The organism is Streptomyces sp. NPDC059248 (assembly GCF_042753905.1).
GTDB lineage: Bacteria > Actinomycetota > Actinomycetes > Streptomycetales > Streptomycetaceae > Streptomyces.
The window spans coordinates 1-57671 of record NZ_JBHYZV010000034.1 but is presented as its reverse complement, the minus strand read 5'-3'; the positions used below and the strand labels follow the sequence as shown (position 1 = coordinate 57671).

Sequence of the window (57671 nt, the reverse complement as noted above, 5' to 3'; positions counted from 1 at the left end):
AGATAGCCGTGGACGGGGTCGGTCAGACCGCCGCCCTGGGCACGGGTGAGCGCCTCCTGGATGCTGTCGGCGGCCAACCGGGCGACCCAGAGGTCGGTGGCGAGGGTGACCCCGTGCGCGAGGACGGCGGCGAGCACCCCGTCGGCGATCCGCAGCCCGTCCCGTTTGATCAGCCGTTCGATCGCGAAGGCGATGGGGACGAGGAGGACCGCGATCGACGAGACCAGACCGGCCAGCTTGACCAGCAGGTCGGGGGCCTGTTCGGTCCCCTTGCTGATGTCGTGCTCCAGGCCGGTGGTCGTCCCCTGGGCGAAGGCGGCGATGGCGAGGAGGACGGCGATCGCGAGGACGCCGCCGAGGAAACGCATGAGGTCCGACGGCCGGTGTACGCGGGCGGCGAGCAGCGGCTCGTCACCGGAGACCCGGTCGGCCCCGGCGCCGGGCTCCGAACCCGGGTCGGGGTCGTTGTCGGGCTTCGGGTCCGGCTCCGGATCCGGGGCGTGGTCCGGGTCGGCCTTCGAGCCGGTCTTCGAGTCGGCGTCCCGGCCGGCCGGGGTGGGAGCGTCCCCCGCGGTCGCTCCCGCCCGTGGCTGTCCGGCGGCGGTGCCCGGGGTGTCCCGGTCGTCGTCGTCGCCGGTGCGGGCGGCACCGGTGGTACCGCCGTTTCCGGAACCGCTGCCGCCGGACCGGGCGCGGGCACGCCGACGGCCGCCGCCGGCACCACCGTCGGCGGTACCGGCGCCGTCACCTGCCTGTGTCATGTCCTCGATCGGCTCTACGTCCTTGTTGTAGGGGGTATCGGGAGTGTCGGGGGTATCCGGTTCTCCGGGCACCCCGGTATCGAAGGCGTCAGCCGCTGCGCCAGGCCGCACACCCCGCTCCCTTCCCCGCCGTCCCGGTTTCCTCTCGGTCACGCGTCACCCGTCAGCGCCCGCGCACGATGGTGGCACGACCGGGCGCCCGAGAAGGCCATCAGGGGGGCTCGCACGGGCGTGACCTGCGCAATAGTTCGCGATGAGTCGGTCATGGTCACCCTTTTCGCCCCGTGTCGTACATATCTGCCGCGGCTCTCCGGTCCGTGCCGCGGTCCGTCCATCCTGACGGCCCGCGCCTTCCCGCGCACAGGGTTGGCGGGGGCGGCGGGGTTGTCCACAGGGGCCTGCGGCTTGGCAGCCGCTTGTCGGCTGCTTGTCGGTGGGGTGGGGCAGGATGGCGGGATGGAAGAGGTCGTGGAGATCCCGGACTACGCGGAGCGGGTGCTCGACGTCACCGAGCGGATCCCGCCCGGCCGGGTGATGACGTACGGCGATATCGCCGAGTGGCTCGGTGAGGGCGGGCCGCGCCAGGTCGGCCGGGTCATGGCGCTGTTCGGCGGTGCCGTGCCCTGGTGGCGAGTGGTGCGCTCGGACGGCACCGTGCTGCCGGGACACGAGGTGGAAGCCCTCGGGCACTACCGCGCCGAAGGGACCCCGCTGCGGCTCGCGCCCGCGAGCGCGGACGGCCGCATACCGAGGATCGACATGCGGCGGGCGCGATGGGACGGCAGTGATGGCGGGGACGGCGGCTCCGACGGCGAAGGCGATACCGGCGATACCGGCGACACCGGCGGCTGACGGCCGACGGGCGCAGGTGCCGCCGTCGCCCGGCGCGCTTCCGTCACCCGGGGGCGTGGGGGGCGTCCGACCGGCGGAAGCCGGGGCCCCTGTCCGTGGTGCCCCGGTCCCCGCCGGCGCGGATATCCCCGCGCCGGATCCGGTGATACGGGCTCCCCGGCCCCGGGCGTCCTCGCACCGGGGCCGTACGCCGCCGGGCCGTCGTGAAGTCCGCGCGGGCCGGACGGCGTTACGGACGGTCTCGCGGGCGGCCCTGCGGACACCCGCCCCGGCGGCGGCCCGGCGGTGTACGGACCCGGCCTCCGGAGCCCCGGCGCCCACCGCCCCCGCGGACTTCGCGACACCCCCGGACAGCGGGGTAGCGTCATCAGCGCGTGGCTTCGGCCCCGCCCGCTCCATCAGCACCACCACACCCACCAGGACCGGCGATCCACGTGAGTTCCTCCTCCACCACCGGGCGTACGCCGTATCCGCGATCGGCGCGGTACGGGGCTTCAGCACGCCCTGCTCCGGGGCGCGGAGGCCGGAACCCGAACGCGTACCGGCTGGTGCGCACCCCGCCGGGAACGACGGATCCCCCCCTCCTTGACGCCGCGCAGCGCGCCGTGGTTGACCACGGCCACGGCCCCCTGCTCGTCCTCGCGGGCCCCGGTACCGGTAAGACCACCACCCTCGTCGAGGCCGTGGCCGCCCGGATCGCGGCGGGCACCGACCCCGAGCGGATCCTCGTCCTCACCTTCAGCCGGAAGGCCGCGGTCGAACTCTGCGACCGTATGGCCGTACGCCTCGGCGGCGCCCACGGCCCCCGGGCGACGACGTTCCACTCCTTCTGTTACGCCCTGATCCGCGCCCATCAGGACGCCGACCACTTCGCCGAGCCGCTGCGGCTGCTCTCGGGGCCCGAGCAGGACGTCGCCGTACGCGAACTGCTCGCGGGCCATATCGGCCTCCAGGCCGACGGGCTGGCCCGCGACGAGTGGCCCGACGAGCTGAGGGCCTGCCTCACCACCCGCGGCTTCGCCGACGAGGTACGCGCCGTGCTGGCCCGCAGCCGGGAGCTGGGCCTCGACCCCGCCGCGCTGAAGCGGTTCGCCGACCGCACCGGCCGGCGCGACTGGCGGGCCGCCGCGTCCTTCCTCGCCGAATACCTCGACGTCCTCGACATGCAGGGCGTCCTCGACTACGCGGAGCTGGTCCACCGGGCCGTCCTCCTCGCCGAGCGGACCGCGCCCGCGCGGAGCTTCCCGCACGACTTCCCCTACGACGCGGTGTTCGTCGACGAGTACCAGGACACCGACCCGTCCCAGGTGCGGCTGCTGCGGGCGCTGGCGGGCGGCGGCCGGACCCTGGTCGCCTTCGGCGACCCCGACCAGTCCATCTACGCCTTCCGGGGCGCGGACGTGAACGGCATCCTCGACTTCCCGACCGCCTTCCCGCACACCGACGGCACCCCCGCGGGCGTCGCCGTGCTCACCACCTCCCGCCGCAGCGGCGACGCGCTGCTGGCCGCCACCCGTCTGCTGACCCGCCGGATGCCCCTCACCCGGCTGCCCGCCGACAAGGTCCGGGCCCACCGCGAGCTGGCCGCCGTCCGGGAGGGCGGCGCGGTCGAGGCGTATACCTATCCCACGTCCTCCGCCGAACTGGACAACATCGCCGACGTCCTGCGCCGGGCGCATCTGGAGGACGGCGTCCCCTGGCACGACATGGCGGTCCTCGTCAGGGCGGGCAGCCGGACCATACCGGCGGTCCGGCGCGCCCTGACCTCGGCCGGGGTCCCGCTGGAGATCGACGGCGCCGATGTGCCCCTGCGCCATGAACCCGCGGTCGCGCCCCTGCTCACGGCCCTGCGGGCGGTCGCGACGCCGATCGCGGACGGGGACGCGGACGGGGACGGAGACGCGGACGCGGACGGGGACGGTGTCGCCGATGCCGACGAGGATGGCGCGGTGGCGGCCGGTACCGGCGACGGCGACGTGGACGTGGACGTGGAGGGTGGCGGGCCGGACACCTCCGGGGACGTGCCGGAGCACACCACCGCGATCTCCCCGCTCGACACCGAGACCGCCCTCACCCTCCTCACCTCCCCCCTCGGCGGGATGGACGCCGCCGACCTGCGGCGGCTCGGCCGCGCCCTGCGCGACGAGGAACGCGCCGCCGGGAACCGGCTGCCGCCACCCTCCGACCTGCTCATCGCCCGCGCCGTCGCCGAACCGGAACGGCTGGTCGTCCACGACCCCGGCTATGCCCGCCGCGCCCGTGAACTGGGCCTCCTGCTGGCCAGAACCCGGGCCGTCCTCGACGGCGGCGGCACCGCCGAGGACGCCCTGTGGGAGCTGTGGAACGGCACGTACTGGCCCCAGCGCCTGGAGAACGCGGTCCTGCGCGGCGGCGCGGCCGGGCGCAACGCCGACCGCGACCTCGACGCCGTATGCGCCCTCTTCGACACTGCGGCCCGCGCCGAGGAGCGCACCGGTGGACGGGGCGCGCTCAACTTCATCGAGGAGATCGAGGCACAGGACATCGCCGCGGACACCCTGTCCGCGCGCGAGACCCGCCCCGACGCGGTACGGCTCATGACGGCCCACCGCTCCAAGGGCCTGGAATGGGGGCTCGTCGTGGTCGCCGGAGTACAGGAGGGCCTCTGGCCCGACCTCCGCCGCCGCGGCTCCCTCCTGGAAGCCGACCGCATCGGCCGCGACGGGCTCGCCGAGCCCCTCACCCCCGGCGCGCTCCTCGCCGAGGAGCGCCGCCTCTTCTACGTCGCCGCCACCCGCGCCCGCGACCGGCTCGTCGTCACCGCCGTCCGGGCCCCCGCCGACGACGGTGATCAGCCGTCCCGCTTCCTCACCGAACTCGGCGTCGAACCGGTCGCCGTCGCGGGCCGCCCCCGGCGCCCCCTCGCCGTCTCCGCGCTCGTCGCGGAGTTGCGGGCCACCACCGTCGACCCCGCGGCGACACCCGCGCTCCGCGACGCCGCCGCCCGCCGGCTGGCCCGGCTCGCCACCCTCCGCGACGACGAGGGCACCCCCCTCGTACCCGCCGCACACCCCGACCGCTGGTGGGGCCTGTACGAGCCCACCCACAGCACCACCCCCCTGCGGGACGCCTCCCGCCCCGTCGCCCTCTCCGGGAGCGCGCTCGACCAGCTCGCCAACGCGTGCGCCCTCCAGTGGTTCCTGGGACGGGAGGTACGGGCCGACGCGCCCGCCACCTCCGCGCAGGGGTTCGGCAATGTGATCCACGTCCTCGCCGACGAGGTCGCATCCGGCCGCACCCCCGCCGACCTCGCCGTCCTGATGGAACGCCTCGACTCGGTGTGGGGCGCCCTCGCCTTCGACGCGCCGTGGAAGTCCGAGCAGGAGAAACACCAGGCCCGGGTGGCACTGGAACGCTTCCTCCGCTGGCATGTGATGGACCGCGGCGGCCGGATTCCCGCGGCCACCGAGCACGCGTTCGACGTCGTCCTGGAAGCGGGGGAGTACGAGGTACGGATCCGGGGCTCCATGGACCGCGTCGAGAAGGACGCGGACGGGCGGGCGTACGTCGTCGACTTCAAGACCGGCAAACAGGCCCCCACCGGGGACGAGGTCGCCCGCCACCCCCAGCTCGCCGTCTACCAGCTGGCGGTACGGGAGGGCGCGCTCGACGAGCCCTTCGCGGGCGGCGACGGCGACCGGCCCGTACCCGGCGGCGCCGAACTCGTCCAGCTGCGACAGCCCGCGCCGCGCAAGGAGGGCGGCGACGAGCTGCCCCGGGTCCAGGCGCAGGAGCCGCTGGAAGGCGAATGGGTCGGCGACCTGCTCGCCACGGCGGCGGGCCGCGTCCTCGACGAACGCTTCACCCCCACCACGGGCACACAGTGCGCGAACTGCGCGTTCCGCTCCTCCTGCAGCGCCCGCCCGGAGGGCAGGCACGTCATCGACTAGCCGCTGCCCGTTGCCCGCCGCGGGGGAGGTCGCTCCCCCGCGAGTCGGTCGATCCACGACCCCGCCCGGAGGGGACGCGGGGGCTGTCAGAGGGGGGTCGTAGCCTCGGAGCATGGAACGCGCTCGGATCGACGACCCCGAGCAGCTCAAGGAGCTGCTCGGGATCCCCTTCACCCCGGAGCAGACGGCGTGCATCACCGCGCCGCCCGCCCCGCAGGTCGTCGTCGCCGGAGCCGGGTCCGGGAAGACGACCGTCATGGCCGCCCGCGTCGTCTGGCTCGTCGGCACCGGCCGGGTCGCCCCCCAGGAAGTCCTCGGGCTCACCTTCACCAACAAGGCCGCCGGGGAGCTCGCCGAACGCGTCCGTACCGCCCTCGTCCGCGCCGGGGTCACCGATCCCGACCTGATCGACCCGGACAACCCCCCGGGCGAGCCCCGGATCTCCACCTACCACGCCTTCGCCGGGCAGCTCCTCACCGACCACGGCCTGCGGATCGGCCTCGAACCGACCGCCCGGCTCCTCGCCGACGCCACCCGCTATCAGCTCGCGGCCCGTGTGCTCCGGGAGGCCCCGGGGCCGTACCCCGCGCTCACCCGCTCCTTTCCCACCCTCGTCGGCGATCTGCTCGCCCTCGACGCCGAACTGTCGGAACACCTCGTGGAGCCCGAGCGGCTCGCCGCGTACGACACCGGGCTGCGGCACGCCCTCGACGACACCCGCCTCGGCAACGCCGAACTCCGGAAGATCCCCGAAACCGTCGCCGCCCGCCGCGAGCTGCTCGAACTGACCACCCGCTACCGCGCGGCCAAACGCTCCCGCGAGCTGCTCGACTTCGGCGACCAGATCGCCCTCTCCGCCGAGCTGGCCCTCACCCGGCCCGAGACGGGACGGATCCTGCGGGACGAGTTCAAAGTCGTCCTCCTCGACGAGTACCAGGACACCTCCGTCGCCCAGCGGATCCTGCTGTCCGGACTCTTCGGCCGCGGCACGGGCCACGCCGTGACCGCCGTCGGCGACCCCTGCCAGGCCATCTACGGCTGGCGCGGCGCCTCCGTCGCCAACCTCGACGACTTCCCCGAACACTTCCCCCACCGCGACGGCCGCCCCGCCACCCGCTACGCCCTGAGCGAGAACCGCCGCAGCGGCGGCAGGCTGCTGCGGCTCGCCAACGGCCTCGCCGCCCCCCTGCGCGCCCGCCACGCGGGCGTCGAGGCGCTGCGCCCCGCGCCCGGCGCCGAGCACGACGGCGGTGTACGGATCGCCCTGCTGCCCACCCACGCCGAGGAGATCGACTGGATCGCCGACTCCGTCGCCCACCTCGTCCGCACCGGCACCGCGCCCGGTGAGATCGCCGTCCTGTGCCGTACCGCCGGCGACTTCCCCGAGATCCAGGGCGCCCTCGTCGCCCGGGACGTCCCCGTCGAAGTCGTCGGGCTCTCCGGACTCCTGCACCTCCCCGAGGTCGCCGACCTCGTCGCCGTCTGCGAAGTCCTCCAGGACCCGGGCGCCAACGCGTCGCTCGTCCGGCTCCTCACCGGCCCGCGATGGCGGATCGGACCCCGCGACCTGGCACTCCTCGGCCGCCGCGCCCGCCTCCTCGTCCACCGGCAGTCCTCCGGTCAGGACCCCGCCGAAGCCGACGCCGACGAGCGGCTCGCCGCCGCCGTCGAGGGCACCGACCCCGCCGAAGTGGTCTCCCTCTCCGACGCCCTCGACACCTTCCTCGAATCCACCGGCGGAACACCCCAGGGCGGCCCCGGCGACGAGCTGCCGTTCTCCGCCGATGCCCGGGTCCGCTTCGCGCATCTCGCCGCCGAGCTGCGGGAGCTGCGCCGAGCCCTGGGCGACCCCCTGATGGACGTCCTGCACCGCGTCCTCGGCGCCACCGGACTCGACGTCGAACTGTCGGCGTCCCCGCACGCGCTCGCCGCCCGCCGCCGCGAGACCCTCGCCAACTTCCTCGACATCGCCGCGTCCTTCGCCGGACTCGACGGAGAAGCCACCCTCCTCGCCTTTCTCGGCTTCCTGCGGACCGCGGCCCAGTACGAGAAGGGCCTCGACAACGCCCTCCCCGGCGGCGAGAACACGGTCAAGGTCCTCACCGCCCACAAATCCAAGGGCCTGGAATGGGACGTCGTCGCCGTCCCCGGACTCGTCACCGGACAGTTCCCCAACGAACGGGGGCGCGAGGCATGGACCTCCCACCCCCAAGTGCTGCCGCACGCCCTGCGCGGCGACACGGCCACCCTCCCCGACGTCACGGCCTGGGACGCCAAGGGCCTGAAGGCGTTCAAGGAGGGGATGAAGGAGCACCAGCACACTGAGGAGCTGCGCCTGGGGTACGTCACCTTCACCCGCCCCCGGTCCCTCCTGCTGGGCTCCGGGCACTGGTGGGGGCCCACCCAGAAGCGCCGCCGGGGCCCTTCCGCGTTCCTCACGGCGCTCTACGAGCACTGCGAGGCCGGGTTCGGCGAGATCGAGGCCTGGGCGGACGAACCCGCCGCCGACGCCGTCAACCCGTCACTCGCGGAGACCGGGCCCGACCACGCCTGGCCGCTGCCGCTCGACCCGGAGTCCCTGCGCCGCCGCCGCCGGGCCGCGGAAACCGTCCGGGCCCACCTCCGGCGGGCCGAACTCCACCGCGCGGACCCCCCGGCCCCCGATGACCACGGCGAACCCTTCCCCGAAGACCTGCACCCCGAAGACCTGCACACCGATGACCTCTTCCCCGAAGGGCTCGACGACGAGGACGCCCCCGACGAGGAAGGCGACCCGGGCGACACCTACGACGACCCGTACGCGTACGACGACGTCCCCGGAGCCGGAGCCGGGGACGGAGCCGGGGACGGAGCCGACCCCGGAGCCGTACTGCCGCGTCAGCCGTCCGGGACCCGCCCGCCCCGCCCCGCGTCCGGCGACGACGACCTCACCCCCGAGGAGCTGCGCGCCATCGCCTCCTGGGACCGCGACCTCGAAGCCCTCTCCGGGGAGCTGCGCCGTACCCGCGCCGCCGTCCGGGACGTCCCCCTGCCCGCGTCCCTCACCGCGTCCCAGCTGATGCGTCTCGCCGCCGACCCCGACGGCTTCGCCCGGGAGCTGGCCCGGCCCATGCCGCGCCCGCCGCAGCCCGCGGCCCGGCGCGGTACGCGCTTCCACGCCTGGGTCGAGTCCCGGTTCGAGGAGCTGCCGCTGCCCATGCTCGGCCCCGACGAGCTGCCCGGCGGCGATCCGTACCGGACCGAAGGCGAAGGGGACGGCGGCGACGTATCCGACATCACGGATGAGCGCGACCTCGCGGAGCTGAAGGAGGCGTTCGCCCGTACGCCGTACGCCGCCCGTACGCCGTATCGGATCGAGTACCCGTTCCGGATCACCCTCGCCGGGCGCGTGGTCCGGGGCCGGATCGACGCCGTCTACCGCACCCCGGCCGCCGACGGGACCCCCGCCCGATTCGAGATCGTCGACTGGAAGACCGGCAGATCCACCACCGCCGACCCCCTTCAGCTCGCCGTCTACCGGCTCGCCTGGGCCGAGCAGCACGGCCTGGCGCCCGAGGACGTCGCCACCGCCTTCGTCCACATCCGCAGCGGCGAGATCGTCCGGCCCTCCCGGCTGCCCGGCCGGGACGAGCTGGAGCGCCTCATCGGCGGCGGCCCCGCGCCCGCCGGGACCCCCGTCGGGGCGGGGACGGCGGCGGAGCGCGACCCGTACGCCGGTTAGGCTCATACACATGAGCGACACCTCGGACAGCGCCGTCCGTACGTACATCCGGCGGCACCGCGACGTCTTCCTGCACGACCTCGCGGAATGGCTGCGGATCCCCTCCGTCTCGGCTCAGCCCGAGCACGCGGAGGACGTCCGGCGCAGCGCCGACTGGCTGGTGGCCGCCCTGCGGGACACCGGCTTCCCGGTCGCCGAGGTATGGCCGACGGGCGGCGCCCCGGCCGTCTTCGCCGAGTGGCCGTCCGACGACCCCGGCGCACCCGTCGTCCTCGTCTACGGGCACCACGACGTCCAGCCCGCCGCCCTCGCCGACGGCTGGGAATCCGAGCCGTTCGAGCCCCGGATCGCCGACGGCAGGCTGTACGCCCGCGGCGCCGCCGACGACAAGGGGCAGGTGTTCTTCCACACCCTCGGGGTCCGGGCCCATCTGGCCGCCACCGGCCGTACCGCCCCCGCCGTCCATCTGAAGCTGCTGATCGAAGGCGAGGAGGAATCCGGCTCGCCGCACTTCCGCGCCCTCGTCGAGGAACGGGCCGAGCGGCTCGCCGCCGACACGGTGATCGTCTCCGATACCGGGATGTGGTCCGAGACCACCCCCACCGTCTGTACCGGCATGCGCGGACTCGTCGACTGCGAGATCGAGCTCCACGGGCCGGGGCAGGACATCCACTCCGGCTCCTTCGGCGGCGCCGTACCCAACCCGGCGACCGTCGCCGCCCGGCTCGCGGGCGGCCTCCACGACGCCGGCGAACGCGTCGCGATCCCCGGGTTCTACGACGGGGTCGTCCCCGTCGGCGACACCGAGCGGGAACTCTTCGCCGAGCTGCCGTTCGACGAGGCCGAATGGCTGCGGACCGCCAAGTCGTCCGCCACCCTCGGCGAGGCCGGATACACCACACTGGAACGGATCTGGGCCCGCCCCACCGCCGAGGTCAACGGCATCGGCGGCGGCTACCAGGGCGTCGGCGGCAAGACGATCGTCCCCGCCTCCGCCCGGCTGAAGCTCACCTTCCGGCTGGTGGCGGGGCAGGACCCGGACGCCGTCGAGGTCGCCGTCGCCCGCTGGGTCGCCGACCACGTCCCCGACGGCATCCGCTACGACCTCTCCTTCTCCGCCTCCACCCGGCCCTGCCTCACCCCCCTCGACCACCCCGCGCTCCAGTCGGTCGTCCGCGCCATGAGCAGGGCCTTCGACGGGCAGAAGGTCCTCTTCACCCGCGAAGGCGGCTCGGGACCCGCCGCCGACCTCCAGGACGTCCTGAAAGCACCCGTCCTCTTCCTGGGCATCTCGGTACCCTCCGACGGCTGGCACGCGCCCAACGAGAAGGTCGAGATCGACCTGCTGCTCAAAGGCGTGGAAACGGCCGCCCACCTGTGGGAGGACCTCGGGACCGCGCCGCGCTGACCCCGCGCCCGGCCCGCAGCCCCCGACCCGCAGCCCCCGTCGCGCCCGCCGAAGCCGTCCAGCCAGGCCAGCAGCCCAGCAGCCCAGCCGGCCCAGACCAGAACGTCAGAGACCGCCCGACCGCCGAACTGGAACCCGTCCGGGGGAGTTGGAAGTACGTTGAGCACCGAGAGCCAGGCCACCGCCGATCAGCCCATCAGCCTGACCGCAGCCAGCGGGATCGACCGCGAGGCCCACCACCGGCTCGACGAGGCATGGCTGGCGGCGGCGTGGAGCCACCCGACGACCCGGGTATTCGTGGTCTCCGGCGGTCGCGCCCTCGTCGACGACACCCCGGACGGCCGCACCGAACTGGTGATGACCCCGGCCTTCGAGGCTCCCGTCACCGAGACCCACCGCTATTTCCTCGGCACCGACCCCGCCGGCGTCCGCTACTTCGCCCTCCAGAAGGACACCCTGCCCGGACGGATGGACCAGTCCGCCCGCCCGGCGGGCCTGCGGGAAGCCGGAATGCTGCTCTCCGCGCGCGACGCGGGGCTGCTCGCCCACGCCGTCGCCCTGGAGAACTGGCAGCGGCTCCACCGCTTCTGCTCGCGCTGCGGGGAACGTACCGTCATCGCCGCCGCCGGCCATGTCCGCCGCTGCCAGGCGTGCGGCGCCGAGCACTACCCCAGGACCGACCCCGCCGTGATCATGCTGATCACCGACGAGGACGACCGGGCCCTCCTCGGCCGCCAGCTCCACTGGCCCGAAGGACGCTTCTCCACCCTCGCGGGCTTCGTGGAACCGGGGGAGTCGCTGGAGCAGGCCGTGCGCCGGGAGGCGTATGAGGAGGCCGGAGTGGTCGTCGGCGACGTGGCGTACGTGGCGAGCCAGCCCTGGCCCTTCCCGTCCAGCCTGATGCTCGGCTTCACGGCCCGGGCGACCACGGCCGGGATAACGGTCGACGGGGAGGAACTGCACGAGGCACGGTGGTTCTCCCGCGACGACCTCGCGGACGCCTTCGCGACCGGGGAGGTCATGCCCCCGTACGGGATCTCCATCGCGGCCCGGCTGATCGAGACGTGGTACGGGAAGCCGCTCCCCAGGCCCGGCGGCAACGGCACGACGGCATAGCGCCCGGGCGGCCCCGACGGCCCGCCGGTCCCTCGACGGAAAACGGGCCCCGACCGGCGAACGGTCGTGGCCCGTGGCCCGTGGCCCGGGGGCCAGGAAGCCGTCAGGCGCCCAGCGCCTGCTTCACCTGTGCGAGGCTCGGATTGGTCATCACGACCTCCGCACCGCCGCCGACCGGCACGATCTGCACGGTCGGCACCGTCTGGTTGCCGCCGTTCGCCTTCTCGACGAAGGCCGCGGAGTCCGGGTCCTGCTCGATGTTGATCTCGGTGTACGCGATGCCCTCGCGATCCATCTGGCCCTTCAGCCGACGGCAGTATCCGCACCACGTGGTGCTGTACATCGTCACAGTGCCCGACATCGTCCTACGACTCCTCTGTCCTGCTGGGGGCGTCCACGCACCCGTCCGGCGCGGTCCCATACGGTGCGATCCGCACCGCGTAGAACGTACGTGACACGGCCACCATTCCCGTATCCGCTCCCCTGTCCCCTGCCGTACGCGCTCCGGTATCCGCCACCGGGAACGGGCCGCCCCGGCCCCACCACCGGCATCGGTACGACTATTCGCACCCCTCTGTGGACAACCGCCGCACCCGCCCCGAGGGACCTGGCAGCATGGGTGGGGTGACAGCAGCAACGCACTCCTCACTCTTCCCGCAGGTCCCCGAGTCGGCCGACGCGGTGCTCGACGGGCTCGACCCCGAGCAGCGCGAGGTGGCGACCGCCCTGCACGGCCCGGTGTGCGTGCTGGCGGGCGCCGGCACGGGCAAGACGCGCGCGATCACCCACCGCATCGCGTACGGCGTCCGGGCGGGGATACTCCAGCCCGCCAGTGTGCTGGCCGTCACCTTCACCAACCGCGCCGCGGGCGAGATGCGGGGACGGCTGCGCGAACTCGGCGCCGGCGGCGTCCAGGCCCGCACCTTCCACTCCGCCGCCCTTCGGCAGCTCCAGTATTTTTGGCCGAAAGCCATCGGTGGCGAAATGCCCCGGCTTCTCGAACGCAAGATCCAACTCGTCGCCGAGGCCGCGGCCCGCTGCCGGATCCGGCTCGACCGCAACGAGCTACGCGATGTGACCAGCGAGATCGAGTGGGCCAAGGTCACTCAGACCGTGCCCGCCGACTACCCCGCCGCTGTCGCCAAATCTCTGAGGGACGCCCCCCGCGACCCATCGGAAATCAGCCAGATCTATGCGCTGTACGAGCAGCTCAAGCGCGATCGCGCGGTGATTGATTTCGAGGACGTCCTGCTGCTGACCGTCGGCATCCTCCAGGACCGCCACGACATCGCCGACCAGATCCGCCGCCAGTACCAGAACTTCGTCGTCGACGAGTACCAGGACGTCAGCCCCCTCCAGCAGCGACTGCTCGACCTCTGGCGCGGCGACCGGGAGAACATCTGCGTCGTCGGCGACGCCAGCCAGACGATCTACTCCTTCACCGGGGCCACCCCGGACCATCTGCTGGACTTCCGCACCCGCCACCCGTCGGCGACCGTGGTCAAACTCGTCCGCGACTACCGCTCCACCCCTCAGGTCGTCCATCTGGCCAACGGCCTCCTCGGCCAGGCCAAGGGGCGCGCCGCCCAGCACCGCCTCGAACTGGTCTCCCAGCGCGACCCCGGCCCCGAGCCCGCCTACACCGAGTACCCCGACGAACCCGCCGAGGCCGAGGGCACCGCCCGCCGGATCCGCGACCTCGTCGCCGCGGGCGTCCCCGCCGGGGAGATCGCCGTCCTCTACCGCGTGAACGCCCAGTCCGAGGTCTACGAGCAGGCACTGGCCGACGCCGGAGTGCCCTACCAGCTCCGCGGCGCCGAGCGGTTCTTCGAACGCCAGGAGGTCCGGGAAGCCGGGGTCGCCCTGCGCGGCGCCGCCCGCGCCGGGTCCAACGACGCCCTCCTCGACGACGCCGAGGACCTGCCCTCCCAGGTCCGCGCCGTGCTCTCCACCAAGGGCTGGACCGACCAGCCGCCCGCCGGATCCGGCGCCGTCCGGGACCGCTGGGAATCCCTCGCCGCCCTCGTCCGGCTCGCCGAGGACTTCGCCCGGTCCCGGCCCGGCGCCGGCCTCGCCGACCTCGTCACCGAACTCGACGAACGGGCCGCCGCCCAGCACGCCCCCACCGTCCAGGGCGTCACCCTGGCATCCCTGCACTCCGCCAAGGGCCTCGAATGGGACGCCGTCTTCCTCGTCGGTCTCACCGAGGGCATGATGCCCATCACCTACGCCAAGACCGACGAGCAGGTCGAGGAGGAGCGCCGCCTGCTGTACGTGGGCGTCACCCGCGCCCGGCTCCACCTCTCCCTCTCCTGGGCCCTCTCCCGCTCGCCCGGCGGCCGGGCGGGCCGCCGCCCCAGCCGCTTCCTCAACGGCCTGCGGCCCGGCTCCGCCGCCCCCGGCACCCGGACCGCCGGCGGTGGTGGCGGAGTGGAATCCGGCGGGTCGGGCCGCCGCAAGCGCCGCGGACCCGTGCTCTGCCGGGTCTGCGGCAAGACCCTCACCGACGCCGGTGAGATGAAGCTGATGCGCTGCGAGGACTGCCCCTCCGACATGGACGAGGCGCTCTACGAACGCCTCCGCGACTGGCGCTCCGGGCAGGCCAAGGAGCTCGGCCAGCCCGCCTACTGCGTCTTCACCGACAAGACCCTGATGGCCATCGCCGAGGCCGTCCCCGGCGACGAGCGCGAGCTGAGCGCGATCTCCGGTGTCGGAGGCCGCAAGCTGGACCGCTTCGGCGCCGACGTCCTCGCCATCTGTGCAGGCCAGGAGGTGGAGAGCGCCCCCGAGGAGGCGTGAGGAAAACTCGTCGGAAAAATAGTTTGCGCATGCCCGACCAGCCCCATAGGTTCTTAACCACGAGAACGGGCGCTTCACTGAAGCCCTGTCCTCGTGATGTACTTATCCGAATACATGTGACCGGCCCCGGCCGGTCCCGAGACGCCGAGAGGAGGCGAGTGCAGTGATCACCATCAAGACCGACAACACCAGCTTCGTCCGTATCAACCCGATGACCGATCGCCCGGCCGTCGCCTCCGCCTGCTCGCTCGGCTTCTCCGCGTCGCTGATCGCCAATGGCAGTGGTCTCGGCAACGGCACCGGTCTGTCCGGTGGCCTGGCCGCCTTCCCTGCCACCTCCCTGCGCGCCGAACTGTCGGCTCAGGGAGTGGAGCGGGTCGAGCGACCGACCGGGGCACTGGCAGCAGCAGCGGCAAAGGCCCGGGTCATGGGCTATGCCCTCACCGCAGCCGGTGCCGTGAATTCGACGCAGCAGACGAAGCAGCACCCCACCACCAAGTGGGCCTTCCGTGGGCCAGAACCCTGGAGTGATCCAGCCTGATCTGATCAGGCCGGCGCCTTCAGGGCCGCGGAACCCCACTCGGGATCCGCGGCCCTTCTGTTTTCCCCGAACAGGGGAGGACGGCACGAAGGAGCCTCGGGACAGCACCACCGGTACCAGCCCCCCGGCACCGCCGGGGGACCGCCAACCGGCAACCAGCCGGACCGACAAGACGAGGAACGACACACCGTGCAACTCGAAGCGCACGCCCCGTCCGTACCGCCTTCCCAGACGATCTCCCCGCCCGCCCACTCGGAGGACTCCCTCTTGACCAGCCCCGCCCCCCTCACCGCGCTGACCGCGCTCGACGACGCCATCGAGAACCTCGGCGTACCGGTTCCCTGCCGCTCGTTCGACCCCGAGGTCTTCTTCGCCGAGTCCCCGGCGGACGTCGAGTACGCCAAGTCCCTCTGCCGCACCTGCCCGCTGATGGAGGCCTGCCTCGCGGGCGCCAAGGAGCGGCGCGAGCCGTGGGGTGTCTGGGGCGGAGAGCTGTTCGTCCAGGGCGTCGTCGTCGCCCGCAAGCGGCCCCGTGGTCGTCCGCGTAAGAACCCGGTCTCGGTATGAAAACCATCGGCACCATCGACCGCCCCTACGCGCACGATCCCCAGAAGCAGGACCCCATGCCCACTGCCGTGAACGAGCTCCCGCGCTCGGCAACCACAGACGTCATCACCACCGGCGCGGCCGACGCCCGCCAGAACAGGACCCACGCCATGCAACTCATCCCAGAAGCCATGGCGCGCGCGCAGATGCGCGAGCGCCTGCGCGAAGCCGACGCGGAACGCCGGGCCATGCGCCTGGTCGCCGCCCGGCGCATGCAGCGCCGCGCCGAGCGCGCTTCCCTGCGTGCCCGCCGGGCGCTCGCCATGGCCGTCATGAACTGAGTCGCCCGAAACCGTGCGACAACAGCCCGCGGGGGCCGGTCCGTCAGGACCGGCCCCCGCGGTGCGTTGACCCCGACCGGCATCCCGGGCGGGGGTATCGTCACCGGGTGGACCAGCAGAAGACTCCCCGCCCGAACGACACGGGCGCCGAGACTGTCGTGTGCTCCCGCTGCGGCCGGGACGCCCCGGGACCGACCCCCCTCACCTGGACCTGCTCCATGGAGAACGGCACCCGCCACCACTTCTGCGACACCTGCGCCCGCGCCAACCTCCGCGCCATCGAAGGCCGCCTCGACTCCACCTGGTGGTAACCCGGCCCCGGCCGGCGCGGAGCCGGCCCGACCTCCCCCTTCTGCTGCGGTCAGACCCGGGTGGTGGCCGGGGCCGGGTCCGCGTCGGGGTCCTCGGAGGCGTGCGCGGCGCCGGGATGCCCGTCGTCGTCGTACTCGTCGGCCTCGTCGTACTCCTCGTACTCCGCGAAGAAGCCCGGGACCCAGTCCTCCAGTTCGTCCCGGAGGCGGACGGTCGCGTTGAGCTGGCACAGCACACCGATCGTGCTCAGCGTCACCCGGTGGATCAGCAGATACGACGGTGGCAGATTGAGCTGTTTGCCCATCTGATGCGCGGGGGAGCGGATATCGGCGAGACTGGCGGCCTGGGACCGCATCCAGCTCCGGGTGAAGGTGAACTCCTCCAACTCGGCCGGTTCCATGATCGGCAGCAGATACTCCAGCACCGCGTCCGGGTCGAGATCGTACTTCTCCTTGACGAACCCCTCCTCCCGCAGCGTCTCGTAGACCCCCTCCGCCTCGCCCTCCAGCGTCATCCGCAGACAATCGCCGATCACCGCAGGCAATCCGCCGGGGAGCCGGTCGACCGTGCCGAAGTCGAGCACCCCGAGGCGCCACTCCTCCCCGTCCTCCCCGTCGTCGCCGGGTATCCCGGGCACCAGGCGGAAGTTCCCCGGATGCGGATCCGCGTGCAGCAACCCGGTCCTGGCCGGACCCGAGAACAGGAACCTCGCCAGCAACTGCCCCGCCCGGTCACGCTGCTCCTGAGTTCCCCCGGCGATCACCTCCGCGAGCGGTATCCCGTCCAGCCACTCCGTGACCAGGATCTGATCCGACTGATGCACCACATCCGGGATCACGACATCCGGATCCCCCGCGAACTCCGCCGCGTGGGCCCGCTGCGCCTCGGCCTCCAGCGCGTAGTCCAGCTCCTCCGCCACCCGGTCGCGCAACTCGGCGATCAGCGGTTTGACGTCCATGCCCGGCATCAGCGGGCCGAGCAGCCGGGCGAACCGGCTCAGCTGGGCGAGGTCGGACAGCAGGGCCGCACCCGCGCCCGGATACTGCACCTTCACCGCGACCCGCCGCCCGTCCCGCCAGACCGCGCGATGGACCTGGCCGATCGAAGCCGCCGCCGACGGAACGTCATCGAACTCCAGGAACGACTCCCGCCACTGCTCGCCCAGCCGCTCCGCGAGCACCCGGTGGACCGTGCTCGTCGGCATCGGAGGAGCGGCCTCCTGCAACTTCGTGAGCGCCGCGCGGTACGGGCCCGCGACCTCCTCGGGCAGCGCGGACTCGAAGACGGACAGAGCCTGCCCGAACTTCATCGCCCCGCCCTTCAGCTCCCCCAGCACCTTGAACAGCTGATCGGCCGTCCGCTGCTGGAGCTCCCGGGCGACGATCTCCGCCGGTCTGCCCCCGATCCGCTTGCCGAGCCCCCAGGTGGCCCGGCCCGCGACCCCCAGTGGCAGTGCGGCCAACTTGACAGTCCGAGTGACCGCCTTGCGGGGAAGATCAGACATACGCCCCTCCTAATCCCGAAAGCTGTGCCCAGCGAGCCCTGCGGTATGGCCCCGTGACGCGTTACCCCGCCATTCTCCCGGAGACCTCAGGTGTATCAGGGGTGTCCTCCCCCTCAGTTTTCCGGTGGGAGCCGCAGGGGCAGCGGGGATGAGGGGTGAGCGTCTCCCTGCGCCAGTCCAGCAGCGGCAGCGATGTCTCCCAGCGCGCGCCCGCGGTGAGCGGCAGCTCGCCGTCGAGGAAGGAGAGCGCGTGCGCCGCCGCCAGGCCGGCGACCGTCGAGGCCAGGGACAGATCGCAGGCGGGCACCGGCACCCGGCGGCCACCCGAGCGCCACTGGGCCAGCAACCGGGGCCCGTCCGGGTCGCGGTCCGTGCGGCCCAGCTCCAGACAGCCCGCGCAGGCCGTGCCGCCGGGCAGGACCAGGGGGCCCACCACACCGGTCGCCTCCACCACCCCCGCGTACAGATGCGGGACACCGCCCGCGACCCAGTCGGCCGACAGAGCCGGATCGGGGACATAGGCCCCCAGACCGTCCCGCGGGCAGACCAGCACCAGGGCGAGCCCCGGCTCCCCGGAGGCGTCTGCGGCCCCGCCCGGCGCGGAGCGCGGCGGCCGGGTCGGCGCGGCCCGCCGCACCAGGCGCCGGGCCGCCAGATCGCGGCGCTCCCCGACCGCGCCGGCCGGCAGCCCGCCGGGCGCCACGTCCCCCGGCTCCGTACAACCGCCGTCGAGGACCTCGACGCCGCCGACCCCGGCCGCCGACAGCAGCGCCGCCACCGACGCCCCGACCCGGCCCGCGCCCCGGACCTGGACCCGGACGGCCCGCCGGGCCGCCAGCCGGCGCATCCCGCCGCCCGGCTCCCGGTCGACCACCGACAACGAGGCGGCGTCGGGACGGAGCCGGTCGAGCGCGCCCTTGCGCCCGCGCAGGGCGTCGGCCGCCGGGCCGCCCAGCGTCGCATCGTCGATCAGGCCCGCCGCCGTCAGCCGTCTGACCAGCGTCTCGGCCAGCCCGTCCGGCAGGCCCATCGCCCGCGCCTCACGGCTCAGCAGTTCGATCCCGCGCGTCCCGTCGAGCAGCTCCAGTAAGGAGCCGGTCGCCGTGTCCACCGGGCCGATCGACACCGCGTGGGCGGGTGTCACCCCGAACTGGACCGTGTGCCGTTCGCGCCAGGCGCGCCGTAACGCCGGTTTCACCATCGGATGCATCGCACGTCCCCCGCTTCTCCCGCCGATTCCGTTCGGTGTGTCCGGCGCGGTTCCGTGTACGCCGGTGGGAACAGAATGCCCGGTCCTGACCGAGGGGCGGAAAGTTATCCACAGGTGCGGGGTATGTAGGGTGATTATCGTTTCAATGCTGCGATCGCGGGCCGCTTCACGGCGGAGTTCGACGGAGAACCGACGCGGAGCCGGTGCTTCTGCGGCATTCAGCGGGTAACGTCATGGCGTGTCCGTCGACCCTTCCTCCCGTGTCGCCGGGCAGACCCCGCCCGGGGGCGGGGAAAGCCCGCGGCGCCGTGCCACCGGCCGTGCCTCCCGCCGAGCGCAGACGAGTGCGGTCGAAGTCCGCAGAAGCGCGCGCCGCAGCCGGACCGTCTCCGCCTACCGCGAGGGCGACCGTACGATCGTCCTCATCCCGGCCCGGATGTCGGAGGCCGAGGAGCGGCGCTGGGTCGGTGTGATGCTGGACAAGCTCGCCGCCCAGGAGAGCAGACGGAGCCTCGGCGACAGCGAGCTGGCCGAGCGCGCCGAGCGCCTGTCCGCGCAGTACTTCGGCGGCCGGGCCCGCCCCGCTTCGGTGCGCTGGGTGACGAATCAGAACACCCGCTGGGGCTCCTGCACCCCGGCGGAGGGCAGTATCCGGCTCTCCCACCGCCTCCAGGGCATGCCCGAGTACGTCGTCGACTACGTCCTCGTCCACGAACTGGCCCATCTGCTCGTACCCGGGCACGGCCCCCGCTTCTGGCGGCTGCTGGAGGCATATCCCCGCACCGAGCGCGCCCGCGGCTATCTGGAAGGCGTCGTCGCCGCCGAGCGGCTGCCCCGGTCGCCGTCCGGGGACGAATCGCCGCCCGAGGGCGGCGGAGCCGACGCGTGGACCGGGGAAGAGCCGCCGGCCGATGGCGCGGAGACCGGCGGCAGTTGACCCGGCTTCGGCCGGGACCCCGCCGACGACGTGCGACGGCTCCTGTGTCACCCGTTGTCGATCTCCGTGTATCGAATGTGTCCCGGCGCGCCTCGGCCCCTTGGCCGAATGCGGTGGGCAGCGGTTAGCCTGGCGCGACGCATTCGTCATTTTTTCGGGATGGGGGACGGTCGTTACGCATGGCCAGGGAATTCCAACGCGGCCACAAGGCCAAGATCAGTGATCTCACCGCGGGTACGGATCTGTATGTCGGCGTATCGATCGCCGCCCCCGGTCTCACCTTCGACATCAGTTGTTTCGGACTGGACGCCGCCGAGGAACTCTCCGACGACCGGTACTTCATCTTCTTCAACCAGCCGAAATCCCCCGAGGAGTCCCTTCAGCTGCTCGGCGCGCAGTCCGGGGACACCGAGTCGTTCCGGGTCACGCTCGACCGCATACCGGCACACATCACCAAGCTGAGCTTCACCGCCACCATCGACGGCGCGGGCCAGATGTCGCAGGTCGGCCCGGGGTACATCAGGATCGTCGCCGGGGGCGAGGAGGTGGCCCGCTACCCCTTCACGGGCGCGGAGTTCAGCACCGAGCGCGCGGTGATGCTCGGCGACTTCTATCTGAAGGACGTCTGGCGCTTCGCCGCCGTGGGGCAGGGATTCGACGGCGGTCTCGACGCGCTCCTGCGGAACTTCGGCGGCGAGGTCGCCGAGGACCAGCAGGCCGCCGCGGAGCCGGTGGCCCCCGCGGCGCCCGTCGCACCCGTGGCCCCGCCCGCGTTCGGCGCCCCGCCGCCCGTCGCGCCCGGCGCACCCGCCCCGCCCTTCGGCCAGATCCATCCGCCGCAGCCCCCGCCTCCGCCCGCGCCCGCGTTCGGCCAGGTTCCGCCCCCGCCCCCGCCTGCGTTCGGCCAGGTTCCGCCTCCGCCCGCGCCTGCGTTCGGCCAAGCCCCGCAGCCCCCGGCACCGCCGGTCGCGGTGCCCCCGGTCGCGGTGCCCCCCGCCCCGCCCGCCCCGTTCGGGCAGGTCCCCGGGCAGCCGCCCGTAGCACCCCCGTTCGGCCAGGTGCCGGGACAACTGCCCGGTATGGCGCCGCCGCCCGGTGCCCTCGGTGCGCCGTTCGCGTACGGACAGCCCGGTGTACCCGGTGCGCCCGGCGTGCCCGGCGCCCCCGGTGGTGTCCCGCAGGGCATGCCCGCCGCCGGCCCCGGACTCGCCGCCGCCCTCCAGGCGTATCGCGAGACCCCCACGGGCCAGCGCTGGACCCCGCAGAACCAGCATCTGATGCGGGTCGACGTCGCCATGGGCGGTATCGGAGTCCTCGCCCGTTCCGGAAGTATGGTGATGTATCAGGGCAAGGTCGATTTCAGCCATAAGAGCGGCGGTTTCGCGGGCCGGATCGCGGGCCGGGCCACCGGCCAGGAGATGCAGCTGATGCGCTGCACCGGCCGCGGCCAGATCTTCCTCGCCGAGGACAACTCCCATCTGCACCCCATCGAACTGCAGGGCGACGCGATCTGCGTCTCGGCCGAGAACGTCCTCGCGTTCGACGAGTCCCTCCAGTACGAGGTCCGCAGGATCGAGGGGCACGGCATTCCCGGCGGAGTGCTGTTCACCCTCCAGTTCCAGGGCACCGGCACCGTCGTCGTCAAGACCCACGGCACACCCGTCGTCCTCCCGGTCACGCCGAGCACCTTCGTCGACACCAACGCGATCGTCGCCTGGTCCGCCGCGTCGCAGGTGATCCTCGCCTCCCAGGTGCGGTTGCGGCGCAACTCGTACCCGGGACACAGCGGCGAGACCGTCAGCCTCCAGTTCCGGGGCGCGCCCGGCAACTTCGTCGTCGTCCAGCCCTACGAGATCTGAGGGAGCCCGAAGTCATGAACCAGCAACTCGCGGGCTACGCCCCCACCCCCGTCGCGGCCCGGATGGAGAACCACGGCCGCACCATGCTCAAGGTGGCCATGGCCACCGGCCAGGACCTGTACGCCCGTACCGGCTCGATGGTCGCCTACGAGGGCTTCGTCCAGTACGAGGCCAATCCGCCCTCCGCCCAGCAGGCGCTGTCCCAGTGGGCCACCGGCGAAGGCGCGCCGATCATGCGCTGTCACGGCGACGGCGTGCTGTACCTCGCGGACTACGGCGCCGATGTCGTCGTGATCTACCTCGACAACGACTCCCTCTCCGTCAACGGCTCCAACGTCCTCGCCTTCGACGCCCATCTCCAGTGGGGTGTCCAGAAGGTCAAGGGCATGGCGAAGCTCGCCGGTACGGGGCTGTGGAACGTGGAGATCGCGGGCACCGGCTGGGTCGCCCTCACCTCCCGGGGCACTCCCATTGTGGTCGACTGCGGTCGCGGCCAGGACGAGACCTACGTCGACCCCGACGCCCTCGTCGCCTGGTCGCCGCATCTCAAGGTCAAGGCCAAGCGGACCATGAAGGCCGGAGCCCTGATCGGGCGCGGCACCGGGGAGGCGTACCAGATGGCCTTCTCCGGTGCGGGCATCGTCGTCGTCCAGCCGAGTGAGGACAACACCGACCGGCTGCGGATCCGGGGCTGAGGGGGAGCGGAAGAACACCATGCAGAGCCCACTTTTCACCTACGGCGAGCAGCAGACCCAGGAGCGCTTCGCCGTCCAGAACCCGCAACTGCTGCGGGTCACCCTCCGCGGCAACGACGACGTCGTCGCCCGCAAGGGGGCGATGGTCGCCTACCAGGGGCTGATCGACTTCGACGGCGAGTACCAGAGCGCCAGTGAGCGCCGCAGCCGGGAACGGACCGGCGAGGGTCTCGACCTGATGCGCTGCTCCGGCCAGGGCACGGTCTATCTCGCCAATCTCGCCCAGCACATCCATATCGTCGATGTCGACAGCGGCGGGCTGACCGTCGACAGCGCGTACGTCCTCGCCCTCGACCCCGACCTCCGTACGGAGGTACTCGCCGTCGACAGCGAGTACGGGATCTCCGGGTCCGGGAAGTACCAGCTCAATATCGCCGGACAGGGCAAGGTCGTCCTGATGACCTCGGGGCAGCCGCTGATGCTCCCGGTGACGCCGGAGTCGTATGTGAATGTCGACTCCGACGCGATCGTGGCCTGGTCGACCGGGCTGCGGGTGCAGATGCAGGCCCCCACGACCTCGACGAGCGTACGGACCCGGCGCGGCAACACCGGCGAGGGCTGGGAGCTGAGCTTCCTCGGCCAAGGGTTCGTCCTCGTTCAGCCGAGTGAGGTCATGCCGCCGCAGAACGCCCAGATCGGTGAGGGAGTCCGCGGCCAGTTCGGCGCCGACGGACGCAACCAGGGCAACAGCTGGAACTGAACAGCCCGCGATACGGAAAAGGGGTGGCCGTCCTCGGAAGAGGACGGAAACCCCTTTTTCATGCGTTCTGTACGGGCTCCGCCGCTCCGGCGGCTACAGCACGGCCCGGGCCCGCTCCAGCAGCCGGACCACCGAGGCATCCGCCACCTCCGGCACCTCGGCATAGCCGAACCAGCGCAGATCGAGCGACTCGTCGCTGATCCGGGCCGTCGCCCCGGCCGGGGCCAGCGCCGCGTACTGCACATCCAGATGCCAGTGGCACGGGGCCGGAATGGGATGCCGGTCCAGCCGGACCGGACCCGGTGCCCCGTCCCGCGCCACCAGCGTCAGCCCGGGAATCCCGGACTCCTCCGTCGCCTCGCGCAGCGCCGCGGCCGCCAGCGTCGTATCGTCCGGCTCGCAGTGGCCGCCCATCTGGAGCCACATCCCCAGCTTGCGGTGGAGCGTCAGCAGCACCCGCTCCCGCGTCGGGTCCACGACCAGGGCGCTGGCCGTGAGATGCCCCACCCCGCACGCCTTCCACATCCCGTCCGGACGGTCCGCGAGATGGTCCAGATAGCGCAGCCGCAGCTCCTCCTGCTGTCCGTCGCCCCCGGTGTCGTGGCCTTTCAGTACGGTGACGGCGTCGTCGTGCAGGGTCACCGGCCCGAGCCCTCCGGCCCAGCGGCCCCGCCGTCCTTTCCGTCGCCCCCGTCGCCCCCGTCTCCCCGGTCGTCGCCGGAGGCGCCCTTGCCGTCGCCGGAGGCGCCCTCGGAGTCGTCGGCGGCGCCCTTGCCGCTGTCGCCGGCGCTCTTGCCGTCGTCGCCCGAAGCCGCCGGGCCCGAAGCCGCCTCGCCCAGCATCTTGTCCAGCTCCGAGAAGTCGAGCTGCTCGCGGTGGACGAAGCCGTCCGGGTCGTCGAGGTCGGTGGCGGTCGGCAGCATGTCCGGGTGCTCCCAGAGCGCGTCCCGGCCGTCCATCCCGCGCGCGTCCGTCAGCGACGCCCACAGCCGGGAGGCGTCCCGCAGCCTGCGCGGACGGAGCTGGAGCCCGATCAGGGTGGCGAACGTCTGCTCCGCGGGCCCGCCCGACGCCCGCCGCCTGCGCAGCGTCTCGCGCAGCGCGGAGGCCGAGGTGAGACGGGACGAGGCGGCGGCGTGCACCACCGCGTCCACCCAGCCCTCCACCAGGGCCAGCGCCGTCTCCAGACGGGCCAGCGCCGCCTTCTGCTGCGGGGTGTCCTCCGGCTGGAACATGCCCTGCTGGAGCGCCTCCTGCAACTGCTCCGGATGCGTCGGGTCGAACCGCCCGACGACGTCCTCCAGCTTGGACGTGTCGACCGTGATGCCCCGGGCGTAGCCCTCGACGGCACCGAAGAGATGCGACCTCAGCCACGGCACATGGGCGAAGAGCCGCTGGTGGGCGGCCTCGCGCAGTGCCAGATAGAGCCGCACCTCCTCCTTGGGGACGCCCAGGTCCTTGCCGAGCGCCTCCACGTTCAGCGGCAGCAGGGCGGCCTTCCCGGCCGGGCCGAGCGGCAGACCGATGTCCGTGGAGCCGACGACCTCGCCCGCCAGCACGCCCATCGCCTGCCCGATCTGCTGGCCGAACATGGCGCCGCCCATGGAGCGCATCATGCCGATCAGCGGGCCAGCCATGGCCTGCATCTCCTCGGGCAGCACCCCGCCCATCGCCGTACCGACCCGCTCGGCGACCGGGTCGACCAGCTGCTTCCACGCCGGGAGGGTCGCCTCGACCCACTCCGCGCGGCTCCACGCCACCGCCGTGTTCGAGCCCGAAGGCAGGGACGTCACCCCGTCCAGCCACAGATCGGCCAGCCGCAGCGCGTCCTCCACCGCCGTACGGTCCACGGGGCCCACGGAGGCGTCCTTGACGCCGTCCGCGGTGCCCTGGGAGACGGTCTGCCGGGCGATCTGCTTGGCCATGTCCCAGTTCACCGGGCCGCCCTCGTAGCTCAGCATCTGGCCGAGCTGCTGGAAGGCGGCGCCCAGGTCCTGGGGATCGAAGGACCCGAACATCGCGGCGAAGGGATTGTCCCCGCCGCCCGGACCGCCGAATCCGAAGGGATTCTGCGGGGACGAGCCGCCGGCGCCGCTGCCACCGCCCGCGGCGTCCTTCTTCTTGCCCTCGTCGCCGGGCTCCGGCTCCTCCGGCGGAAGGCCGAATCCGAATGGGGTGTCACTCACGGGTTTCCTCGGCTCGTAGGGCCGCCGACCCCTGGCCGACGGCGAATGCCCTCACAACACCACCCAGCGTAGACATCCCCGCCCGCATCCGGGCTCGGTGCTCCGTCGGCTCGTGGCCTGCGGCAGGATGGACGCCACCTGGTCCGTACGCGTCATTCCGTACGTACTGAAGACAACCGCTGGAGACGCCTGGTGAGTTCCCCAGATCCGCAGGTTCGCGGAGCGCGAAACCGCTCAACCCCGACCCCGGGCGAGGGGGCCGCAGGTCGCGGACCCGTCGTCGCGGTCACCGGTGCCGCAACGGGCGTCGGCGAGCTGCTGGCCCGCAGGCTGGCCGCCTCCGAGGAGGTGGGGCGGGTCGTCGCGATCGACGAACGCCGGGGCGAGGTCCCCGAGGCCACCTGGCACGTCCTCGACGTCCGCGACCCAGCCATCGCCGAGAAGCTCCGCGGCGTCGACGTCGTGGTGCACCTGGCGCTCGACCTCGACCTGGAAACCGACGACACCGCCCGCAGTGCGTACAATGTACGCGGTACCCAGACGGTCCTCACGGCCGCCGCCGCGGCGGGTGTGCGCCGGGCCGTGCTGTGCACATCGGCCATGGTGTACGGGGCGCTGCCCGACAACGACATCCCGCTGTCGGAGGACGCCGAGCTGCGGGCGACCGCCGAGGCCACCGGCGTCGGCGACCTGCTGGAGATCGAGCACCTGGCCCGGCGGGCGCCCCGCGCCCACCCGGGACTGAACGTGACCGTCGTCCGGCCCGCCGTCCTCGTCGGCGGTACGGACACCGCCCTGACCCGCTACTTCGAGTCGCCCCGACTCCTCGTGGTCGCCGGATCCCGGCCCGCCTGGCAGTTCTGCCATGTGGACGACCTGGTGAGCGCCCTGGAGTACGCGGCCCTGGAGAAGGTCGACGGCGAGCTGGCCGTCGGCTGCGACGGCTGGCTGGAACAGGACGAGGTCGAGGAGCTGAGCGGCATCCGCCGGATGGAGCTGCCGTCCGCGGTCGCCCTCGGCGCCGCCGCCCGGCTCCACCGGATCGGTGTGACGCCCTCCCCGGCCGGGGACCTCGCCTACACGATGCACCCCTGGGTGGTCAGCGTCGGCCGCCTCCACGACGCGGGCTGGCGCCCCGCCTGGACCAACGAGGAGGTCCTGGCCGCGCTCCTGGAGGAGGTCTCGGGACGCCACACCGTCGCCGGCCGCCGACTGGGCCGCAAGGACGCCGCCGCGGCCGGAGCCGCGGGCGCGACGGTCGCCCTGCTCGGTACGGCGGCCCTGGTCCGCCGGGCCCGCAAGGCCCGCCGCCGCCTCTGACGCCCGCGCGCCGCGGCCCCGCGCCGGGCCGCCGCGCGGGCCCGGTGGCGGGTCGGGGGGCGGGTCCGCCGCGCGGGCGGTGGCCCGGGAACGGCGGCGTACGGCACGATGAGGCCATGACGATCAGGCACGACCACCCGGGGGAGCGCGCGGGCGGCGACCCCCTGCGCCTCCTCGCCGTCCGGGACACCCCGCTCTCCGTGGACGAGGTCATCGCCGCGGTCGGCGACCCCGCGGCCGGGGGCACGGCGCTCTTCGTCGGCACCGTACGGGACCACGACGCCGGAGCCGACGTCGAGGCGCTCGGCTACTCCTGCCACCCCACGGCCGAGGCCGAGCTGCGCCGGGTCGCCGAGAAAGTCGCCGCGGAGTACCCGGTCCGCGCCCTCGCCGCCGTCCACCGGGTGGGCGACCTGGTGGTCGGCGACCTCGCGGTGATCGTCGCCGTCGCCTGCCCGCACCGCGCGGAGGCGTTCGACGCCTGCCGCCGGCTCATCGACGACCTCAAGCGCGAGGTCCCCATCTGGAAGCACCAGACGTTCTCCGACGGCACGGAGGAGTGGGTGGGCTCGTAGCTTGCTCCCCGGGGCCTTCGGCGGCTTCGGAGACGGACCCCGCCCCGATTTGCGTAACCCCGCCCCTGCCGTGAGCGTTGAAACGGTGAACGATTAATCTGGTGATCACTCAGGGGTAGGGAGATCGCGATGGCAGCACTCGCGTGGTTGCTGATTCCGCTGTTCGCTGCCGTCGGTGCCGCGATATGGGGCGGCTGGGCCGCACGCAGCCGGACCACCGGCGACGTCGCCGAGCTGGCCGGATACGCCCGGTTCCGGGACGCGATGGAGAAGGCTGATTCCGCCGGGCGGCCCGGCGGCTGACGGCCGGTTTCGCGGGTCCACGGACGGACCGGCCCGGACGGCGCACGGACGGTCCCGTCCCGTACTGTCGTTCCATGCCACGCCGCACCGCGACGATGCTCGCCTCCACGTTGATCGCCGTCGCGCTGCTCTGCGCGGGGATCCTCATTCCGGTGAAGTACGCGGAGATGTCGCCGGGGCCCACGGTCAACACGCTCGGCGACGCGGGTGGCGAGCCGGTGCTGGAGATCTCCGGACGGAAGACCTACCCGACCTCCGGCAACCTCAATATGACGACCGTCCGGGTCACCGGCGCCGACTACCGGATGAACCTCGTCGAGGCCCTCTACGGCTGGCTCGCCCACGACAACGTGGTCGTCCCGCACGACACGCTCTACCCCGATGGGCAGACCGAGGAGCAGTCCACCCAGGAGAACGCCGAGGAGTTCAGCCAGTCCCAGGAGAGCGCCAAGGTCGCCGCCCTGAAGCAGCTGAAGATCCCCGTCACCTCACGGGTCGTCGTCGCCACCGTCGGCAAGGACACCCCCGCCCAGGACAAGCTCCACGCGGGCGATGTGATCAAGGCCGTCGACGGCTCGCCGGTCAAGGAGCCCGGCGATGTCGCGAAGCTGGTCACCAAGAACCGGCCCGGCGACGACGTCGTCTTCACCGTCGTCCCGGCGAAGGAAGCCGTCGAGGCGGAGAAGGCGGGCCGCGAGCCCCGCACCACCCAGCAGATCACCATCACCACCACGAAGGCGAAGGACGCCGACCGGGCCGTCGTCGGCATCTCGGCCGGGACCGACCACACGTTCCCGTTCACCATCGACATCAACCTCGCCGACGTCGGCGGGCCCAGCGCCGGGCTGATGTTCGCCCTCGGGATCGTCGACAAGCTCACCCCCGGCGATATGACCGGCGGGAAGTTCGTGGCGGGCACCGGCACCATCGACGACGACGGCAGGGTCGGGCCGATCGGCGGTATCTCGATGAAGCTGGTGGGCGCGCGGGCCGCCGGGGCGCGGTACTTCCTCACCCCCGCCGACAACTGCGACGCCGCCTCCACCGACATCCCCGACGGGCTGACCCTCGTCAAGGTCGACACCATCGCGGACGCCGCCAAGTCCCTGGAGAAGATCAAGTCCGGCGACACGGCCGGACTGCCGTCCTGCCCCAGGAACTGACCTGACCTCCTGAACCGGCCCGACCTGAACCGGCCCGCCGGAACCGGTGTGACGGGCCCCACCGCCGCGGGGCCCGTGACACCGAAGGAGAGAGTCCTACGACTCGAACGTCGCCGACAGCGCCTCGGCCAGCCCCGGCACCAGGTCCGGGCCGGTCAGCACATCGTTGGGGGAGTCCTTCTCCCGCAGCCGCAGCGCCGACTCGCGCGCGCCGTTCCGCAGCACCGCCACCGTCATCCGCACCTCCTGCCGGTCCGGGTGCTTCGCCACCCAGCGGGCGAGGGCCTTCTCATTGAGGTTGTCGGGCACCGACGCCTCCGCCGTCGGCGGCAGCATCTGCCGCTCCACGGTCAGCGCGCAGCCCGCGACCGCGTCGGGCCAGGCGATCGTGGCGAGGAACTCGTCGAGCGCCGTACCGGCCGGGATCTCGTCCTGCTCGATCGGCGTCAGCGGCGCCGCCGCCTCGTCACCCGCCAGACCGAGCTGCTCGGCCAGGGCGGGCTCGTCGGTCCGCAGCTTCGCCGTGTCGACCAGGGCGAAGAGCCGCGCGGGCAGATCCCAGCCGAGGGTGGCCGCGTACTCGTCGATCTCCAGCACCGCCCGGGTCAGCGGGCTCGCCGCGAGCGGGCCGGACGGGGCGGTGGACGGAGGGGGGGAATCATTGGACATGCTCATATCCTGCCTCTTCCCGGGCCCCCGGGAGGAACCGGCCACCCCGGACACCCGCCCCACGGGCCGGGGAGCCGGGTCCGCGACCGGTACCGGTCCGGGTCCGACCCGGTACCCGACCGGTACCGGAACCGCCCGGATAGGGACCCCGTGACGGGAACTAGGTAAAGCCTCAGTAAGTTGCATCAAGGGGCTCTACGATCGCGGGGCCCGCTTGACACGGCCGCCCGGTACCCGTCCGGGCGGTCATACGATCGCAAACTTCGAGGTGCGCACGTTGGCTTTCCAGATGCCGGACCGCGGCGGAGGCCCCCCGACCGGGCCACGGATCAGGGTGGGACGGCCGTCCCGGCGTGTCCGCACCCTCCTGATGACACTGGGTGTGCTGGCCGTGCTGGCCATGGCGTTCGTCATGTTCGCCGGGTTCTGGACCGACTGGCTCTGGTACCGCTCCGTCGATTACTCGTCGGTGTTCACCACCACCCTCCGGACGAAGATCGGCCTGTTCGCCGTCTTCGGCCTGCTGATGGCGGTCGTCGTCGGCCTGAACATCTGGCTCGCGCACCGGCTGCGCCCGCCGCTCAGCGCCATGTCGCTGGAGCAGCAGAGCCTCGACCGGTACCGGATGGGCATCGCCCCGTACAAGAAGTGGGTGCTCCTCGCGATCACCGCACTCGTCGGGCTGATCGCCGGAGCGTCCGCCACCGGTCAGTGGAAGACCTGGCTCCAGTGGGTCAACGGGGTGTCGTTCGGTCAGAAGGACCCCCAGTTCAAGATGGACGTGTCGTTCTACGCGTTCGATCTGCCCTGGTACCGCTTCCTGCTCGGCTTCGGCTTCGCTGCCGTCGTGCTGTCGCTGATCGCCGCGGCCCTGACCCACTACCTGTACGGCGGGCTGCGGGTCACCAGCCCCGGCGCCCGGGCCACCGCCGCCGCCACCGGACACCTCTCCGTCCTCCTGGGCGTCTTCGTGTCCCTCAAGGCCGTGGCCTACTGGCTCGACCGCTACGGCCTGGCCGTGAAGTCCAGCGACTTCAAGGCCACCGGCAACTGGACCGGACTGCGGTACGTCGACGCCAATGCCTATCTGCCGGCGAAGACCATCCTCTTCTGCATCGCCGTCATCTGCGCCGTGCTCTTCTTCGCCACCCTGTGGCGGCGCACCTGGCAGCTGCCCGTCATCGGCTTCGGCCTGATGGTGCTGTCGGCGATCCTGATCGGCGGGCTCTACCCGGCGATCGTGCAGAAGTTCCAGGTCCAGCCGAACGAGCAGGCCAAGGAGGCGCCGTACATCCAGAAGAACATCGACGCCACCCGTAAGGCGTACGGAATCGATCAGGCGAAGCCCGAGGACTACAACGGCCGGGCGGATCCGAAGCGCCGGGCCGAGCAGCGGTCCGACGCGAATTCGGCCGCCAGCTACCGCGTGGTCGACTCCAATGTGGTCTCGCCCGCGTTCCAGCAGCTCCAGCAGGAGCGGCGGTACTACCAGTTCCCGACGACGCTCGACGTCGACCGCTACCCGGGTGCCGACGGCAAGCCGCAGGACACCGTCATCGGTCTGCGCGAGCTGAATATCGAGGGCATCCCCAAGCGGAACTGGATCAACGACCATTTCACCTACACCCATGGTTACGGCGCCATCGCCGCCAAGGGCACCAGTGTGGTCACCGACCCGGAGAAGGGGACCGTCGGTTCGCCCGAGTTCACCGAGTCCGGTATGCCGACCAAGGGCAACCTGGTCAAGGGCGAGTACGAGCAGCGGATCTACTACGGCGAGAAGACGACCCAGTATTCGATCGTCGGCGGACCGCAGAAGGAGCTGGACTACGAGGCCGCCAGCGGCGACACCGAGTACACCAGCTTCAAGGGCAAGGGCGGCGTCAGCCTCTCCAGCACACTGAACCGGGCGGCGTACGCGCTGGCCTTCAGCGAGCCCCAGATCCTCTACTCGGGCGCGGTGGGCGAGGGATCGAAGATCCTCTACAACCGCACGCCCAAGGAGCGCGTCGAGGCCGTCGCGCCCTGGCTGACCATCGACGGCGACGCCTATCCGGCGGTCGTCGACGGGCGGATCCAGTGGATCATCGACGCCTATACGACGACGAACGGCTATCCGTACGCCTCCCGGACCACGCTCGGCGACACCACCGCCGACTCGCTGACCACCAACCAGCGGGCGGTCGTGGCCCAGCAGAACCAGGTCAACTACATCCGGAACTCGGTGAAGGCCACGGTCGACGCCTACGACGGCTCGGTCAAGCTGTACCAGTGGGACACCAAGGACCCGGTGCTCAAGACCTGGATGAAGGCGTTCCCGGGGACGGTGAAGAAGAAGAGCGAGATCAGCGCCGAGCTGAAGTCGCATCTGCGCTACCCCCAGGACATGTTCAAGGTCCAGCGCGAGCTGCTGACCCGGTACCACGTCACCGAGCCCGACCAGTTCTACAGCGGCTCGGACGCCTGGCAGGTGCCGGACGACCCGACGAACAAGAAGGAAGCACGCGCGGTCCCGCCGTACTACCTGAGTTTGAAGATGCCGGGCGACACGGCGCAGAAGTTCTCGCTCACCACGACGTTCACACCCGCCGGACGGCCCAACCTCGGTGCCTATATGGCTGTGGACGCCGACGCGAACAGTCCCGGATACGGCTCGATAAGGCTGCTGAGAGTCACCGAGACGGTCCAGGGGCCGTCGCAGGTGCAGAGTGAGCTGAACGGTGTCGAGGAAGTGGCGACGTTCGTCCGCGACCTGAGAGGCACCGACTCGGACATCGAGTACGGCAATCTGCTGACGATCCCGCTCGACGGCGGATTCCTCTACATCGAGCCGGTGTACGCCCGCGGTGGCGCGGCGAACTATCCCCTGCTGAAGAAGGTCGCCGCCGCCTACAGCGGCGGGAAACCGGTCTTCAAGGACAGCCTGACCCAGGCGCTGGACGCGGCCTTCGAGCAACCCGCGAAGGAACCGCCGGCCACCCAGCCGCCGGGCGACGGCACCAAACCGCCGGGTGACGGCACGAAGCCGCCCACGACGCCACCGGCCACCGGTGACGCCGCGGTGAAGGCGGCGATCGAGGATGTGCTGAAGGCCCACGCGGATGTCGACGCGGCCCTGAAGAACGACCCGACGGACCGTGAGGCCGTCGGCCGTGCCGAGGACGCGCTGGACGCGGCCCTCGACCGGCTCGCCCAGGCGCAGAAGACCCCGTCAACGGGTGGTTCGAAGCCGTCGACGTCCAGTCAGAGCCCACCGTCGTCCACCTAGCGGAAGCGCCCTGAACTGCTGACATCCCGCGTCTGGTAGTCTTTGGACATACCGACGCGGGGTGGAGCAGCTCGGTAGCTCGCTGGGCTCATAACCCAGAGGTCGCAGGTTCAAATCCTGTCCCCGCTACTGAATCATCGAGGGCCCGGATCCATTGAGGATCCGGGCCCTCGATGTGCGTACTGGTACAAGAACGGCAGATCGGGGAGGGGAACCGCGCGCGGCACCCGGAGAGTTGAGCTGATAAGTGTTTGACTTATCTCTCTGTGGGCATGTCGACAAAACGCTGAAGTGACCTCACCGGCTGCGGTATACCAGGTGTGAGCGGGTTGCGGGTGGTGCGACGATGGAATTCATGGGGGACAGGACGACTCTGTTGGAGACCGGGCGGTTTGTACGGCAACGTGCCGATCAGGCGGCGGGCGCGCTGAACGCGGTGTCCCCGGCCGCCCTGACGGCCCGTGCCGATCTCACCGCCGAGCCCGGCTCGCCGCCGGCCGCTTCCGGCGCACGGCGCGGCGTCACCGGCCCGCGTCCGCGCGGGAGCGGTGGAAGAGCGGACTCGCGTACGACATCTGGTGCTGGTGATACCGCTGGTGCGAATGTTGACGCTGTGGAGACGGCAGGCGCTGAGGCACGGCACCGCCGCGCGGCCGACGCCGGCGATACCGCCGCCATGAGCACGCTCGGCTCGATGCTGCTGCGCCGCGGCGACCTCGACGGGGCCGAGTCGTATCTGCGCGGGGCCACCGCCGCCGGGGACCGGGCCGCGGCCAACAACCTGGGCGTCCTGCTGCACCAGCGCGGCCACCCGGACGAGGCGGCCGGCTGGTGGCGGATCGCCGCCGTCGCCGGGTCCGCCGCCGCGGCCCACGCCCTGGGCCGCCACTTCCGCGAACGCGGTGACGAGACCGCGGCCGAGTACTGGCTGCGCCAGTCCGCCGAGCAGGGCCACGCCCTGGGCGCCTACGCCCTGGCCGATCTGCTGGAGCACCGCGGCGACGTGGGCGCCGAGCGGTGGCTGCGGGCCGCCGCCGAGCAGGGGCACCGGGAGGCGTCGTACCGCCTCGCCCGGATACTCGATCTGCGGGTCGCCGACGAGACCGCCCGTACGGGTGCCCCGTCCGCCGGCCGGGGCGCCGCCGGAGGCCCCGACACCGGGACGGGCGCCCGCGCGCTCTCCGGGCTCGACGAGGCCGCCCAGTGGTACCGGCAGGCCGCCGCGCGCGGCCACCGTCGGGCGGCGCTGCACCTGGGCGCGATCCTGGAGAAGCGCGGCGAGCTGAAGGAGGCCGGGCGGTGGTACCTCACCTCCGCCAAGGACGGCGAGACCCGGGCCGCCTGCGCCCTCGGCTTCCTGCTGCGCGACGCGGGCGACGAGGAGAGCGCCGCCGTCTGGTGGCTGCGGGCCGCTCAGGAAGGCGACGGCAACGCGGCGAACGCGCTGGGCGCGCTGCACGCGGCCCGGGGCGAGCCGCAGACCGCCGAGCGCTGGTACCGCGCGGCGATGACCGCGGGCGATGTGAACGGCGCCTACAACCTCGGTCTGCTCTGTACGGCGCAGGACCGGACCGCCCAGGCCGAGCAGTGGTACCGGCACGCCGCCTACGCGGGGCACCGCGAGGCCGCCAACGCGCTCGCCGTTCTGCTGCTCCAGGCCGGTGACCCGGTCGGCGCCGAGCCCTGGTTCTCCAAGGCCGCCGAGGCGGGCAGCGTCGACGCCGCGTTCAATCTGGGCATCCTGTACGTCGGCCGGGACGACGACCGCACGGCCCTGAAGTGGTACGAGCGGGCCGCCGCCGCCGGGCACACGGAGGCGGCGCTCCAGGTCGGGACGGCGCGGCTGCGGGAGGGCGACGAGCAGACCGCCGAGCGTCATCTGCGGTGCGCGGCGGGCGGCGGCAGCGCCGAGGCCGCGTTCCGGCTGGCGACCCTGCTGGACGCCCGCCAGCCGCCGCCGGGGCCGCCCGCGCTGGGCGAGACGACGGCGGCGAAGACCGAGTGCGAGGAGTGGTACGAGCGGGCCGCCGAGCAGGGGCACCGCAGGGCGCAGGTACGAGTCGGCATGCTGGCCGCCGCGCGCGGCGACATGGCGTCGGCCGCGCGGTGGTACCGGGAGGCGGCGGAGGCGGGCAGCCGCAACGGCGCGTTCAACCTGGGGCTGCTGCTGGCCCGCGACGGCAACGAGCGCGAGGCGGCCCTGTGGTGGACCCGGGCCGCCCACGCCGGCCACGGCCGGGCCGCGCTGCGGCTCGCGCTGCTGGCCGCGCGGCGCGGGGAGCTGGCGGAGGGCAAGCGCTGGTGCGCGCGGGCGGAGGAGCTGGGCCCCTTCGAGGTCACGGAGCGCGCCGCCCGCCTGCGCGACGCCCTCCACCAGGAACTGACGGCGTAGCCGTCCCCCGGGCGGACGCCGGCGGGCAGGGGGTGCAGGTGGGGGACGTGATTTGCACGGGGTGGTCAGGTCGCGTATTGTTGCATTCAACGGCGCGGGGTGGAGCAGCTCGGTAGCTCGCTGGGCTCATAACCCAGAGGTCGCAGGTTCAAATCCTGTCCCCGCTACTAAAACCTAAGGCCCGGATCCTCTGGATCCGGGCCTTAGGTGTTTCACGCGTTTCAGGCGCTTTCCAAGATGCCCGCGCCGGAGGTGTCAGTCGTCCGGTGTTACGCGCAGTTGGGGCACATGCCCTTGTACGTCACCTCGACGTTGGAGACCGTGAAGCCGAAGCGCTCGGAGTCGGGCAGGTCCGCCAGCGGGTTGCCGGTCGGGTGGACGTCCCTGATGGCGCCGCAGCCGGCGCAGACCAGGTGGTGGTGGGGGCGGTGCGCGTTGGGGTCGTACCGCTTGGCGCGGCGGTCCGTGGCGACTTCCAGCACCTCGCCGAGGGAGACCAGCTCGCCGAGGGTGTTGTAGACCGTCGCCCGGGAGATCTCCGGGAGCCGTTCCACCGCGCGCGCGTGCACCTCGTCGGCCGTCAGATGGACGTGTTCGCCGTCGAGGACCTCAGCCACGACCCGCCGCTGGGCAGTCATGCGCCAGCCGCGTCCGCGGAGTCGTTCCAGCAGGTCACTCATAGGGACCAGCTTAACAGCGCTGGACCAGATCCCGAACGGGTGTGACTTTGGATGCGCGCTTGACTTAGACAAAGTCCATCGTAGGATCGTGTTCGGCGGAACGCCATGGGACAGGACACGAAGGTATGACGCAGGAGGCGCACGTGACGCAGGGACCGCTCACCACGGCGACCGGAGCCCCGGTTGCCGACAATCAGAACAGTGAGACCGCGGGCGTCGGCGGGCCGGTTCTCGTCCAGGACCAGCTGCTGCTGGAGAAGCTCGCCCACTTCAACCGCGAGCGCATCCCGGAGCGGGTGGTCCACGCGCGTGGTGCCGGCGCCTACGGCACGTTCACGCTCACGCGGGACGTCAGCGAGTGGACGCGTGCCGCGTTCCTCTCCGAGGTGGGCAAGGAGACCGAGACCTTCCTGCGCTTCTCGACCGTCGCGGGCAACCTGGGCGCCGCCGACGCGGTGCGCGACCCGCGCGGCTTCGCGCTGAAGTTCTACACCGAGGAGGGCAACTACGACCTCGTCGGCAACAACACCCCGGTCTTCTTCGTCAAGGACGCGATCAAGTTCCCGGACTTCATCCACACGCAGAAGCGCGACCCGTACACGGGTTCGCAGGAGGCGGACAACGTCTGGGACTTCTGGGGGCTCTCCCCGGAGTCGACCCACCAGGTGACCTGGCTCCACGGCGACCGCGGCATCCCGGCCTCGTACCGGCATATGAACGGCTACGGCTCGCACACCTACCAGTGGAACAACGCCGCCGGTGAGGTCTTCTGGGTGAAGTACCACTTCAAGACCGACCAGGGCATCAAGACCCTGACGGCCGCCGAGGCCGACGAGCTGGCCGGGAAGGACCCCGACAGCCACCAGCGCGACCTGCGCGAGTCGATCGAGCGGGGCGAGTTCCCCAGCTGGACCGTCCAGGTGCAGATCATGCCCGCGGCGGAGGCGGCGGGCTACCGCTTCAACCCGTTCGACCTGACCAAGGTCTGGCCGCACGAGGACTACCCGCCGATCGAGATCGGCAAGCTGGAGCTGAACCGCAACCCGGAGAACATCTTCGCCGAGGTCGAGCAGTCGATCTTCAGCCCGGCGCACTTCGTGCCCGGTATCGGCCCGTCCCCGGACAAGATGCTCCAGGGCCGGCTCTTCGCCTACGGCGACGCCCACCGCTACCGCGTCGGTATCAACGCCGACCATCTGCCGGTGAACCGCCCGCACGCCACCGAGGCGCGGACCAACGCCCGGGACGGTCTGCTGTACGACGGCCGCCACAAGGGCGCGAAGAACTACGAGCCCAACAGCTTCGGCGGCCCGCACCAGACGGACCGGCCGCTCTGGTCGGCCACCGCGGTCAGCGGTGTCACCGGTGACCACGCGGCGCCGAGCCACGCCGAGGACGACGACTTCGTCCAGGCGGGCAATCTCTACCGGCTGATGTCCGAGGAAGAGAAGGGCCGGCTGGTCGAGGCCCTGTCCACGGCCATCTCCGGGGTGTCGCGCGACGACATCGCCGAGCGCGCGATCAACAACTTCCGCCAGGCGGACGGCGACTTCGGCAAGCGGCTGGAGGCCGCGGTCTCGGCCCTGCGCGGCTGACGGACGCCCGCCGGAGGAGAAAGGGGCCGGTGCCCCGTCGGATCACGACGGGGCACCGGCCCTCTTCAGCGGCTCGGCCGTGCCCGGGTCGGTCGGTCGGGCGGGGCGGATCAGCCGACGAGGGTCGCCCGGTGGCGGCGGGCCGGGGCCCAGCAGCGGACGATGTCGCGGACGGAGACGATGCCGACCGGGCCCGTGTCGTCGAGCACGATCAGATGGCGGAATCCGCCGTGGGACATGGCCTCCGCCGCCTCCTCCAGGGTCCAGGACGGCGCCGCGAAGACGACGTCGGTGGTGGTGTGGGCGCCGGCGGTCTCCCGGTCGGGGTCCTCTCCGGTGCCGACCGAGGTGAGGATGTCGCGCTCGGTCAGGATGCCCGGGCCCTCGCCGTCGCCGTCGAGGACCACGGCCGCGCCGACGCGCCGCGCGGCCATCAGGCCGGCGGCCTGGCGGAGGGTGTGGGCGGGCCCGATGGTGAGGACCACCGTGCTCATGGCGTCACGGACGAGCATGGAAGGAGCCACCTCCTTGGGGAACCGGCCCTTTCGAGAACCGATTCACAAGTTCACAAACGGGGGCATCTTCAGAGTCGCAGCCCCCGGGGGCGGCATCAAGGGGGTGGGAGCGCCCGATTCCGTAAGACGGGGGCGTGTCTGTCGTACGGAAGGGGGCCCGCCGTACGAGCGCGCCGGAGCGCTTCCGTACGCGCTCCCGCACACACTCCCGTACACGCTCCTGTACGGCCGGGTGGGTCAGCGGTCGCCGAGCCGGTCCAGCAGCGTCTCGTGGAGCAGTCCGTTCGACGCGGCGCCGTTCCCGCTGTGCGGTCCCGGCCGGCCGTCGAGGCCGGTGAAGACGCCCCCCGCCTCCTGGACGACGGTCACCACGGCCGCCATGTCCCACAGCGACAGCTCCGGCTCCGCGCAGATGTCGACGGAGCCCTCGGCGACCATCATGTACGGCCAGAAGTCGCCGTAGGCGCGGGTGCGCCAGCAGTCCCGGGAGAGGTCGAGGAAGGCGTCGAGACGTCCCCGCTCCTCCCAGCCGGTCAGCGACGAATAGGCGAACGAGGCGTCCTCCAGCCGGGAGACCCCGGACACCCGCAGCGGGCTCGCCGAGGTGAGCGAGCGACCTGTATAGGCGCCCGCCCCCTGCGCCGCCCACCAGCGCCGGCCGAGCGCCGGGGCGGAGACCACCCCGACGACCGGCTGGTAGACGCCGTCGTCGTCCTGGGCCGTCAGGGAGATCAGGGTCGCCCAGACCGGTACCCCGCGGACGTAGTTCTTGGTGCCGTCGATCGGGTCGATCACCCAGCGGCGCGGGCCGGTGCCCTCGACCCCGTACTCCTCGCCGAGGATCGCGTCCCGGGGCCTGGCCCGCTGGAGCTGTCCTCGGATCAGCTCCTCCGCCGCCCGGTCCGCCTCCGATACGGGGGTCATGTCCGGCTTGGTCTCGACCTTCAGGTCGATCGCCCGGAACCGGGCCGTGGTGGCCGCGTCGGCGGCGTCGGCGAGGACATGGGCGAGGCGCAGATCATCGTCGTATGCGGGCATGATCCTCACCCTATCGGTGCGCCGCGGCGCACTACCGGGGCCGCCGGACGCCCTCTTGACACCGGAGGAGGCCCCGTCAACTCTGGCTACCGAGCCCCGCGGCCCGGAGGTGACCGTGCCCATAGCGCGAGAGTCCCTGTTGAACGCCGCCCTGCGGGCGCTCGACCAGCGGCCCTGGTCGGCCGTGCGCATGGTCGACGTCGCCGCGTCGGCGGGTGTTTCCCGGCAGACCCTGTACAACGAGTTCGGCAGCAAGGACGGCCTGGCCCGGGCGCTGGTGCGCAAGGAGGCGGACGCGTACCTCCACGGCGTCGACCGGCTGTTCTCGGAGCGGACCGGTTCGGAGCGGACCGGTCCCGCCGCGGTGGAGCGGCTGGTCGCCCTCGCCGAGTGGACCGTCGCCCAGGCGCGGGCCAGGCCGCTGCTGCGGGCGCTGCTCACCGGCTGCTGGGGGGAGCGGCTGCCCGAGCCCCGGTCGGCGGGCCGGGACACGTCCCCCGCCGGTGCGCCCGCCCAGCGCCGTGCCGACGCCGGGCCGCCCGCTCCCGCGGATGTGGCGGCGGCGGTACGCGACCGCTCCCTCGCCGCCCTCGAACGGTCCCGGACGGGCGGCCCCGCCCATCCGGACGAGACGGCCGTCCTCGCGCACCGCTGCGAACTCACGGTCCGGCTGGCCCTGTCCTTCGTCGTGGCGCCGGACCGCGAGGGCGTCGCGGCCCTGGTCCGGGCGGCCGTGGCGGCGCCGAGGCGGCCGCCGTCGGGGGAGTGACGCCCGGGCGGGTGCCTTGAGCGGTGCCCGGAGGTGACGCGCGGTCGGGTGAATCGGTCGCGTTTGCGGCGTACTGACGTTGGTAAGTGCATAATCGCAACAAGTCAGACGAAGCAGTCATCGACGGTTGGGGAGGCGCTCATATGGCGTGGCTGCTCGTGGTCGTCGCCGGAATCCTGGAGACGGGATTCGCCGTCTGTCTGAAGCTGTCCCACGGCTTCACCCGGCTGTGGCCCACGATCGCCTTCGCCGCCTTCGCGCTCGGCAGCTTCGGGCTGCTGACCCTCGCCCTGAAGAAGCTCGACGTGGGTCCGGCGTACGCGGTGTGGACCGGGATCGGCGCCGCGGGGACCGCGATCTACGGGATGATCTTCCTGAACGACGTGGTCTCCACCCTGAAGATCGTCTCCATCACCCTGGTGATCGCGGGTGTGATCGGCCTCCAGCTCTCCGGCTCCTCGCACTGAGCCCGCTCAGTCCCCCTCGTGCCGCTCCCGTGTCGCCAGGAGTCGTCGGAGGGAGTAGAGCCGGGCCGGGTCGGCGTGGCCCTCGGCCACCCAGGCGTCGAGTGCGCAGTCGGGCTCGTCGTGACTACAGGCGCGCGGACAGTTCTCGGTGCCCGGTACGAGGTCGGGGAAAGCGAGGATGACCCGGGACGGGTCGACGTGGTGGAGGCCGAAGGACCGTACGCCCGGGGTGTCGATCACCCAGCCGCCGCCGTCGACGGCCAGTGGCAGGGCGAGGGCGGACGTGGTGGTGTGCCGGCCGCGCCCGGTGACGGCGTTGACATGGCCGGTGGACCGTCGCCGTTCCGCCGGGACCAGCGCGTTGACCAGGGTCGTCTTCCCGACCCCGGAGTGGCCGACGAAGGCGGTGGTCCGCCCGGCGAGATGTTCCAGCACCCGGTCGGCGGCCCGGCCGTCCACGAACTCCTCACGGGTGGTGACGATGTACGGCACCCCGAGGGCGCCGTACATCTCCAGCAGCTCGTCCGGGTCCGCGAGATCGGACTTGGTGAGGACGAGGAGGGGTTCGAGCCCGCCGTCGTACGCCGCGACCAGGCAGCGGTCGATCAGCCGGGGCCGCGGCTCGGGGTCGGCGAGCGCCGTGACGATCGCCAGCTGGTCGGCGTTGGCGACGACGACCCGCTCGTACGGGTCGTCGTCGTCCGCCGTACGGCGCAGGACGGAGGTCCGGGGCTCGATCCGGACGATCCGGGCGAGGGTGTCCTTGTCCCCGGACAGATCCCCGACGATGGCGACCAGGTCGCCGACGACGGCCGCCTTGCGGCCCAGCTCACGGGCCTTCATCGCGACCACGACCCGGTCTTCGACGAGGCAGGTCAGCCGGCCCCGGTCGACGGTGAGGACCATGCCTTCGGAGGCGTCCTCGTGTTTGGGCCGGATACTGGTCCTGGGTCGGTTCCCCTTGCGGTTGGGCCGGACGCGGATGTCGTCCTCGTCGGGGTTCTTGCCGTAGCGCCGCATGTCCTCAGATCCCGTTCAGCTCTCCGCCCCCGCGTCGGGGATTCCGAGCAGGGCGGCCCACATCGCCGGGAAGTCGGGGAGCGTCTTGGCGGTGGTCGCCACGTTCTCGATCTCGACGTTCTTGACGGCGAGGCCGATGACGCTGCCCGCGGTGGCCATGCGGTGGTCGTCGTAGGTGTGGAAGACCCCGCCGTGCAGCGGCCTGGGGCGGATGTGGAGGCCGTCCTCGGTCTCCGTGACATCGCCGCCGAGCCCGTTGATCTCCCGGGTGAGGGCCGCGAGGCGGTCCGTCTCGTGGAGCCGCAGATGGGCGACGCCGCGCAGGGTCGACGGGGAGTCCGCGAGGGCGGCGACGGCCGCGATACCCGGGGTCAGCTCGCCGACCTCGGAGAGGTCGACGTCGATGCCGTGGATCCGGCCGGTGCCGGTGAAGACGAGTCCCTGGTCGGTCAGCTCGCAGGAGCCGCCCATCTCGGTGAAGATCCGGCGCAGCGCGTCACCGGGCTGGGTGGTGCGCTCGGGCCAGTCGCGTACGGTCACCCGGCCGCCGGTGACCAGGGCGGCGGCGAGGAACGGCTGGGCGTTCGACAGATCGGGCTCGACGACCAGGTCGCGGCCGAGGAGGGCGGAGGGGGAGACCCGCCACACATTGGGCTCGCCGCCGGTCTCCGGCTCGTCCACCTGGGCGCCGACCGAGCGCAGCATGTCGACGGTCATCCGGATGTGCGGCATCGAGGGGAGGCGGGCGCCCACATGCCGTACCTCGACGCCCTGGTTGAAGCGGGGGGCGGAGAGCAGCAGGGCCGACACGAACTGCGACGACGACGAGGCGTCGATCTCGACGGAGCCGCCGTCGAGCGCGCCGCCGCCGTGGACGGTCATCGGCAGGGCGCCCCGGCCGTCGTCGTCGATCCGGGCGCCGAGGACGCGCAGGGCGTCGATGACGCCGTTCAGGGGGCGCTCGTAGGAGCGGGGGTCGCCGTCGAACCGGACGGGGCCGTCGGCGAGCGTGGCGACGGGCGGCAGGAAGCGCATGACCGTGCCCGCGTTGCCGACGTCGACGGACGCGGGGCCGCGCAGCCCGGAGGGGATGACCCGCCAGACCTCACCCTCGCCGTCCGGGCCCACGCCCTCCTCGATCCCGACGCCGAGGGCGCGCAGCGCGTCGGCCATCAGCAGGCTGTCGCGGGAGCGCAGCGGGCGGCGGAGCCAGCCCGGCTCGGCGGCGAGCGCGGCCAGGACCAGGGCGCGGTTGGTGACCGATTTCGATCCGGGCACGGTCACCGTCGCTTCGACGGCTCCGGTCGCGTAGGGGGCGGGCCAGAGTGCGGGGGTGTGCTGCGCGGAGGCTTCGGTCATGGCCAATACTTTAGTGGCTCGGCCGACACCCCGATCTTGATCAAATCCGCTGAAACCGGGGCGTAATCGTTACGTGGTAAGGAGCCGGCCCGCTCCGGGCACGGCCCCCGGGGTCCGATTCCGGGCTCACAGCCCGAGGAGCCAGCGGCCCCCGCCGATCAGCGATGTGAGCGATACGGCGTGGAAGAGGAAGAGCCACAGCCCGGCGGGTACGTGGGTGAGCCGGGAGAGCTGGTCGGCGTCGGAGTCGGGGGCGCCGCCGCGGTGCCGCTTGGACTGGAGCTCGAAGGCCGGGCGGACCCCGCCGAGCAGCAGGAACCAGACGGAGGCGTAGGCGAAGGCGGCCTGGACGCCGGGTTCCGCGAGCCAGGAGATCAGCAGGAAGGCGGCGCCCGTCAGGACGACCGTGAGCATGCCGTACGCGTTCCTGATCATCACCAGCATCGCCAGCAGCAGGGCCGTCGCCAGCCACAGCAGCAGGGTGATGTGCCCGGCCGAGAGGAGCGCGGCGCCGCCGAGTCCGAGCAGGGGCGGTGCGGTGTATCCGGCGGCGGCGGTGAGGATCATGCCGATGCCGGTGGGCCTGCCCCGGCTGACGGTGAGACCGCTGGTGTCGGAGTGCAGCCTGATGCCCTCCAGGCTGCGGCCGGTGAGCAGGGCGATCAGCCCGTGGCCGCCCTCGTGGGCGATGGTGACGGCGGTACGCGAGAGCCGCCATATGGGGTTCGGTACGACCGCGATCAGGGCGAGGGCCCCGGCGAGGACGACGATCCACTGCTCGGGCGCGGTCTGGGTACCGGTGAGCCGGTCCCACAGATCGGCCGCCGAAGCGGCGAGGGGGACCGTGCCGGTGGTCGCGTCGGGCGCCGCGGCGAAGAGACCGGTGGTCGGCGTGCTGTCCATGGCGGGCGGCTCCTCGGGCGGACGGGGGCGGGTGGAAGTGTGCAGTCTGGCACCCGGGGGTGCCCGTCCTGGAGGACGCCCTGACGGAGCGGATCGTTCCGGGCGCTGGTACGGGGCCGGAGTCGTATGGGCGCGAAGGTGTACGGATCCGGAGGCGTACGGGCCCGAGGCGTACAGGGGCCCTCGGGCCCCGTGCGGCGCCGCGCCGGGGGCCGGGCGGCAGGTCAGCCGTGGCTGTCGGTGCCCGCCGGTACGCTTTCGGGGTCGGTGAAGCCGGCGGTGGCGGTGGGGGAAGACAGCGGAAAGCGGGACAGGAAGACAGATGAACACCTCGGGGCGTCTCAGCCTGTCGTGGATCAACAAGGGCCGGTCGCTCGTCTCCGACGGCACCGGTGGATACGAGTGGGTCGACCGGGACGACTTCCGGGTCACCGAGACCCGGCTGCTGCGCGACGCCGCCGTGGTCGGGGAGGTCCGCGAGGACGCCCGCCGCGCCGAGGACAATCTGCTGATCACCGGCGACAGCGGCGACGCCCTGCGCGCGCTGACCCGGCTGCCCGAGTTCGCCGACGTCTACCGGGGCCGGGTCAAGCTGGTCTATATCGACCCGCCGTTCAACACCGGCCAGGCGTTCGAGCACTACGACGACGGTCTGGAGCACTCGGTCTGGCTGACGATGATGCGCGACCGGCTGCTGCTCATCCGGGAGCTGCTCGACGAGTCCGGCAGTGTCTGGGTCCATCTCGACGACGCGGAGATGGCCTACTGCAAGGTCCTCATGGACGAGATCTTCGGCCGCCGGAACTTCATCTCCACCATCATCTGGAAGCGCCGCAACGACCCCCGCAACACCGCGCAGTACCTCTCCGGCGACCATGACTCGATGCTGGTGTTCGCCAAGAACATCGACGCCCTCACCTTCAACAAGCTGCCCCGCACCGAGGCCATGGACTCGGCCTACACCAACCCGGACGACGACGCGCGCGGCCCCTGGCGCCGGGGCGACCTCGCCGCCCGCAACTACTACTCCAAGGGCATGTATCCGGTGCTCACCCCGGGCGGGCGCCGGATCACAGGCCCGCCGTCGGGGTCGTACTGGCGGGTCTCCGAGGAGGAGCTGACCCGGCTGGACGGCGAGGGCCGGATCTACTGGGGCCCCGACGGTATGAGCCGCCCCTATCTCAAGCGGTATCTGACCGAGGTCACCCAGGGCCGTATCCCGTCCTCCGTATGGCATCCGGAGGAAGTCGGCTTCGTGCGCAACGGCAAGGAGGAGATCCGCGCCCTGATGGGCGACGTCTTCGCCACCCCCAAGCCGGAGCGGCTGCTGCGCCAGGTGCTGACCATCGCCAGCAGCCCCGGCGACATCGTCCTCGACTGCTTCGCCGGATCGGGGACGACCGCCGCCACCGCGCACAAGCTGGGGCGCCGCTGGGTGACCGTGGAGCGGGAGCCCGAGACGGCCGACCGTTTCGTCCGGCCCCGGCTGGAGAAGGTCGTCGACGGCTCCGACGGCGGCGGCATCAGCCAGTCCGCCGGATGGCGCGAGGGCGGCGGCTTCCGCCATCTGGAGGTCGGCCCCTCGATGTACGAGGACGTGGCCGGGCGGGTGCTGCTCGCGCCCTGGGTGCGGGGCGACGCCTTCACGGCCGCCGCCCGCGCCCAGCTCCCCGGGTTCGCGCCCGACCCGGAGGCCGAGGCGCCGTTCGCCGGGCGCAAGGGCCGTCAGCGGCTCGCCGTCGTCGACGGCCTGGTCACCGAGAGCACGGTCCGGTCGATCGTCGGGGCGCTCGCCGACGACGAGCGGGTGCTGATCGTGGCGAAGAGCTATCTGCGGGAGGCGGCGGGCCTGCTGGAGAGCCTCAGCCCGGGGTCGCGGCTGAAGAAGGCGCCCCGGGACCTGCTGGACATGGAAGGACGTGTGCTGCGTTGAGCTGGATCACATACGACCCGGCGGCGATCGAGGAACTCGCCACCCGCATGGAGCTGCGGGAGCCCAACCGGCGCGCCGTCGAGCGGGTCGTCCAGGAGATCGAGTCCGGGGACGGCCGGGAGGTCGTCTGCGATCTGGCGACCGGTGTCGGCAAGACGTACATCGCCCGCGCCCTGGTCGACTATCTGGCCGGACAGGGCGTCCGGAACATCCTGATCGTCACCCCGGGGAAGACGATCCAGCAGAAGACCGTCGCGAACTTCACCCCCGGCAGTGCCAAGTTCGTCCCCGGCGCCGATTTCGACCCCGTCGTGATCACCCCGGAGAACTACGCGGGCGGCCGGGTCGGCGACGCGCTGCACGAGCCGGACGCGGTGAAGGTCTTCATCTTCAACGTCCAGCTGCTCACCAGGCCCACCGCGAAGACGTCCCGGGCGGCCCACAAGGTCGACGAGTTCATCGGTACGCCGCTCTACGAGCATCTGCGCGAGGCCGGCGATCTCGTGGTCATCGCCGACGAGCACCATGTGTACCGGACGGACGCCAAGAAGTTCTCCGAGGCCGTCCGCGCCCTCGCGCCGCGCGCCCTGGTCGGTCTCACCGCGACCCCGGACGAGTCGGACCGCAAGGTCCCCGGCCGGGTCGTCTTCCAGTACTCGCTGGCCGAGGCCATCGCGGACCGGCTGGTGAAGGTGCCGGTCGTGGTCTACCGCGAGGACGGGCACAACGATGTCCGCACCCAGCTCGCCGACGCCTGCCATCTGCGCCGGGTCAAGGAGGAGGCCAACCGGGAGTGGGCCGCGAGCCATGGCAGGCGGGCCGTCAACCCGGTGCTGTTCGTGGTCTGCCAGAGCGTCGAGGAGGCCACGGAGACGGCGGGGATCCTCACCCAGCCCGGTTTTGTGGCCGAGCCGGACGCCGTCCTCCAGATCACCTCCGGCAGCAAGGAGGACGCCCTCAAGGCGCTGGCCGACATCGAGAACCCGGACTCGCCGGTCCGGGCCGTGGTCTCGGTCAACATGCTGAAGGAGGGCTGGGACGTCAAGAACATCAGCGTCATCGTGGCCCTGCGGACCCTGGCGTCGGACACCCTCACCGAGCAGATCCTCGGCCGCGGTCTGCGGCTGCCGTACGGCGAGCGCGTCGGCTACTCGATGATCGACAGCGTCGACATCGTCGCCCACGAGTCCTACAAGCGGCTGCTGAAGTCGAAGGACGCCCTGCTGGAGAACGCCCTGCTCCCCAGGGGCGTCCCCGCGCCCGCGGGGTCGGCCGACGCCGCCGGTTCCGGCCCGGGTTCCGGCTCCGGAAGCGCGAGTGCTTCACGCACCCCCGCCCCGCATACGGAGACCGCGGACCAGGGGATGATCGTCTTCACCGAGCAGGCGCCGGTACGGGACGGGGGGTTCGCCGCCGCGGGCTCCGGCGATGGGTCCCCCGCCGACACGGTCGTCCTCGGTATGGCCGATATGGAGCACCGGATCACCGAGGCCGGGGCCGAGCTGCGGCAGATCCCGCAGCTGATGAAGCCCGAGGCCGGGGCGCCGGTGATCAGGTTCGCCAGCCGCCGGTTGCTGGAGCGGCCCGACGCGTACAGCCTGGCCTTCGTCTCCCAGGACGCCGTCACCGCCGAGGGGAAGAAGTTCCGGCACGCCATAGAGGTCGAGCTGAAGGCCGTCGCCCTGACCTCGCAGCGGGGTCTCGACGGGACCGTCGGCGAGATCGGCACCGAGGTCCGCAAGTCGACGTACGCGACCCAGCGGCGGCTGCCGCTGGCCCGGATCCGGGAGGATCTGGAGGACCGGATCCTCGGCCTGCCGCAGCTCCAGCTCACCCATGACGAGGTCGAGCACGCCGGGCGGATCGTCGGCGCCTTCCTCGACGCGGCCCTCGCGGCCGAAGCCGAGGAGGCCGAAGAGGGGGGCACGGGTGACCTCCGGTGGGAGGAGGCCAGGGCCCGGCTCGCCATCGAAAGCCTGGAGCGGCTCGTCGTCGCGGGCTTCCGGCAGCGGCTGGACAGGACCGAGCACGAGTTCGTCGTCGTGGCCGTACCGCCGCCCGCCCAGCCCTGGCCGGGGCGGACCCTGGACCGGGCGCACCTCGCCGAGCAGCTGATCACCGGCACCGGATACACCGGCTGGAGCAGCTCCGTCCTGCCCGTGGTCCACTTCGACGCCCGCTCCACCGAGGTCGAGCTGGCCGGGATCATGGACGCCAGCCCCAAGGTGCGGTGGTGGCTGCGGCTGGAGTCGCGCGGGGACACGTATATCCAGCTCGACGACGGCTCCCGCTACTTCCCGGACTTCGTCGCCGTCGACGGCGACGGCACGCACTGGCTGATCGAGGGCAAGTCCGACGCCCTCGCGAAGCACGCGGCCGAGCAGGCGAAGCGGGCGGCGGCCGAGGCCTGGGCGCGGGAGGTGACGGCGCTGGAGAAGTACGGCACCTGGCGGTATCTCTTCGCCACCGAGAGCGATCTGGCGCAGGCGAGCGGCTGGGACGCCCTGCTGACGGTCACCGGGGCCCGGCAGGACGCCTGAGCACTCGTCCGGGCCCGGGGTTTTCGTCTCCCGGGCCCGGGCGGTCCGGGGACCGCCCGAGGGACACACCGGCCTCGGTCCCGGCATGGAATCACACGGAACGATCGAGCGTTTACGCAGGTCAAGGGGTGGTTGTAGATGTGTGGACGGTATGCGGCCAGTCGGGCGCCCGAGGATCTCGTCGGGCTGTTCGACGTACGGAAGTGGGATCCGCTGGAGACCCTGGCGCCCGACTTCAATGTCGCCCCGACCAAACAGGTGTACGCGATAGTCGAGCGCGCCCTGAAGGACTCGGACGATCCGAGTCCGGTACGGCAGCTGCGGATCCTGAAGTGGGGGCTCGTACCGTCCTGGGCCAAGTCGCCGGAGGGCGCCGCCCGGCTGATCAACGCCCGGGCGGAGACCGTCCACGAGAAGCCGTCCTTCCGCCGCGCCTTCGCCACCCGCCGCTGCCTCGTCCCCGCCGACGGGTACTTCGAGTGGGTCACCGGCTCCGATGAGCGGCAGCTGGAGGAGACGGGCCGCCGTAAGCGCCCCCGTAAGCAGCCGTACTTCGTCACCCCCGCCGACGGCTCGGTCTTCGCCATGGCCGGGCTCTACGAGTTCTGGCGCGACCGCACCCTGCCGGACGACCATCCGCAGGCGTGGTGGTCCACCTGCACGGTCGTCACCACCGAGGCCGAAAAGGGCCCGCTCGGTGTCGCGCCCGCCGACGGTCCCGGGAGCCTCGCCGAGATCCACCCCCGGATGCCGCTGATGCTCACCCCCGACCGCTGGGCCGACTGGCTGGATCCGGCCCGCACGGACGTCGAGGACCTGCGGTCGCTGCTCGTGCCGCCGCCGGAGGGGCTGATGCGGGCCTATCCGGTCTCCACGGCCGTCAGCAACGTCCGCAACAACGGGCCCGAGCTGCTGACCGAGCTGGAGGCGCCGGAGGAGGGCACCCTCTTCTGAGCCGCCTCTTCTGAGCCGGCTCTTCCGAGCCGTCTTTTCCATGCCGTACGGGACCCGGCGCCGGGGCGGTCCGGCGGACCTGCGGGCGGGCGCGGCAGGATGGGCCCGTGACCACTTCCCGCGCGACGCCCCCCGGCGCCACCGACCCTGACACCGCCCCCGTGACCGAAGAGATCGAGACGCCCGCCGGGACGGCCCGTGTCCATTGGCACCGGGCGGCCCGGCCCCGGCTGGTCCTCGCCCTCGGGCACGGCGCCGGCGGCGGTACCGGCGCCCGCGATCTCGTGGGTCTCGCCGCCGCCCTGCCCGCCGACGGGGTGACCGTCGCCCTGGTGGAGCAGCCGTGGCGGGTGGCGGGCAAGAAGGTCGCGCCAGCCCCGAAGACCCTCGACGTCGGCTGGCACGGCGTCCGGCCCGCCCTGACCCGGCCGGGCCTGCCGGTCGTCGCGGGTGGCCGCAGCGCCGGGGCCCGGGTCGCGTGCCGTACCGCCGGGCAGTTCGGCGCCGCCGCCGTCCTCGCCCTGAGCTTCCCGCTCCACCCGCCCGGCAGGCCCGAGAAGTCCCGGGCGGCCGAACTGCTCGGCACCGGTCTCCCCACCCTCGTCGTCCAGGGCGCCAATGATCCGTTCGGCCGCCCGGACGAGTTCCCGGCCGGTGATTTCGAGCTGGTCGATGCGCCCTTCGCCGACCACGGGTTCGCGGTGCCCAAGCGCTCGGGGACGACCGAGGAGGAGACCGTGACGATCATCACCGACGCGGTACGGGAGTGGCTGCGGCGCCTTCGGGAATGACCGGGCCGCGCGCTCTGTTGAGCCGAGTACCGAGGTCATCGTGGTACGTCAGCACGCAGGCACAACCGAGCATGGAGTAGGGAGTCCGACACATGGGACCGACCATCTGCCCCCGCCGTCCGCACGCCGCTGACCTGGAGTGGACGGTGCTGTCGGGCGGCGCAGCCGGCCCTGAGCGGGTGAGGGGCGCGGCCGATCACCGAGAGACCTCGGGTGAAGGTCGACTATCCTCCGATTCGAGCGGGTCCGTGTTCGGATTCGCCACGGCGCTGGAGGAGGTGGGTCCGGTCACTGGGACCGACGCGGGGACCGACGGCGGTCATCCCGACAAGACCGGCAGGACCGGTTCCGCGAAGGCCGTCACGGCCGCCGCGGCCGGACAGACGGCACGGGAGGGCCAGGAGCGGGCCGAGCGGACGGAGACCCCCGCCGAGCGGAACGCCCGATTCGAGCGCGACGCCCTGACCTTCCTCGACCAGATGTACTCGGCCGCCCTGCGGATGACCCGCAATCCGGCCGACGCCGAGGACCTGGTCCAGGAGACCTATGCCAAGGCGTACGGCTCCTTCCACCAGTTCCGCGAGGGCACCAACCTCAAGGCGTGGCTGTACCGGATCCTGACCAACACCTTCATCAACTCGTACCGCAAGAAGCAGCGCGAGCCCCAGCGCAGTGCGGCCGAGGAGATCGAGGACTGGCAGCTCGCGCGGGCCGAGTCCCATATGTCCACCGGTCTGCGCTCGGCCGAGTCGCAGGCGCTGGACCACCTTCCCGACTCCGATGTGAAGGCCGCGCTCCAGGCCATTCCCGAGGAGTTCCGGATCGCGGTCTATCTCGCGGACGTCGAGGGCTTTGCGTACAAGGAGATCGCGGACATCATGGGTACACCCATCGGGACGGTGATGTCCCGCCTGCACCGCGGTCGCCGTCAGTTGCGCGGCATGCTGGAGGATTACGCGCGTGAGCGCGGACTCGTTCCCGCCGGTGCGGGGGAGTCGGACGAAGCGAAAGGCTCGGGCTCATGAGCTGCGAAGAGCCGCACGAGACGGACTGCTCGGAGGTGCTCGACCACCTCTATGAGCTTCTCGACGGCGAGATGCCCGACGCCGACTGCACGAAGTTCGAGGTGCACTTCGAGGAGTGCTCGCCCTGCCTGGAGATGTACGGCCTTGAGCAGGCGGTGAAGAAGCTGGTCAAGCGGTGCTGCGGCTCGGACGACGTACCGACCGACCTGCGCTCCAAGGTGCTGGGCCGGATCGATCTGATCCGGGCCGGGCATCCGGTGCCCGACGAGGACATCACCGTCGGCGAGCCGGGGTCCTCCGCCCGCGAGTAGCCCCTTTCGGGCACGGCGCGGCCCGTGTCGAGGCGCCGCGCCGTCCCCTATCCGATTCCCGCCCGTTCGCCGTGCCGGATTCACCCGGATGCGGGAATCGTCGGATCGGCCGTCACTCCCCTCCCCGCCGCTCGTTAGCCCGACGCCCGGGTGCACCGGAAGCACGCGGAGCACGAGGAAGGGGTGGGGCGGACGTGAGGTCCGTACCGGCTGCGGCGGGCGCCTATGTGCTGGCCGCCGTGGTCTGCGCCGCCGGCTGTGCCCTGCCCGCCCTCACCGGCTCGTCCATCGGCCCGCCGGGGACGGCCGCGGCCGTCCCCTGGACCGCCGCCGCCCTGCTCGCGGGGCTCTACGCGATCTGCGAGCTGCCGGGCCGCTGCCCGTACACCGGTCATGCCGTCCCGGTCCGCCCCGGGTCCTTCTTCCCCGTGCTGCTGGCCGCCGCGTTTCTGCTGCCCGCGTCCGCCGCGGCGCTGGTCGCCGTGCCGGGCGCGCTGCTGTCCCGGGTGGACCGCAGACCGGCCGCGGTACGGCGGATCTGGCGGGCCGCGCAGCTGGCCCTGGCGACCTGGGCTGCGGCCAGGACGTACGACCTCCTCGGGGTCGACCACACCCCCGGCCCGCCGGACTTCCCGCAGGCGCTGCTGCCCGCCGCGGCCGGGGCGTTCGCCTTCTGCCTGGTCCTGGGGCTGCTGGAGGCCGGTGTCCTGGTCACAGCCGAGGGGCTTTCGCCGCGCCGTGCCTGGCGGTCGGCGGGCGGCCGGGGCGGACCAGGGGCACCGGGCGTTCCCGGCGGCCCGGTCGGCGCGGCGGCGGTGCCGTATCTGGTCCACGGTCTCGCCGGGCTGATGATGGCCGTCCTGTGGCACAGCCCGTACGGCCCGGTGTCGGCGGTCTTCGTCCTGCTGCCGATCTATATCTCCTGCTGGCTCTTCGCCCAGTACCACCGGGAGTCCGCCGCCCACCGGGCCACCATCCGGGCCCTGGTCCAGGCCGTCGACATCAAGGACCGCTACACCCGCGGACACGGTGAGCGGGTGGGCCGGGCGGCGGTGCTGATCGCGCGGGAGCTGCGGATGGACGAGGAACGGCAGGAGGCGGTCCGGTTCGCCGGGATCCTGCACGACGTGGGCAAGCTGGGCGTCCCGACCAGGATCCTGCGCAAGGACGGCCCGCTGACGCCGGAGGAGCGGCGGATCATCGAACTGCATCCGGAGTACGGGCACGAGATCACCCGGGGTATCGGCTTCCTCCACGAGGCGCGGGAGGCGATCCTCCACCACCACGAGCGGCTCGACGGGACGGGCTATCCGCACGGTCTCGCCGGGGACGGGATCCCCGAGTTCGCCCGGGTCGTCGCGGTCGCCGACGCCTTCGACGCGATGACCTCGACCCGCTCGTACAGCCGGGCCCGCCCGGTGCCGGTGGCGCTCAAGGAGCTGGAGCGCTGCGCGGGCTCCCAGTTCGATCCCCGGATGGTGACGGCCCTGGTCAGAGCGTTGTCCCGATACGGCTGGGAGACCTCGGTGACCTCCGACGAGCCGGTACGCGGCCCCGTACCGCCGACGATCCCCCCACAGACGGCGGGGCCGGTGCCGCCCGCCCGGCTGAAACGGTCCGCCGGTTGCCGCGACGGGTCGGCCCCGGGCCCCGACGACGGTGACCACGGTGCCCCCCGGGACGGCCGCCGATGAGGGGTCGGGGGTCGGTCCCCCGTGCCCGTGACGGCTCGGCCCCGGAATCCGCGACACCCGAGGCCGTCGGGAAGCGCCGCCGTCTGCTGCGGCTGCTGCCGGTCGTGGGCGTGTACGGGGCCGCCGGGATCCTCGCGCCCGTCGCCGTCGCCTCCGTCGCGCTCAACGGCGTCCACCACACCGGGATCGCCCTCGGCTTCGGGCTGCTCATCACCGTCGGGGAGGCCGCGCGGCACCCGACCGGGCCCGGCGAGCGGGAGCCCGCGCCGCTGGGGGCCGCCGGGGTGCTCGCGTACGCCCTCCTCGGCGAGTGCGCGGGACGGCTGACGGCGCCCGGCACGCTCCAGGTCGTCGCCGTGGTCCTGCTCGCGACCCTCGCCGGATCGCTGCCCCGGACCCTTCACGGCGACCGGGGCCGCGGTCGGGGCCGCGCCTTCGCCGAGCTGCGGGACCATCTCGCCCGCCGGATCCTCGTCGCCGCCTTCGCCGCCGTCTGCTTCCGCCCGCTGTACGCCGCGGGACCGCCCGAGGACCAGACGGCGGGCGCACTGTACGCCCTGGCCGTGCTGGTCCTGCTGATGCTGACGGCCCTCTGCGACAGCGTGCTGCGCGCGGCGGTACGGGGCTCGCGGACCGGTTTCCCGTACGGATCCCTGCTCCGTGAAGAACTCCGCGCGCTCCCCGGCATCGGCTCCGCGGTCTGCGCCACCGGGGTCGTGATGGCGCTCTCCGTGTCCGTCGCCGGACTGTGGGCGCTGCCCGTGTTCAGTCTGCCGCTGCTGCTCACCCAGCTCTCCCTGAGCCGGTACGAGGCCGTGAAGGCGACCTACCGGCAGACCATCGCGTCCCTGGCCCGGGCCACCGAGGTCGCCGGATACACCCCACCGGGGCATGCCCGCCGGGTCGCCGATCTGGCGGTCGCGGTCGGGCGCGAGCTGAGGCTCGGCGGCGGCGATCTGACCGTGCTGGAGTACGCGGCGCTGATGCACGACATCGGCCAGCTCTCCCTCGTCGACCCGGTACCGGGCGGAGCCACCGCCCGCCTCCCCGCCGCCGAGCAGCGCCGGATCGCCCTCCTCGGCGGTGCCGTGGTCCGGCGGACCGGGGTGCCCGCGGCCGTCGCCGTCGTGGTGGAGCGCCAGGCGGATCCGTACCGCGACCAGCCGCTCACGGCCCGTATCGTCCGGACCGTCAACGCATACGACGATCTGACCGGGGGAACCGGAAGGGAGAACGGTCCTTACGCGCCCGGCGCGAGCCGCCCCGCGACCCCGCTGGACGCACTCGAACGGCTGCGCCTGGCCACCGGCCGCGACCACCAGCCCGAGGTCGTCGAGGCGCTCGCCGCGGTGCTGGCCCGGGGGCGGCCGAACCGTCCCAGGACCCCGGCGGAACCGGGGTAACCCACGGGTAATGAGCGGGCCTTCGGTGCGGCATGGTTGGATGCGAAGGAGGGGAGCTGTACGCGGTACGGAGGGAGTGCGGGAGCGGTCGGCGGACCGGCCACGGCGGGCACCGCCGGAGGCCGACCCGGCGGCGGGCGTCCGGCGGGACGGAACGAGACAGCGCGTCCGGGGCCAAGGACCCGAGCGACCGGCAGGCGGGAATCGTGAGGATCTTCGGGAAGGTACGGCATCGGCCCTCCGCCTCGTGGCGGCAGGCCACCGACCGCGCGTTCACGCTGATCGGCGACGGCCGGTACGAGGACGCGGGCGCCCTGCTGACACGGGCCGCGGATCTGGAGCCCTGGCTCTCCGAGTCCTGGTTCAATCTGGCCCTGCTGCACAAGTTCCGGCACGACTGGGAGCAGGCGCGGGCCGCCGGGCTGCGCGCGGTCGCCCTCCTCGACAAGGACACGGGCGCCCCGGACTGGTGGAATGTGGGCATCGCCGCGACGGCCCTCCAGGACTGGCCGCTGGCCCGCCGCGCCTGGCAGGCGTACGGGCTGCGGGTGCCGGGCGCGGGGGCGCGTACGGGCGGCGGTACGTCACCCGGGCACGTCGCCGAGCCCGTGGGCATGGACCTGGGGAGCGCGGCCGTCCGGCTGTCGCCCGAGGGCGAGGCCGAAGTCGTCTGGGGCCGCAGGCTCGACCCGGCCCGGATCGAGGTCCTCTCCGTCCCGCTGCCGTCCTCCGGCCGCCGCTGGGGCGAGGTCGTCCTCCACGACGGCGTCCCGAACGGTGAGCGCACCACGTCGGCGGGCCCCTCCTACCCGGTCTTCGACGAGATCGAACTGTGGGCGCCGTCGCCCGTACCGACCTGGGTCGTCCTGCTGGAGGCGGCGACCGAGGCCGACCGGGACGCGCTGGAGCAGCTGGCGTCCGACGCCGGGTTCGCCGCCGAGGACTGGTCGTCGTCGGTACGGCTGCTCTGCCGCACCTGCTCCGAGGGCTCGATGCCGAGCGCCGAGGGCGAGGGCGAGCATCTCGACCCGCACGACCACAGTGAGCCGGGTCACCCCGGGCCGCTGGGGCACCGTACCGCCGGCGCCCTGTGGTCCGCCGAACGCGAGTGCGGCATAGCGGCTCCGCCCGGCCTGGTGCGCGGTCTGCTCGACGGCTGGGTCGCCGACAGCCCGGACAGCCGCGAGTGGCGGGACCTCGAAGAGGTCTGCTGAGCCCCGGCGGCCGGAGCTATCACCGGACCCGGCTCCCCGTGCTGCCCGTAGTCTGTACGTTGCGCGAAAACGCGCACAACCAAGCAATCACCCGGGGTATCGAGGAACCATGGCGTCGCAGCAGGACACGGACCAGTCGCTCGTCGACGAGTTCATCAACGACACGGAGGACGCCGAGGAGCGCGAGCTCGCGCACCGCGAGCGCGGCACCTCCCGTCCGATCACGGTCGTCGGCAACCCCGTCCTCCACCGGGAATGCCAGGACGTCACGGCGTTCGACGACGAGCTGGCACAGCTCATCGACGACATGTTCGCCAGCCAGCGCACGGCCGAGGGTGTGGGGCTCGCCGCCAACCAGATCGGCGTCGACCGCAAGATCTTCGTCTACGACTGCCCGGACGACGACGGCGTCCGGCACGTGGGCTACATCTGCAACCCGGTCCTGGAGGAGCTGCCCGCCGAGCGCCGGGTGCTGGACGAGTCCAACGAGGGCTGCCTGTCCGTCCCGACCGCGTACGCGGCCCTGGCCAGGCCCGACTACGCGGCGGTCAGCGGCCAGGACGCGCAGGGCAACCCGATCCGCATCGAGGGCACCGGCTACTTCGCCCGCTGCCTCCAGCACGAGACGGACCACGTCTACGGCCGGCTGTACATCGACCGCCTGTCGAAGCGCGACCGCAAGGACGCGCTGCGGCAGATGGAGGAGGGCACGCCGCGCTACCCGGTCGTCGCCAACGACTGATACGTGCAGAGCATGAAGGGCCGCCCCGGGAGGGGCGGCCCTTCGTCGTTCCGTCGTTCCGCCGGTCAGCCTTCGTGCTTGATCATGCCGACGAAGGCGTTCCAACTGGGTGCGGTGAAGTTGAGGGCGGGGCCGTGGGGGTCCTTGGAGTCGCGTACGGGCACCGTGTCGGGGATGTTGTCGGCGACCTCGACGCAGTTGCCACCAGCTCCGTCGCTGTAGCTGGACTTACGCCAAGCTGACGCGTTCATGTTCCGCGTCACCGCTCGCGCTTGACCATGTGGACGAAGGCCGTCCAAGCAGGTGTGGTGAAGCTGAGGGCGGGGCCGTGGGGGTCCTTGGAGTCGCGAACGGGCACCGCGCCGAGAACGTTGTCGGCGAACTCGACGCAGTTGTCCTCGTCACCGCTGTAGCTGGACTTGCGCCAGGCCAGTGCGTCAGTGCGGTTCATCCTCGAAATCCTCCGCAATCGCCCTGATCAGAGCCAGGGACTGGTCGTGCGACAGTGCGTCGCCCAAGGCGAGATCGTAGGCCGTCTGGCACTGGAGTACCAGGTCGGGTTCATCGATCACGCACCCTGATTTGAGGGCTTCCGCATACGCGACCGGGGGCATGTCCTCGAACCACATGAGGGTCGTGTTGCTGCTCAGCAGGGCATGGCTGCCGGCCTCGAACGGGATGACATGGACCCGGATCCGGTCCGCTTCACCCAGGGCCTGGATATGGCGCAGTTGCTCCGCCATGACGGCCGGGCCGCCCACCGTTCGTCGTAGCGCCGCTTCGTCCAGCAGCACCATGAAGACCGGTTCCACGGGATCCTTGAGGATGCGGGCGCGGTCGAGCCTGGTGGTCACAGCCGTCTCGATCTGCTCTGCCGGCTTCGGCGGGAAGTAGCGCCGGAACAGGGCCCGCATATAGCCCTCGGTCTGGAGCAGGCCCGGGATCAGCAGACCCCCGTACTCCCGGATCATGTTCGCCATCTGCTCGAAGTGGCGAGCCGCCTCGAAATGAATGGCGACCTTGCGCAGGTTCAGCGTCGGCAGGAAGTTGACGAACACCCCGCCCGTGTCCAGCACCTGGTCCAGCCGTCGCGCGTCCTGGATGCAGGGTTTCCGGCGACCCGCCTCGATATGGGCGATGTGGGTACGCGTCATGATCGCGAGGTCGGCCAGGGCCTGCTGGGTCAGGCCCGCGTCGACCCGGCGGCGGCGCAGCTCCGTGCCGTACGGGGTCGTCGGCGGGTCCGTCTGCTCGGGGCTCTCGGTGTGGTTGACGTTCTCGTTGTTCTCGGTGTCGTCGGCGGACATCGGAATCAACTCCTCCGCGTACTCGGGTGGTTACCGTGAGTCTTGGTGTGTTCCGAGATTACGCGGAGCTTGGATTCCTCTTGTTTGTTCCGTCACAACCACTCGTGTGGGTGAAGAACCGAGTGGTGCAGGACGGGCCCGGCGCCCCCGCGGAAAGCGGGGGGGGGGGGGCCCGCCCCCCGCCGGTGTAACCGGGGTTCTGGTGGCCGCCGTTGTGGCTGCCGTTGTGACCGATGCCGGGACC

At 72.3% G+C, this 57671-nt stretch carries 49 protein-coding genes and 2 tRNA genes (1 of these 51 running past the window's edge); 35 read left to right on the top strand and 16 right to left on the bottom strand.

What is annotated here, in order from left to right; genetic code table 11:
* Window positions 1-368, bottom strand: partial view of a YbhN family protein gene (locus ACFXG1_RS17005; RefSeq protein WP_384719147.1) — the start only. 2308 nt of this gene lie to the left of the window's left edge; the window shows 368 of its 2676 coding nt (coding positions 1-368); it begins with the start codon at window positions 366-368; its stop codon lies beyond the left edge, outside the window.
* Window positions 369-1217: 849 nt separating this feature from the next.
* Between ACFXG1_RS17005 and ACFXG1_RS17000 the strand changes: the two genes are divergently transcribed.
* The 5 genes from ACFXG1_RS17000 to nudC all read left to right on the top strand — a co-directional run bounded on the left by ACFXG1_RS17000 (window position 1218) and on the right by nudC (window position 11787).
* Window positions 1218-1613 (top strand): MGMT family protein, encoded by a 396-nt coding sequence (locus ACFXG1_RS17000; RefSeq protein WP_384724275.1) that lies wholly within the window; start codon window positions 1218-1220, stop codon window positions 1611-1613.
* Window positions 1614-2047: 434 nt separating this feature from the next.
* Window positions 2048-5542, top strand: a complete 3495-nt coding sequence (locus tag ACFXG1_RS16995; RefSeq protein ID WP_384743244.1) for an ATP-dependent helicase — start codon at window positions 2048-2050, stop codon at window positions 5540-5542.
* A gap of 112 nt (window positions 5543-5654) precedes the next feature.
* Window positions 5655-9263 (top strand): UvrD-helicase domain-containing protein, encoded by a 3609-nt coding sequence (locus tag ACFXG1_RS16990; protein WP_384711551.1) that lies wholly within the window; start codon window positions 5655-5657, stop codon window positions 9261-9263.
* 10 nt (window positions 9264-9273) lie between these two features.
* Entirely contained in the window at window positions 9274-10671 is a 1398-nt protein-coding gene (locus tag ACFXG1_RS16985) for a dipeptidase (protein ID WP_384711554.1), read from the top strand.
* A gap of 159 nt (window positions 10672-10830) precedes the next feature.
* On the top strand, window positions 10831-11787 hold the full coding sequence (nudC, locus tag ACFXG1_RS16980) for an NAD(+) diphosphatase (protein WP_384711558.1): 957 nt from the start codon (window positions 10831-10833) through the stop codon (window positions 11785-11787).
* A 103-nt stretch (window positions 11788-11890) separates the two neighbouring features.
* Here the strand turns inward: nudC and ACFXG1_RS16975 are convergent, their stop codons facing one another.
* Window positions 11891-12148: a mycoredoxin gene (locus ACFXG1_RS16975; RefSeq protein ID WP_384711562.1), complete on the bottom strand. Its 258-nt coding sequence runs from the start codon at window positions 12146-12148 to the stop codon at window positions 11891-11893.
* A 320-nt stretch (window positions 12149-12468) separates the two neighbouring features.
* On the opposite strand from ACFXG1_RS16975, the gene ACFXG1_RS16970 reads away from it, so the two are divergent.
* The 5 genes from ACFXG1_RS16970 to ACFXG1_RS16950 all read left to right on the top strand — a co-directional run bounded on the left by ACFXG1_RS16970 (window position 12469) and on the right by ACFXG1_RS16950 (window position 16325).
* A complete protein-coding gene (locus tag ACFXG1_RS16970) occupies window positions 12469-14586 on the top strand; it encodes an ATP-dependent DNA helicase UvrD2 (protein WP_384743275.1) in 2118 nt (705 codons plus the stop codon).
* 163 nt (window positions 14587-14749) lie between these two features.
* Complete coding sequence (locus tag ACFXG1_RS16965; protein WP_384711564.1) at window positions 14750-15127, top strand: hypothetical protein; 378 nt, start codon at window positions 14750-14752, stop codon at window positions 15125-15127.
* A 189-nt stretch (window positions 15128-15316) separates the two neighbouring features.
* On the top strand, window positions 15317-15694 hold the full coding sequence (locus tag ACFXG1_RS16960; protein ID WP_384711567.1) for a WhiB family transcriptional regulator: 378 nt from the start codon (window positions 15317-15319) through the stop codon (window positions 15692-15694).
* Window positions 15691-16014 (top strand): hypothetical protein, encoded by a 324-nt coding sequence (locus ACFXG1_RS16955; protein WP_384711570.1) that lies wholly within the window; start codon window positions 15691-15693, stop codon window positions 16012-16014. Before ACFXG1_RS16960 ends, ACFXG1_RS16955 begins: the two co-directional genes overlap by 4 nt.
* A 107-nt stretch (window positions 16015-16121) precedes the next feature.
* Window positions 16122-16325 (top strand): hypothetical protein, encoded by a 204-nt coding sequence (locus ACFXG1_RS16950; protein WP_384713376.1) that lies wholly within the window; start codon window positions 16122-16124, stop codon window positions 16323-16325.
* Window positions 16326-16375: 50 nt separating this feature from the next.
* On the opposite strand, the gene ACFXG1_RS16945 is transcribed toward ACFXG1_RS16950, so the two are convergent.
* Both ACFXG1_RS16945 and ACFXG1_RS16940 read right to left on the bottom strand, forming a co-directional pair.
* Window positions 16376-17830: an ABC1 kinase family protein gene (locus tag ACFXG1_RS16945; protein WP_384713373.1), complete on the bottom strand. Its 1455-nt coding sequence runs from the start codon at window positions 17828-17830 to the stop codon at window positions 16376-16378.
* A 61-nt stretch (window positions 17831-17891) separates the two neighbouring features.
* Entirely contained in the window at window positions 17892-19040 is a 1149-nt protein-coding gene (locus tag ACFXG1_RS16940) for a TOMM precursor leader peptide-binding protein (RefSeq protein ID WP_384743237.1), read from the bottom strand.
* A gap of 238 nt (window positions 19041-19278) precedes the next feature.
* Here ACFXG1_RS16940 and ACFXG1_RS16935 point away from each other — a divergent pair, with 238 nt between their 5' ends.
* The 4 genes from ACFXG1_RS16935 (at window position 19279) to ACFXG1_RS16920 (ending at window position 23291) form a co-directional block, all read left to right on the top strand.
* The gene (locus ACFXG1_RS16935) at window positions 19279-19977 is read left to right on the top strand and encodes a M48 family metallopeptidase (RefSeq protein ID WP_384713367.1); all 699 of its coding nucleotides are present in this window, start codon (window positions 19279-19281) and stop codon (window positions 19975-19977) included.
* 179 nt (window positions 19978-20156) lie between these two features.
* Window positions 20157-21836: a TerD family protein gene (locus ACFXG1_RS16930; RefSeq protein WP_384713364.1), complete on the top strand. Its 1680-nt coding sequence runs from the start codon at window positions 20157-20159 to the stop codon at window positions 21834-21836.
* Window positions 21837-21850: 14 nt separating this feature from the next.
* Window positions 21851-22531, top strand: coding sequence for an AIM24 family protein (locus ACFXG1_RS16925; protein ID WP_384713361.1), 681 nt, complete (start codon window positions 21851-21853; stop codon window positions 22529-22531).
* Between the two features lie 19 nt (window positions 22532-22550).
* Window positions 22551-23291, top strand: a complete 741-nt coding sequence (locus tag ACFXG1_RS16920; RefSeq protein ID WP_384713358.1) for an AIM24 family protein — start codon at window positions 22551-22553, stop codon at window positions 23289-23291.
* Window positions 23292-23384: 93 nt separating this feature from the next.
* Here the strand turns inward: ACFXG1_RS16920 and ACFXG1_RS16915 are convergent, their stop codons facing one another.
* Window positions 23385-23933 carry an NUDIX hydrolase gene (locus ACFXG1_RS16915; RefSeq protein WP_384713355.1) on the bottom strand — a complete coding sequence of 183 codons (549 nt, stop codon included), beginning with the start codon at window positions 23931-23933 and terminating at the stop codon, window positions 23385-23387.
* Window positions 23930-25477: a zinc-dependent metalloprotease gene (locus ACFXG1_RS16910; RefSeq protein WP_384713352.1), complete on the bottom strand. Its 1548-nt coding sequence runs from the start codon at window positions 25475-25477 to the stop codon at window positions 23930-23932. Before ACFXG1_RS16910 ends, ACFXG1_RS16915 begins: the two co-directional genes overlap by 4 nt.
* Window positions 25478-25669: 192 nt before the next feature.
* Here ACFXG1_RS16910 and ACFXG1_RS16905 point away from each other — a divergent pair, with 192 nt between their 5' ends.
* The 4 genes from ACFXG1_RS16905 to ACFXG1_RS16890 all read left to right on the top strand — a co-directional run bounded on the left by ACFXG1_RS16905 (window position 25670) and on the right by ACFXG1_RS16890 (window position 28838).
* Window positions 25670-26797, top strand: a complete 1128-nt coding sequence (locus ACFXG1_RS16905; protein ID WP_384743230.1) for an SDR family oxidoreductase — start codon at window positions 25670-25672, stop codon at window positions 26795-26797.
* Between the two features lie 116 nt (window positions 26798-26913).
* Window positions 26914-27372, top strand: coding sequence for a molybdenum cofactor biosynthesis protein MoaE (locus tag ACFXG1_RS16900; protein ID WP_384723712.1), 459 nt, complete (start codon window positions 26914-26916; stop codon window positions 27370-27372).
* A 129-nt stretch (window positions 27373-27501) separates the two neighbouring features.
* Window positions 27502-27675 (top strand): hypothetical protein, encoded by a 174-nt coding sequence (locus tag ACFXG1_RS16895; protein ID WP_384723708.1) that lies wholly within the window; start codon window positions 27502-27504, stop codon window positions 27673-27675.
* 74 nt (window positions 27676-27749) lie between these two features.
* A complete protein-coding gene (locus ACFXG1_RS16890) occupies window positions 27750-28838 on the top strand; it encodes a PDZ domain-containing protein (protein ID WP_384743226.1) in 1089 nt (362 codons plus the stop codon).
* Between the two features lie 96 nt (window positions 28839-28934).
* On the opposite strand, the gene ACFXG1_RS16885 is transcribed toward ACFXG1_RS16890, so the two are convergent.
* Window positions 28935-29507 (bottom strand): PPA1309 family protein, encoded by a 573-nt coding sequence (locus tag ACFXG1_RS16885; RefSeq protein WP_384719656.1) that lies wholly within the window; start codon window positions 29505-29507, stop codon window positions 28935-28937.
* A gap of 289 nt (window positions 29508-29796) precedes the next feature.
* On the opposite strand from ACFXG1_RS16885, the gene ACFXG1_RS16880 reads away from it, so the two are divergent.
* From ACFXG1_RS16880 to ACFXG1_RS16865, 4 genes are all read left to right on the top strand, one after another.
* A complete protein-coding gene (locus ACFXG1_RS16880; RefSeq protein ID WP_384719660.1) occupies window positions 29797-32775 on the top strand; it encodes a UPF0182 family protein in 2979 nt (992 codons plus the stop codon).
* A 55-nt stretch (window positions 32776-32830) separates the two neighbouring features.
* Window positions 32831-32904: transfer RNA gene (locus ACFXG1_RS16875), tRNA-Met, on the top strand.
* A 217-nt stretch (window positions 32905-33121) separates the two neighbouring features.
* The gene (locus ACFXG1_RS16870; RefSeq protein ID WP_384743222.1) at window positions 33122-35167 is read left to right on the top strand and encodes a tetratricopeptide repeat protein; all 2046 of its coding nucleotides are present in this window, start codon (window positions 33122-33124) and stop codon (window positions 35165-35167) included.
* 93 nt (window positions 35168-35260) lie between these two features.
* Window positions 35261-35334, top strand: a tRNA-Met gene (locus tag ACFXG1_RS16865).
* 102 nt (window positions 35335-35436) lie between these two features.
* Here the strand turns inward: ACFXG1_RS16865 and ACFXG1_RS16860 are convergent.
* A complete protein-coding gene (locus ACFXG1_RS16860; protein WP_384723244.1) occupies window positions 35437-35847 on the bottom strand; it encodes a Fur family transcriptional regulator in 411 nt (136 codons plus the stop codon).
* Window positions 35848-35990: 143 nt separating this feature from the next.
* On the opposite strand from ACFXG1_RS16860, the gene ACFXG1_RS16855 reads away from it, so the two are divergent.
* A complete protein-coding gene (locus ACFXG1_RS16855; protein WP_384743218.1) occupies window positions 35991-37442 on the top strand; it encodes a catalase in 1452 nt (483 codons plus the stop codon).
* Window positions 37443-37552: 110 nt separating this feature from the next.
* On the opposite strand, the gene ACFXG1_RS16850 is transcribed toward ACFXG1_RS16855, so the two are convergent.
* Complete coding sequence (locus ACFXG1_RS16850; RefSeq protein WP_384720980.1) at window positions 37553-37954, bottom strand: cyclic nucleotide-binding/CBS domain-containing protein; 402 nt, start codon at window positions 37952-37954, stop codon at window positions 37553-37555.
* Between the two features lie 240 nt (window positions 37955-38194).
* Window positions 38195-38995 carry a histidinol-phosphatase gene (hisN, locus tag ACFXG1_RS16845; RefSeq protein ID WP_384720977.1) on the bottom strand — a complete coding sequence of 267 codons (801 nt, stop codon included), beginning with the start codon at window positions 38993-38995 and terminating at the stop codon, window positions 38195-38197.
* 115 nt (window positions 38996-39110) lie between these two features.
* Between hisN and ACFXG1_RS16840 the strand changes: the two genes are divergently transcribed.
* Together ACFXG1_RS16840 and ACFXG1_RS16835 are read left to right on the top strand one after the other, a co-directional pair.
* Window positions 39111-39764: a TetR/AcrR family transcriptional regulator gene (locus ACFXG1_RS16840; protein ID WP_384720974.1), complete on the top strand. Its 654-nt coding sequence runs from the start codon at window positions 39111-39113 to the stop codon at window positions 39762-39764.
* Window positions 39765-39907: 143 nt separating this feature from the next.
* Window positions 39908-40231, top strand: coding sequence for a DMT family transporter (locus ACFXG1_RS16835; protein WP_384720971.1), 324 nt, complete (start codon window positions 39908-39910; stop codon window positions 40229-40231).
* Window positions 40232-40237: 6 nt separating this feature from the next.
* Here the strand turns inward: ACFXG1_RS16835 and rsgA are convergent, their stop codons facing one another.
* The 3 genes from rsgA to ACFXG1_RS16820 all read right to left on the bottom strand — a co-directional run bounded on the left by rsgA (window position 40238) and on the right by ACFXG1_RS16820 (window position 43513).
* Window positions 40238-41251, bottom strand: a complete 1014-nt coding sequence (rsgA, locus tag ACFXG1_RS16830) for a ribosome small subunit-dependent GTPase A (RefSeq protein WP_384743213.1) — start codon at window positions 41249-41251, stop codon at window positions 40238-40240.
* 15 nt (window positions 41252-41266) lie between these two features.
* The gene (aroA, locus tag ACFXG1_RS16825) at window positions 41267-42610 is read right to left on the bottom strand and encodes a 3-phosphoshikimate 1-carboxyvinyltransferase (RefSeq protein WP_384717033.1); all 1344 of its coding nucleotides are present in this window, start codon (window positions 42608-42610) and stop codon (window positions 41267-41269) included.
* Between the two features lie 126 nt (window positions 42611-42736).
* A complete protein-coding gene (locus ACFXG1_RS16820; protein ID WP_384717030.1) occupies window positions 42737-43513 on the bottom strand; it encodes a M50 family metallopeptidase in 777 nt (258 codons plus the stop codon).
* Window positions 43514-43835: 322 nt separating this feature from the next.
* Here ACFXG1_RS16820 and ACFXG1_RS16815 point away from each other — a divergent pair, with 322 nt between their 5' ends.
* The 10 genes from ACFXG1_RS16815 to def all read left to right on the top strand — a co-directional run bounded on the left by ACFXG1_RS16815 (window position 43836) and on the right by def (window position 56120).
* Window positions 43836-45446 (top strand): site-specific DNA-methyltransferase, encoded by a 1611-nt coding sequence (locus ACFXG1_RS16815; protein WP_384717027.1) that lies wholly within the window; start codon window positions 43836-43838, stop codon window positions 45444-45446.
* Entirely contained in the window at window positions 45443-47986 is a 2544-nt protein-coding gene (locus ACFXG1_RS16810; RefSeq protein WP_384743209.1) for a DEAD/DEAH box helicase, read from the top strand. Before ACFXG1_RS16815 ends, ACFXG1_RS16810 begins: the two co-directional genes overlap by 4 nt.
* Window positions 47987-48124: 138 nt before the next feature.
* Entirely contained in the window at window positions 48125-48940 is an 816-nt protein-coding gene (locus ACFXG1_RS16805) for an SOS response-associated peptidase (RefSeq protein WP_384719021.1), read from the top strand.
* A gap of 161 nt (window positions 48941-49101) precedes the next feature.
* Window positions 49102-49731, top strand: coding sequence for an alpha/beta family hydrolase (locus ACFXG1_RS16800; RefSeq protein ID WP_384719025.1), 630 nt, complete (start codon window positions 49102-49104; stop codon window positions 49729-49731).
* Between the two features lie 248 nt (window positions 49732-49979).
* The gene (locus ACFXG1_RS16795) at window positions 49980-50756 is read left to right on the top strand and encodes a sigma-70 family RNA polymerase sigma factor (RefSeq protein WP_384719019.1); all 777 of its coding nucleotides are present in this window, start codon (window positions 49980-49982) and stop codon (window positions 50754-50756) included.
* Entirely contained in the window at window positions 50753-51067 is a 315-nt protein-coding gene (gene rsrA, locus ACFXG1_RS16790; RefSeq protein WP_384719017.1) for a mycothiol system anti-sigma-R factor, read from the top strand. Before ACFXG1_RS16795 ends, rsrA begins: the two co-directional genes overlap by 4 nt.
* Window positions 51068-51261: 194 nt before the next feature.
* The gene (locus tag ACFXG1_RS16785) at window positions 51262-52761 is read left to right on the top strand and encodes an HD-GYP domain-containing protein (protein WP_384743204.1); all 1500 of its coding nucleotides are present in this window, start codon (window positions 51262-51264) and stop codon (window positions 52759-52761) included.
* Window positions 52758-54164: an HD-GYP domain-containing protein gene (locus ACFXG1_RS16780; protein WP_384719167.1), complete on the top strand. Its 1407-nt coding sequence runs from the start codon at window positions 52758-52760 to the stop codon at window positions 54162-54164. Before ACFXG1_RS16785 ends, ACFXG1_RS16780 begins: the two co-directional genes overlap by 4 nt.
* Before the next feature lie 206 nt (window positions 54165-54370).
* Window positions 54371-55378 (top strand): tetratricopeptide repeat protein, encoded by a 1008-nt coding sequence (locus ACFXG1_RS16775; protein WP_384719169.1) that lies wholly within the window; start codon window positions 54371-54373, stop codon window positions 55376-55378.
* A gap of 109 nt (window positions 55379-55487) precedes the next feature.
* A complete protein-coding gene (gene def, locus ACFXG1_RS16770) occupies window positions 55488-56120 on the top strand; it encodes a peptide deformylase (RefSeq protein WP_384719171.1) in 633 nt (210 codons plus the stop codon).
* 65 nt (window positions 56121-56185) lie between these two features.
* Here def and ACFXG1_RS16765 read toward each other — a convergent pair whose 3' ends face one another.
* From ACFXG1_RS16765 to ACFXG1_RS16755, 3 genes are read right to left on the bottom strand one after another with little or no spacing between them, the layout of a single operon-like run.
* On the bottom strand, window positions 56186-56371 hold the full coding sequence (locus ACFXG1_RS16765; RefSeq protein WP_384719174.1) for a DUF397 domain-containing protein: 186 nt from the start codon (window positions 56369-56371) through the stop codon (window positions 56186-56188).
* Between the two features lie 8 nt (window positions 56372-56379).
* Window positions 56380-56571 carry a DUF397 domain-containing protein gene (locus ACFXG1_RS16760; RefSeq protein ID WP_384719176.1) on the bottom strand — a complete coding sequence of 64 codons (192 nt, stop codon included), beginning with the start codon at window positions 56569-56571 and terminating at the stop codon, window positions 56380-56382.
* Entirely contained in the window at window positions 56558-57427 is an 870-nt protein-coding gene (locus tag ACFXG1_RS16755; RefSeq protein ID WP_384719178.1) for a Scr1 family TA system antitoxin-like transcriptional regulator, read from the bottom strand. The genes ACFXG1_RS16760 and ACFXG1_RS16755 overlap by 14 nt, the downstream gene beginning before the upstream one ends.
* Window positions 57428-57671 lie beyond the last annotated feature (244 nt).

Bases quoted from the DNA above. Each gene is read 5' to 3' on its own strand.
- ACFXG1_RS17000 (WP_384724275.1), top strand. From the start codon at position 1,218: ATGGAAGAGGTCGTGGAGATCCCGGACTACGCGGAGCGGGTGCTCGAC.
- ACFXG1_RS16990 (WP_384711551.1), top strand. From the start codon at position 5,655: ATGGAACGCGCTCGGATCGACGACCCCGAGCAGCTCAAGGAGCTGCTC.
- ACFXG1_RS16985 (WP_384711554.1), top strand. From the start codon at position 9,274: ATGAGCGACACCTCGGACAGCGCCGTCCGTACGTACATCCGGCGGCAC.
- ACFXG1_RS16975 (WP_384711562.1), bottom strand. From the start codon at position 12,148: ATGTCGGGCACTGTGACGATGTACAGCACCACGTGGTGCGGATACTGC.
- ACFXG1_RS16955 (WP_384711570.1), top strand. From the start codon at position 15,691: ATGAAAACCATCGGCACCATCGACCGCCCCTACGCGCACGATCCCCAG.
- ACFXG1_RS16945 (WP_384713373.1), bottom strand. From the start codon at position 17,830: ATGTCTGATCTTCCCCGCAAGGCGGTCACTCGGACTGTCAAGTTGGCC.
- ACFXG1_RS16940 (WP_384743237.1), bottom strand. From the start codon at position 19,040: ATGCATCCGATGGTGAAACCGGCGTTACGGCGCGCCTGGCGCGAACGG.
- ACFXG1_RS16930 (WP_384713364.1), top strand. From the start codon at position 20,157: ATGGCCAGGGAATTCCAACGCGGCCACAAGGCCAAGATCAGTGATCTC.
- ACFXG1_RS16925 (WP_384713361.1), top strand. From the start codon at position 21,851: ATGAACCAGCAACTCGCGGGCTACGCCCCCACCCCCGTCGCGGCCCGG.
- ACFXG1_RS16920 (WP_384713358.1), top strand. From the start codon at position 22,551: ATGCAGAGCCCACTTTTCACCTACGGCGAGCAGCAGACCCAGGAGCGC.
- ACFXG1_RS16900 (WP_384723712.1), top strand. From the start codon at position 26,914: ATGACGATCAGGCACGACCACCCGGGGGAGCGCGCGGGCGGCGACCCC.
- ACFXG1_RS16895 (WP_384723708.1), top strand. From the start codon at position 27,502: ATGGCAGCACTCGCGTGGTTGCTGATTCCGCTGTTCGCTGCCGTCGGT.
- ACFXG1_RS16890 (WP_384743226.1), top strand. From the start codon at position 27,750: ATGCCACGCCGCACCGCGACGATGCTCGCCTCCACGTTGATCGCCGTC.
- ACFXG1_RS16885 (WP_384719656.1), bottom strand. From the start codon at position 29,507: ATGTCCAATGATTCCCCCCCTCCGTCCACCGCCCCGTCCGGCCCGCTC.
- ACFXG1_RS16880 (WP_384719660.1), top strand. From the start codon at position 29,797: ATGCCGGACCGCGGCGGAGGCCCCCCGACCGGGCCACGGATCAGGGTG.
- ACFXG1_RS16870 (WP_384743222.1), top strand. From the start codon at position 33,122: ATGGAATTCATGGGGGACAGGACGACTCTGTTGGAGACCGGGCGGTTT.
- ACFXG1_RS16860 (WP_384723244.1), bottom strand. From the start codon at position 35,847: ATGAGTGACCTGCTGGAACGACTCCGCGGACGCGGCTGGCGCATGACT.
- ACFXG1_RS16850 (WP_384720980.1), bottom strand. From the start codon at position 37,954: ATGCTCGTCCGTGACGCCATGAGCACGGTGGTCCTCACCATCGGGCCC.
- hisN (WP_384720977.1), bottom strand. From the start codon at position 38,995: ATGCCCGCATACGACGATGATCTGCGCCTCGCCCATGTCCTCGCCGAC.
- ACFXG1_RS16835 (WP_384720971.1), top strand. From the start codon at position 39,908: ATGGCGTGGCTGCTCGTGGTCGTCGCCGGAATCCTGGAGACGGGATTC.
- rsgA (WP_384743213.1), bottom strand. From the start codon at position 41,251: ATGCGGCGCTACGGCAAGAACCCCGACGAGGACGACATCCGCGTCCGG.
- aroA (WP_384717033.1), bottom strand. From the start codon at position 42,610: ATGACCGAAGCCTCCGCGCAGCACACCCCCGCACTCTGGCCCGCCCCC.
- ACFXG1_RS16820 (WP_384717030.1), bottom strand. From the start codon at position 43,513: ATGGACAGCACGCCGACCACCGGTCTCTTCGCCGCGGCGCCCGACGCG.
- ACFXG1_RS16815 (WP_384717027.1), top strand. From the start codon at position 43,836: ATGAACACCTCGGGGCGTCTCAGCCTGTCGTGGATCAACAAGGGCCGG.
- ACFXG1_RS16805 (WP_384719021.1), top strand. From the start codon at position 48,125: ATGTGTGGACGGTATGCGGCCAGTCGGGCGCCCGAGGATCTCGTCGGG.
- rsrA (WP_384719017.1), top strand. From the start codon at position 50,753: ATGAGCTGCGAAGAGCCGCACGAGACGGACTGCTCGGAGGTGCTCGAC.
- ACFXG1_RS16780 (WP_384719167.1), top strand. From the start codon at position 52,758: ATGAGGGGTCGGGGGTCGGTCCCCCGTGCCCGTGACGGCTCGGCCCCG.
- def (WP_384719171.1), top strand. From the start codon at position 55,488: ATGGCGTCGCAGCAGGACACGGACCAGTCGCTCGTCGACGAGTTCATC.
- ACFXG1_RS16765 (WP_384719174.1), bottom strand. From the start codon at position 56,371: ATGAACGCGTCAGCTTGGCGTAAGTCCAGCTACAGCGACGGAGCTGGT.
- ACFXG1_RS16760 (WP_384719176.1), bottom strand. From the start codon at position 56,571: ATGAACCGCACTGACGCACTGGCCTGGCGCAAGTCCAGCTACAGCGGT.
- ACFXG1_RS16755 (WP_384719178.1), bottom strand. From the start codon at position 57,427: ATGTCCGCCGACGACACCGAGAACAACGAGAACGTCAACCACACCGAG.